The organism is Oceanobacillus sp. B139/18 (assembly GCF_055524595.1).
Map to the genome: position 1 here is coordinate 230,687 of NZ_JBVFXI010000007.1, position 57,671 is coordinate 288,357.

The window sequence follows — 57,671 nt, forward strand, 5'->3', positions numbered from 1 at the left end:
AATGCTGTTGTAACAGAGCTAGAGCATCCATCTGCATACGACTCCGTGAAGTGTTTTTGTGAAAAAACGGGGAAGGAATTTAGAGTTGTACCTGCAAATAAAAAAAATGGCGGCATTGATGTGGGAGAGATATTGAAAAAAGTAGATAAAAATACATGCCTACTGAACATTATTTATGCTTCCAATATTTCCGGCGCTATTATGGATCTTGAAACAATTGTACACGCGGTGAGAGAAATAAATCCTGATATCTACATTATCACGGATGCAGTACAGCATGTGCCCCATGGGATTGTAGACGTGGAAAAATTAAAGCTGGACGGGGTTAATTTTGCGCCTTATAAATTCTTTGGGACGCGGGGGAGCGGCTTTGCCTATGTATCTGACAGGATTGCTAAGCTCCCGCATCGCAAAATTCTTGGAAAGTCAGCGGTGGATTGGGAGCTAGGCTCACCAGCTCCGTCCAATTTTGCAGCCATTACGGAGGTAGTGAATTATGTATGCTGGCTGGGCAGTAATTTTACAGAAGAGACAGACCGCAGAGAACTGTTTAAGAATGGCATGAAAAGAATACATCTGCAGGAGAGAGCATTACTAAACAGAATGCTTAACGGAACAGAAGAAGTCCAAGGATTGAGAAATATTTCCGGTGTGCAAGTATATGTGGATACAGAAGAATTAACAAATAGGGACTTGATTATAGCTATGGGTATTGATGGATTGGATCCTGAACAATGTGTAATAGAATACCAGAAACTTGGGGTTACTGTATATGACCGTGTTAATACCAGCATATTTTCTAAAAGAATTGTAGAGGCAATTGGTCTTACAGGTGCAGTTCGCGTATCTCCTTTACATTGCCATGATGCCAAGGATATTGATGAATTTCTGAAAATAACTAAAGAAATAGCAGAGACATTTGCAGGGAAATAGATTTTTTATAAATAAGAATAGCATCTTGTGCAATCATAGAGGAGGATTGAATGAAAAAAGTATATTTGGATAATGCCGCAACAAGTATAGTACCACCTAGTGTGTTAGAGGTTGCTGAAAAATTCACTTCATTATATAAAGATTCGAGCAACACGACAGCACTTGTGCACACGCTTCAGAATAGTATGGCAAAAGCCAGGGGAAAAGTAGCAGCGTATATAAATTGCGGTGTAGAGGAGGTTGCTCTCGTACAAAGCACATCACACGCTCTTGGAATTTTAGCAAGCAGTCTGCCGCTTACGAAAGAAGATAATGTATTAATTTGTGACCTGGAGTATCAGGCTTCGGTTGTCTGTTGGCATAAAAGAAAGGAAGAAATCGGCTTCGAACTTAGAGAAGTGAAAACAAAAAACGGCATTGTTACTGCTGAAGACTTTAAGGAATACATTGACAAGAATACAAAAGTCATTTTGCTCGCATCTGTTCAGGAAATCAATGGTTTCCGCGCAGATGTAAAAGAAATAGGGAAACTGGCTAAAGAATATGGATGCTATTATATCGTGGACGGTATACAAGAAGTCGGCGCTTTCAGGGTAGATGTGAAAGATATCGGGGCGGATTTTTATTGCGCTGGCGGAAAGAAGTGGCTGTGCAATCCGTTTGGCATGGGGTTTCTGTATATCAAAAAGGAACATTTAAAACATCTGCGCCCTATTTATTATTCGTATTTTGACATTGATGTACCGGACAAGTATGATGACTATTTAACTTATTTGGAGGACCCTCGCAGACACCCATTTGATGAATACGAAATGAATAAAGCTGCGTCAGTATTTGAAATTGGTGGTTATGGCAATTATTTGGGTGCCATGGGTCTGTCTGAAAGCATCGAAGTCTTACAAAATGTCGGAATGAAACATGTAGAAAGCCAAATACATCACCTCAATAAAATACTTGGTGCCGGATTGGAAAAACTGGGTGTCATCATAAGTGGTTCAAGAAAAGATAAACATTTATCTTCTATCGTAGCTTTTAATTTTGGGTTGGAAAATAATAGTGTGGAAAAAGAGAGGAGACTGATTAAGTTTTTAAAGAACAAAAATATTTATGTTTCCTTGAGATGTTCAACTGGTGTTGGTGGTGTACGCGTTTCAGTACATTACTACACAAAAGAAGAAGATATAAAGGTTTTTCTGGATACAGTGAAAGAGTTTTTAGTGTTGGAGACAGCAAATCTCGGGAAGAGAGAGTAACTCATAGTAATAATCAAACGTCTATTTTCTGAGTTTTAACAGTTAAAGACGCTTGCAGTATTGTTATTAGTATGAAAATATTTATTCGTTCAGCAAAGAGTTAAAAATGGTAGGTTCCTTTATCAATCCTTTTACAGTAGAGGATGTTGTTTCCTTGTTAAATCAACAAAAAATGCAGGTTACACCGCTGATTTCGCATACGCTGAGTCTAGAGGAAGTGCCAGCTATTTTAGAGAATTATGGTGAATATGGCATAACGAAGGCTATTGTGAAGCTGTAATGCATTTATTACTTTAAAAACTGATTTCTTTTTATCGCAAAGCCTCTCATCTATCTAAGGCTTGTTAGGTAGATGAGAGGCTTTTCTTTTGCGCTTTTCTAAAAAATAACCGATTAGTCCTCTGTTTGTTCCATCTTCCACTCGCTAAATTTACGGACAATAATATCAAAAACAATATGAAAAGGAAGAAAGCTGGAGTTGTCCACCTTGTTATATAAATAAAACGGTGTGCTGTTTACATAGATATTAAACATTGCATTTTGTGCCAGTAAATTATTTCGCAATGTCGTTACGCTGATATATTTAATATTTCTTGTTTTAATCATATGGATGATTTCGTCCAGATTTTTTGATTCTCCAGATAGAGAAATAATAAATATAAGATCGTCTTCGCCAAATTCATCAATGCCGTCTGTTAAGTCTCGTTCACTTCGCAATATGAGAGACTTCTTATGGAGAGACCATAACTGTCTTTGTACGTTATTGGCTATATCCTGCTGAGCCGTCCCCGTACCATAAATATAAATAAAACTTGCTTCGTCGATCAACTCATTTAATTTGTGGAAATTTAACTGTTCCATATATTTCATGGTCTGTTGTATATCTTGGTTCAGCAATTCCATTAAATCCTTGGAAGTATCTTCAGTGTAAATATTTAATTTAATATACGCTTTCAAATCGCTGTAGCCGTCTAGACCAATTTTTCTAGCCAGCCGATGAATGGAAGAGATAGAGGTATGGGCATAATCTGCCAAGTCCTGAATTTTCATTGCTTTCATTTCATCAATATGGTTGTGAATTGTATTAATGATATGCAAATCATTCTCATTCAAGTCCTCATAGTATTCATTCACCAATTTATCCAGAATCATTTGATTCATCTCCTTGTAATGAAAATGTTTTCATTCTATGAAAATATAATCTAATGTTACTACGTTATTTCTGAATGCGTCAAACCTATTGGAATTTGAAAGCGCTCCCTATATATTGGAATTAGAGATTAAAACAAAGGAGTTTTTGTTCATGAATGCAATCAAGCGGTTTGGCAGTGCAATGATTGTTCCCGTTCTTTTATTTGCGTTCTTCGGTATTGTTGTCGGACTGGCAACATTATTTAAAAATCCCGCTATTATGGGAGGTATCGCTGAAGAAGGAACAATGTGGTATAACATCTGGACCATTATTGAAAGTGGCGGGTGGACGATTTTTGATCACATGGAATTGGCTTTTGTGATTGGTTTACCGATTTCACTTGCAAAGAAAGCGCAAGCACGTGCAACACTTGCGGCATTGATGGTTTATCTTGTTTTTAATAATTATATCAATGCGATTCTGACACTTTGGCCATCGACCTTTGGTGTTGATTTATCCCAGGGTGTTGAAAATTTAACAGGTGTGAAAGAGATTGCTGGTATCCCTACATTAGATACAAATATCATTGGAGCTATTGCCATATCTGGTATTGTGATTTGGATTCATAATCGTTTTTATGATAAGAAATTACCTGATATGCTGGGTATTTTCCAGGGACTTGTATTCGTTACCATTATTGGATTTTTCGTTATGATTCCGTTTGCTTTACTTATTGCATTTGTATGGCCATATGTTCAACAGGGGATTGGTTCCTTACAGGGATTCATTACTCAGGCAGGCTATATCGGTGTTTGGCTGTTTCATTTCCTGGAACGCGTTTTAATTCCTACAGGGCTGCATCATTTTATCTATACGCCGTTTGAATATGGGCCGGCAGCTGTCAATGAAGGGTTAAAACCATATTGGATTACGCATTTAAATGAGTTTGCCAATTCAACTGCAGCATTAAAGGATCTTTATCCATATGGATTCTTAATGCAGGGAAATATTAAGATGTTTGGCTGTCTGGGTATTGCGCTGGCAATGTACTATTCTACACCGAAAGCGAACCGAAAGAAGGTACTTGCGCTTGTATTGCCAGCCACATTAACAGCCGTATTTGCAGGAATTACTGAACCGCTTGAATTTACATTCCTGTTTATCGCACCATACCTATTTGTGATTCATGCGCTTCTTGGAGCGACCATGGTTACGATTATGAACATGTTTGGTGTTGTTGGAATGATGGGTTCTGGATTTATTGAGATAGCAGCATTGAACTGGATTCCGCTCTCTTCTAATCATGGAGGGATTTATATAGTCCAAGCGATTATCGGGTTTATCTTTGTAGCACTGTACTTTGTCCTATTCAGGTGGATTATTTTGAAGTTCGATATTGCCTTGCCAGGTCGGAAAACGGATGAGGAGGCTAAATTGTACACGAAACAGGATTATCAAAATGCTAAAAAAGAAGAAGAGACTGATAATCAAGAAATTGCAGCTGCAACATATGATTCTGAATATGAAGAGAAGGCGGTCTATTATTTAGAAGGACTTGGCGGTAAAGAAAATATTAAAGATGTCACCAATTGTGCAACACGTCTGCGTGTCACAGTAAAGGATCCTGACTTGGTCAAAGGAAATGATTACTTTACCAAAAATCAGATGGCTCATGGAATAGCTCAAAGCGGCCAAAGTATACAGGTCATTGTAGGCTTGAGTGTACCGCAAGTGAGAGATTCCTTTGAAACAAAACTTTAAAAATATATCAGGAGGCGTTTTAAAATGAAAAAATTTAACATTACGATTGCTGGAGGCGGAAGTACATTTACACCGGGGATTATTTTGATGCTGCTGGATTATCTGGATGAATTCCCGATTGATACAATCAAACTCTATGATAATGATGGAGACAGACAAAAAACAATTGCAGATGCATGTGAGATTTTATTAAAAGAACGTGCGCCGGAAGTGAGTTTGCTGGCTAGTACCAATCCAGAAGAGGCATTTACCAATGTTGATTTTGTAATGGCACATATCCGGGTCGGCAAATATGCGATGCGTGAACAGGATGAGAAAATTCCATTGAAGCATGGAGTGGTAGGACAGGAAACATGTGGCCCTGGCGGAATTGCTTATGGAATGCGTTCGATTCCGGGAGTATTGGAACTGGTCGATTATATGGAAAAGTACTCTCCAGATGCCTGGATGCTGAACTACTCTAATCCGGCTGCCATTGTTGCCGAGGCGACTCGCAAATTAAGACCGAATTCTAAGATTTTAAATATTTGTGATATGCCAATCGGGATTGAAGAATTAATTGCCAAAAGCTTAGGTTTGTCCTCTCGTAAAGAGATGGAGGTAAACTATTATGGCCTGAATCACTTTGGCTGGTGGACAGATATTCGTGATAAAGAAGGAAACAGCTTGATGCCTCAGGTGACAGAGCATGTCAGCAAGTATGGATATACCATGGGCGGACAGGATATCCCTGGGGAAGAAGCGAGCTGGAACAGTACATTTAAAAAGGCGAAAGATGTACAAGCATTAGACGCAGCAACAGTACCTAACACATATTTAAAATATTATTTATACCCTGATTATGAAGTAGCACATTCCGATAAGAACCATACACGTGCGAATGAAGTGATGGAGGGCCGTGAGAAGTTTGTATTCGGAGAATGTCAGGCAATCATTGACAAAGGAAGTGCGGAGGATACCAGGCTTGAAACGGATGATCATGCTTCCTACATCGTTGACTTGGCAAAAGCAATTGCCTTTAATACAAAAGAGCGCATGCTGATGATTGTAGAAAATAATGGAGCCATCGTTAACTTTGATCCAACTGCAATGGTAGAGGTTCCTTGTATCGTTGGCAGCAATGGTCCAGAAAAACTGGTTGTCGGCGAGATTCCGAGATTCCAAAAAAGCCTGATGGAGCAGCAGGTAGGCGTAGAAAAATTAGTAGTAGAAGCATTTGAAGAGGGTTCTTATCAAAAATTATGGCAGGCAATCACCTTATCTAAAACCGTGCCAAGTGCCAAAGTAGCGAAGGATATTTTAGATGATTTGATTGAAGCGAATAAAGCGTTCTGGCCAGAGTTGAAATAGTTTCTGACATACAGGCAATAGGAGTGGAGACGCTCCTATTGCCTGTTTTATGTGGTATTGTCGGACTTTTAAATTTTTTCGCCTGTACGCATTTTCATCATTGAAAAGTTACAATACACCAAAAAGTTGCTGCCCGAACGTCTAGTTATGGTAAAATAAAAGGTATTATTAAATAAAGCAGAATATTCAATTCAACCACAGTCAATATATCATATGGGAGAGAAAAAGTAATGCAGAGAAAATGTATTATTCTAGGGCTTGCTATACTTATTTTTGGGCTGATTGGATGCAGCAGCAATAATAATCATGCCAGCAAGGAGACGCAGGAAGCTGCAGCGGATGATTCACGTGAAACAGTGACGGAAAAAGAAGAAGTATCAAATGATGCAGACCAAAAAGCAGAAGAACCAGAGGGAAATAAAGCTGATGTTAAAAGCCAAGATGCAGACGAAGAATTAAAGGAAGACATGACAGATGAGAAAACGCTAGAAGCCGACATAGAGATGGGAACGGGTGAAGCTGAAACAAATGGTGAAGAACAGGAGGATGCAGCATTTCTATCACCAACTTCCACAGAATACGATATAGAAAAGGTAGAAAAACATGGGGAGTGGGCTGAGATTTCTGCAGAATATCCCGTGTTTGGCACAGAAGAAGCAGATAAAGCGATTGAGATGGAAGCCAAGAAGCATTTTGAAGAATTTGAGACGGAATTTGAAGAAAACGAGAAGCTGCTTGCAGAAATTTCGTATGAAGGAGGAGAAAGTCTTTATTTTTGGGAACCGACTGTAACGGATGATTATATCTCCTTTATGTTTGGACATGTTATGGATTTTGGCGGGCCGCCTCCATATACGTATCAATATCCTTTTAATTATGATTTAAAGAACCAAAGGGAATTATCGATACAAGATTTTGTGAAAAATGAATCCCGGCTTAGTAATCTTGCTGATTTAATATATAATAAGCTGGAAAATGAGGGGCCGGAATTAGATATGCTGGAAGAGGCAACAAAGCCGGAATGGGATAATTTTCAGCGCTTTATTCTAACGGAAGATTCGATTATTTTTCATTACGAGCACTATGAGCTTGGACCATATGCTTACGGAGTGTTTGATGTAGAGGTAACATTTGATGAACTGAATGAACTTTGATGAAAAACTGGCATTCTATTGGCTGGAGAATAGAATGCCAGTTAGCTTTGTTGGAGAGGTGAATTTGTTTGGTTCTCTTTTTGTATATCTTTCAAGAGAATTTATTTCTAAAGCAAGCATATCTATATACAACACAAACCATGCTGTATCTATTCCAGATTATAGCAGTCTTGACATCCTAACCCACCATGCTATGATTTTCTTTAAAGAGAGACATGAAACAGTGCATTGCAAAGGGGGATTTATTAATTGGTGAAGAGAAAGAAAGTCTACGAAACATTACCTAAGAAAAAAAGATTCAGTAAAAAGAAAATATCAATCGGTATATTAGGATTTATTGTTGTCCTGGGTCTTGCTGTTACTTTGTTTGTAAACGGATACATAAATAAATCACTGCCAACCACAGAGGGGACGGTGGAGCTTTCCATTCTTGAGAAGGAAGTAACGGTGATAACGGATGAAGACGGGGTTCCGCATATTCAAGCAGATAACGCCCGTGATTTATATATTGCACAGGGCTATATTCAGGCAGATCGGCGAATGTTTCAAATGGAGCTCTCTCGAAGGCAGGCATCGGGGACGTTGAGTGAAGTCGTTGGGGAGGATGCGGTCAATCAGGATAAGTATTTCCGAACGCTGGGATTAAGAAGAGCAGCGGAGGAATCGTATGAAGTGTATACGGATGAGTCAATAGAAGTTTTGGAAGCCTTTGCCGATGGAGTAAATGCGTATATGGAAGAAGCGAAGGAAAGTAACAGCCTGCCGATTGAGTTCACATTAATGGACTTTGAACCGGAAGAATGGACGCCGGTGGATTCGTTAACGATTGGAAAATTTATGGCGTTTGATCTTGGCGGACACTGGGAGCAGCAGGCTTTTAATTATTATTTGTTGAATAAATATGACGCGGAAAAGGCATATGAATTATTCCCTGCTTATCCAGAAAACAGGCCGACAATCATCCAAGAGGATGAACTGGATATTGCAGCGAGCTTTGAGAATGCGGTAATTCCCCATCCTTTTAATGGCAGTAATAACTGGGTGGTCAGCGGAGATAAAACAGCATCTGGCCTGCCGCTATTGGCAGATGATCCACATCTTGGACTCGCTACTCCGTCGATTTGGCTGCAAATGCACTTAGAATCTCATGACGGGTTGAATGTGGGCGGTGTTATTTTTGCCGGGGTTCCGGGGATTATTCTTGGCCATAATGAACAGATAGCCTGGGGCGTGACCAATACAGGTCCAGATGTACAGCAGTTATATATTGAAAAGCGCAACCCTGATAATCCAAATGAATTTTTATACGAGGATGAATGGGAAGAAGCAGTAATGATTGAAGAGCCCATCAAAGTAAAAGACGCAGAAACCATTGCTTATGAAGTGACTGAAACACGTCATGGTCCCATTGTTTCCGAATTTGCGGAAGATACCGGTGCGGAGACCGTGCTTTCTTTAAGATGGACGGCATTGGATCCAAGTACCGAATTAGAGGCAATTATGGAGATGAACCGTGCTGCCGATTGGGAGGAATTTGAAGAAGGGCTGGAGAAGTTTCTTGTTCCCGCACAGAATTTTGTGTTTGCATCGAATGATGGCACGATTGCCTTTAAAGCAAATGGCAAAATCCCTGTTTATGAAGATGGGAAAGATGCTTTACTGCCGCTGAATGGCTGGGAAGCGGAGAATGAGTGGCAGGACTTTATTCCATTCGATGAATTGCCTTCGGTTGTTAATCCGGAGAAGGGTTTTATTGCAACGGCTAATAATAAGGTTGCTCCAGATGATTATCCTTATCATATCAGTAACGTGTGGGCACAGCCTTATCGCTATGAGCGGATTGCGGAGGTACTGGAATCAGGGGATGATTTCACCATAGAAGAAATGCAGGATTTGCAAATGGACCAGACTGACTTAAGAGCACGGGAATTTGTTCCTTTATTTCAAGACGTCCTAGCGGATGAAGCATTAACAGAGCAAGAGCAGGATGCGGTCCAATTATTGGCTGACTGGGATTTTGTTATGGATAAGGACGCACCGCAGCCGCTTATCTTTGAACGTTGGATGCGGGAAATTCAAAATCATATCTACCGTCAAGAAATACCAGGCACCATGCGGGGGTTATTCTCCACCCAATCCCAAGCAACGGAAAATCTGCTGCGCACAGTTTTTCATGGAGAGGATTCCATATGGATAGAAGAAAACGGCGGATTGGAAGAAGTGTTGGCCAATTCGCTGAAAACAACTGTAGAAAAACTGACGGAGGAACATGGAGAAGATATGTCTGCCTGGACATGGGGTGATTATCATCAGGTGCAATTTAACCACCCATTATCAGGCATCAGCCCATTTTTAGCATTTTTCTTTAATCGTGAAGATGCTCTGCCCGTTGGAGGAAGCGGCGTGACGCCCATGGCTGCCAGCTATCATTCCGAAACAGGCGAGGTCGACCACGGTGCTTCCTGGCGGTTTGTAATAGATACGAACGATATGCATGCCGGGTATCATATTGTCGGTCCAGGTCAGGATGGTCATTTCAAGAGTGAATGGTATCAGAATCAAATGAGCGACTGGGTGGAAGGGAATTATCATGAGACGAGGATGGATGAGACTTCGGGTCTGGAGCTGACGTTGACTCCAGAGGAATGAAATAGAATGAGCGATTAGAATGAAAAATAATGATCCTCCGCTAGCTGTTTCTGTACGGAGGAGTCATTATTTTTTGTTGATGGAAATCATCAAAAATAGATACATTACTAGGTTTAATCTCCTTGTGCTGTGGTTTTTTAAGGTCACAAAGGCTTTAATTATGAAAATAATGAAATAATTAATCTGTATTATAGTATAATTGTAGTAGGTTAATCGATGCAAATTATAAAAGTACTCCCCTCATACTTATGCGAGGAGAAAGGAGAGAGCAATGGATATTTGGCCAATCCTTTTGCTTACAGCAGGATTAATGGCATTCATCATCTATTTATCAGTCGTAGTAAGCAGGTTATTTTTTGTAAAAAAAGAGGCAATTACACCTGGCACAGCAAGTTTATTATTCATTAGCTTTATTTTAGTATCGAGCAGTTTTTATATGGTTTTGACAGAGAAAAACGGTATCCTTCCACTTAAGAATATGACGTCGTCTATAGCAGAGCAGCGGAATGATGAGGGGGAGAATATGCAGCCGCTGAATCAGAATAATAAAATGAAAACGGATTTATTAAATGCATGTCTACAGAGGGACGGTATAGATATGCTTTTTGAAGAAATTCCTTTTCAAGTTCTGGATGTTTCTCTGCTGGAGGAGGAATGGGGACAACAGGAGGAAACGCTATTTACAGAAACGAATATCGTCGCCAGATTTTCTATAGGGGATGATGATGTTATGTTAATAGAGGATGCTGTTAAGGGAAGTTCTGAAAAAACGCTGATGGAGCAATTTGATTGGGAGAGTCTGGATAGGGATGTGCTGGATTCTTGTTTAGCTGAGATTGGAGAATTAGAATAGTAGTCAGGGGAAAAGCACCTATCAAATTGCATTTGGACGTTCCATGCTGATAGGTGCTTTCAGTTATTCCTTAGAAATAATCAACTCTGTCTTAACCTCGTCAAATCCCCTTATCACCTCTTCTCTCACTTTCTGATCCGTCACAACATAATCAACCTCATCCAGTCCGGCAATATTCACCGTTACATTCCTTCCAAATTTTGAACTGTCCGAAGCAACATAGACTTCATGAGAAATATCAATAATCTTTTTACGGGCAAGCGCTTCTTCCACATTGTAATCCGAAATTCCTTTTTCCATTGTAATGCCGCTTGCACAGATGAATGCTTTTTGTATGTTTAACTGATGAAAGTTAAATAAATAATCATAGGTGACAACAGAGCGTTCATTCTTTCTGACCTTTCCCCCAATAACGATGAGCTCGACATTGCTGTTCATTAATTCAAGTATGACAGGGACAGAGTTTGTAATGACAGTCAGGTTTCGTTTCTCTTTAATATATCTTGCAATTTGATACGTCGTCGAACCGCTGTCCAAATAAATACAGTCTCCATCCTCGATATGTTCATCGCATGTTTTTGCAATTGCTGTCTTTTCCTCTAGATGGCTGATCATGCGTTCTTCCATGGAAACTTCACCAAACTTTGGTTCTGCCAATTTGACGCCGCCGTATATTTTTTTGATTTTTCCCTGTTCGGCAAGCGCACTGATATCTCTTCGCAATGTATCAATAGAAATTCCCATTTCTTCCCGAAGCTCAGGCATTTTCAGTACTTTTTTAACTGTTAACAAATCAATTATTTTCTTTTGTCTCTCAACTGGAAGCATTTTATCCTCCTCATGTAACGTTGTTATTAGTCTATTCTTTAAAGCTAGTTTACGGATAATTTGCAGGATAATCAATCGGTTTTTACAAAAAATTGAATGAAACATGCATAAGTATAAAAGTATATAGTTATTAATTATGCACAAATTATGCTTAATTTATATATAATTTACATACTCTTAATAAAATAACTGATTTATCTTAATACTTATTTTATATGATAGGGGTAACTCAGAGGAGGTGGTCATGTTGTTAGAATTACAGAATATCAGCAAACAATTCGACCAGAAAGTCGTATTAGAAAATATCAACCTTACAATTAATAGCGGTGAAATTGTATCACTGCTTGGACCGAGTGGAAGCGGAAAGACAACTTTATTAAATATTATCTTGGGATTGACTAAGATTGAGCAGGGAAAAGTTATTTTTAATGACGAGGATGTAAGTCATGTAGCTATGAAAAATCGCGGTTTTAATATTGTCTTTCAAGATTACGCGTTATTTCCACATTTAAACGCTTATGAAAATATCGTCTATGGATTACGCAATAAAAAAGAGGGTGCTTCAGCAGAGGACGTCAGGGAATATATTGATTTCTTAGAGCTGAAGCCGCATTTGAAAAAGAGAATTGGCGAGCTGTCAGGCGGACAGAAGCAGCGGGTTGCCTTGGCAAGAACGCTTGTAACGAAGCCGAAGCTGCTGCTTTTGGATGAGCCGTTAAGTGCGTTAGATGGTGTAATTAAGGAATCAATTAAAGAAAGAATTAAGTCGATTGCCAAGGAATTTAACCTGACAACGATTATCGTGACGCATGACCCGGAGGAAGCTTTAACGATCTCCGATAAGATTTTGATTATAAATCAAGGAAATATCTCACAGTTTGGAACACCATTTGAAATTATTAACCAGCCGAAAAATGATTTTGTAAAGGAGTTTATCCTGAGACAGCTTCAAATTAAGCGGCAAAATATCTTTCATCTGTTTGGTGAAAAGTATGCGTAATGCAAAACCAGAAATACGGATTATCTTTATCATCATCCTATTACTCTTTTTTGCTTTTCTGTTCATTCCATTGATTGTTTTATTTCTTCGTTCATTTATGACGGAAGACGGAGGGATAGGGCTTTCAAATTATATAGCATCTTTGACCAATGACGCCTTAATCCATGCAATAGGAAATAGTTTCAAGGTTTCCGGTGTTACAGCGATTATCACAACGACGCTGGCATTTGCTTTAGCATATGCAGTGAACTGTACGAAAATCTATCAGCCTTTAAAGGGTGCTGTCAAAATCGGTATTCTTATTCCCATGCTGATTCCTACGATTACTTACGGGTTTGCTATTATGTACACCTTTGGAAATCAGGGGTTACTGACAAAGCTTTTTGGCAGAAATTTATTTGAAATCTATGGCTTCAATGGGCTGCTGATTGGATATGTTATCTATACATTGCCGGCGGCTTTTCTATTAATCCATAATTCGTTTAAATATATCGATAAGAAATTTATCATTGTGTCGAAGCTAATGGGCGACAGAACCTTAAGAAGCTTTTGGAACACCGTTACCCGTCCATTGTTAGGTGCCTTGGGGGGAGCGTTTGTTTTATCGTTTATTCTCAGTTTCACAGACTTCGGCATCCCGGCGTCTTTAGGCGGTACGTATGATGTTGTTGCCACACAGCTTTATCAAGCGATGCTTGGATCAATTCCTGACTTTAGTGAAGGTGCTGTGATTGCTGTACTGATGTTATTTCCTGCTGTCATCGGAATTTTTCTGCTGAACTATCTGGAGAGATTTAATTTTCATTATGATAAGTTCAGTGAAACAGAAATAACGTCAAGCAAATTTAGAGACAGCTTTTATGGCGTTATTTCTGCGATTATTTTGCTGGGGATGCTTTCTATATTTGCAGTCATGTTTATTACACCATTCGTGACGGCTTTCCCTTATGATTTAAGCTTTACATGGGAGCATATCGCTGGTGTTTTCCAGTCCAATGACCTCGTTTCGGTGTATAAAAATTCACTGATTGTTGCTGTTTTAACAGCTGTATTGGGAACGGTTATCGCCTATGGGTCAGCGCTTCTTAATGCACGTACCAAAGTAAAAGGGAGGCAAACCGTCGATGTCTTTTCGATGATTACCAATACAGTGCCTGGTATGGTTCTTGGTTTATCCTATTTGCTGCTCTTTAATGGGAGCAGTTTAAAAGGAACCTTTCTGATTATTGTTTTATGTAATATCATGCATTACTTTACAACGCCCTATTTAATGGCGAAAAATGCCTTAACAAAAATGAATCCTGGCTGGGAGACCTCCGGAGAATTATTGGGGGACAGCTGGGTCAAAACGGTATATCGCGTTATTCTGCCAAACTCCATATCTACCGTTTTAGAGATGTTCAGCTACTATTTTTTGAATGCAATGGTTACAATCAGCGGTGTTATCTTTCTGGTATCCGCTCAGACAACGGTTGTCGCAAGTAAAATTAATGAACTGCAGCATTTTGCCCAGTTCAATGAAATATTCGTTTTATCGGTGCTTATATTCTTAACCAATTTATTAGTTAGATCGGTATGTGAAGTTCTTCAAAAAAAAGTAGAAATTTATAAGAAGTGAGGGGAAAACATGTTGAACACCATGAAAAAATCGATCATCGGAGCAGGAATGGCTTTAGCGTTTACCTTAGCGGGATGTGGTGCGCAAGGAAGTGACGATGTTGTGATTTATACCAATGCAGATGAGGAAGCAACCGCAGCAATGGAAACAGCATTGGACGCTGCAGGCTATGAAGGAGAATATATTTTGCAATCGCAAGGTACATCCGAACTGGGAGGTAAGCTGCTGGCAGAAGGAGATCAAATAGAAGCAGATGTGGTTACCATGAGCTCTTATTTCCTGGACAGTGCCCAGGAACAGAATGAGATGTTTGCGGACTTAACCTTTGAAGCAGAGGCATTAGAAGAGCACCCGTCTTATTATACGCCGGTTTTAGGAAATACAGGTGCTATTTTTGTAAACACGGAAGTACTCAAACAGCATGGTTTGGAGTCTCCAGAAAGTATTGCCGATTTAGCAAAGCCTGAATATGAAGGTCTTGTATCGATTCCGAACATTGAGGACTCTTCCACAGCATGGCTGATGGTACAGGCGGTAATCAGTGAATATGGAGAAGAAGAGGGGAAAGCAATTCTCCAAGATTTAATCGCAAATGTAGGACCACATCTGGAAAGCTCTGGTTCAGGTCCAATCAGCAAAGTACAGGCAGGGGAAGTTGCTGCCGGGTTCGGACTGAGACATCAGGCAGTTGCAGCGAAGGAATCTGGAGCACCAATTGATTTTGTTGATCCGGCAGAAGGGAACTTTTCACTGACAGAAGCAGCAGCAGTTGTAAACAAGGAGGATGACGAAAAATCACAAAAAGCAATGGAAATGGCAGAGGTCATTTCAACAGATGCAAGAGAAGAGCTGTTAACTTATTATCCGGTAGCACTTTATAAAGGAGAAACGGTTGATGAAACGCATGAACCGGCGCATCCTAAAACATTTGACCAGCCATTAAATGTAGAACTATTGGAGCAGCATCAAGCATTCTTTAACTCTGCCAAGTAGGGAATTGAATGAAGTTATTAAGAAAATCACAAAGGGATTACAAAGTTAAAGCCTTCCTAATCTGTAAACAAGGAGCGATGTATTTTGGAACAATATAAATTATTAACACCGGGTCCATTAACAACCACAAATACGGTGAAAGAGGAGATGCTCTTTGACCGCTGCACATGGGACCAGGACTACAAGGATATCACTCAGAAAATCCGTATGCAGCTGCTTCAGCTTGCGAAGGCTTCCCCAGAGGATTATACAACGGTATTGATGCAGGGAAGCGGAACATTTACTGTGGAATCGGTGATGACCACAGCCATGAATAATCAGGATAAAGCATTGATTATCACGAATGGTACGTATGGGGAAAGAATCGTGAAAATGGCAGATTATATCGGTTTACATTATAAGCATTACGATGTTGCTTACAATGCCTATCCCGATGAATTGGAGTTAAAGTACATTTTAGAGAATGATGCTGCAATTACGCACGTGGTGATGGTGCATTGTGAAACAACAACCGGCATATTGAATCCATTGGAAAGGGTATCCAGACTTGCTAAAGCTTATCAGAAAACACTGATTGTTGATGCGATGAGCAGTTTCGGAGGTATTGAGATGGATATTCCGGCGTTAGGAATAGATTTTTTGATCAGCAGCGCAAATAAATGTATTCAGGGAGTGCCTGGATTTGGATTTGTTATTGCGAAATTGGATAAATTACAGGCCTGTGAAGGGAATGCAAACAGTCTATCCTTAGATTTATATGATCAATGGAAGGAAATGAATAAGGACGGAAAATGGCGTTATACCTCGCCAACCCATGTAGTAGCAGCATTTTCTAAAGCTATCGACGAATTAATGGCAGAGGGAGGAATACCGGCCAGGTTCCAGCGCTATCAGCGGAATAATCAGCTGCTGCGAGAAGGTTTAGAACAGCTTGGATTCCAACCGTATATCCCGGGGGAGAGACAGTCACCAATTATTACGACATTTCTATTTCCAAACGATACATTTGAATTTGCAGACTTTTATCATTATGTGAAGGAAAGAGGCTTTGTACTTTATCCAGGCAAGTTGACAGAAATAAATACATTCCGGGTAGGCAATATCGGAGAAGTCTATGAAGAGGATATAAAAAGATTATGCAATGTCATCCAACAATATATGGGAGCAGTGGTAAAATGAAAAAAGTAGAAGGCATTATATTTGATTGGGCAGGGACAACGATTGATTTTGGCTGTTTTGCACCGGTACACGCATTTGTAACAGTTTTTGAAAATGCGGGCATTGAAGTGACGATAGCAGAAGCAAGGGAACCAATGGGTTTAACAAAGATTGATCATATTCGGACGATGTTATCTATGCCGAGAATTGCAGCGTTATGGAATGAAAAGTACGGTCAGGAGTTCACAGAACAAGATGTAGAGAACTTATATGCTGGCTTTGAAGCTGCTCTCTTAGAAACATTAGCAATGTACACAGATCCGAAACCAGAGGTGCTGGAAACGATAGAACAGTTAAGAAATCAAGGCCTGAAAATCGGCTCTACCTCCGGCTATACGCAAAAGATGATGGATATTGTTGCTCCAGAAGCAGAGAAAAAAGGATACTATCCAGACTTTTATATGACGGCAGACGGGACAAGCGGAATGGGAAGACCATATCCATATATGATTTACCGAAATATGGAAGCTTTGAAATTAACAGCAGCTCGTCATGTTGTCAAAGTGGGAGATACGATTCCGGATATCGATGAGGCGTTAAATGCTGGTGTTTGGGTTGTAGCAGTTGTTATCGGAAGCTCAGAGATGGGGTTAAGTGAGGAAGAATTTGATGCGTTATCTGAAGCGGAGCAGGAGGAATGGATTGCTCGGGTAGAAAAGACCTTTATAGAGCGCGGGGCTGATTTTACGATTCGGACGATTGGAGAGCTTCCTGGGGTTATTGGGGAGATTGAACGGCGGTTTATGGAATGAATATGCTTTAGGTTTGTGATTTTTTTAAATAGAATATAAATTTTAAAATAGCTGTGTTTTACTTTTCTCAAAGTATGGAACACGGCTATTTATATATCTCTTTTCAAAGGGACAACGGACTTTTTGCCCCGCTATTGATAATTATCATTTCAAGAAATAAATATAACTTATTTCATATTCGGCAAAAATAATTAAGAAGCTTTTACAACACGCTCCCATTCTCAGCCGTGTTATAGTTATAATCAGACCAGCAAGGTGGGACTGTAACATGAATTTAGAAAAGCGGATGAATGCACGTTAACGTCGTTTATAAAAGCAAAATATTTATCAAATCTGATTAAACCGATATCAGAAGACGGAAGCAGTTAAAGATAATGGAGGGTGATGCTTTAGAATTGACGACCCGCATAAACCCACAACAAAACACAGAAAGGACCTCTAACATGATAGAATGTATCGTTCAACATGCAGCAGATGCAAAAGCAGCTGAAAAGCTTGGTGTCACAAGATTAGAGCTGGTTTCGGCTATTGAATTAGGCGGCCTGACACCTTCTTATGGAACGGTCCACCACGTAATGAACAGCGTAGAAATACCTGTTCAAGTAATGATTAGACCGCATCCTTATGGATTTATGTATCGTGCAGAAGATAAATTGGCAATGAAAAAGGATATTTCTTTACTCTATGAGATGGGGTATAAGCGGATTGTAATTGGTGCGCTGACAGAACATAAAACAATAGATACTGTCTTTTTAGATGATTTATGCAGCCAATTCCCTGATTTGGATGTGACGTTTCATCGTGCTTTTGATGATACTCGCAATCAAATAGAAGCTTACCGGACACTGGTACCTTATCGAAAAAATATTAAGCGAATCCTAACTTCTGGCGGTGCAGCGGATTGTACTGGCGGAAAGGATATGCTGCATGAGCTGGTTCAATTACAGAACGAGTTACAGGGTCCGAATATTTTGCCGGGAAGCGGTCTGGGAGCAGAGAATATAGCCTCCCTGCATGAGGTGATTCAAGCAAAGGAATATCATTTTGGCAGTGGTGTCAGGTATAATCAGTCATTTGAAGAAGGGATGGATCAAGGAAAGATAGCGAGGATCCGGAAAGCGTTAAGCAAGTAATCATCAGCAAGCTTGGTTGAAGCTGCATGCATCATGAAATAAAAACGGTTAAGGCAGTTCATATCCTGTCTTAACCGTTTTTAAAATATCCAATAGAAGGCGATTAGATATCCATCTCCAAACCTAACTCATCTCTTCTATTTCTCACGCTTTCCAAACTCGGGATGGAGAGTTGTCCGCCAAGGATTTCAACAGAAATCGATGCTGTCAGCGAAGCAATCCGTACCGTATCCTTTAGCGAAAAATGATTCTCTAAGCAATAAGCAAAAGCACCGTGGAATATATCCCCTGCGCCAGTAGTATCCATTGTGTCTGCATGAAAGGCAGGAATGTGATAGATTGTATCTTCCTTTTTATAAATAGACCCATCGCTTCCTAAGGTTATCACAATGGTATTTGGGTTGATTTTCTCCAGTTTTGAAAAAGTATCCCGCCAGGTCTCTTTATGACTCATATCAATCGTTATTCCAGAATATTGATAGGCGAAATCCTTCGAACAGACAAGATAATCAACAGCTTCAATAATATCTAAAAGCTCCGGCCTAAACGTTCCGGCATCCATTAACGTAATAGCTTTTGGATACTTTTGAAATGCTTGAAGAGCGCATGCTTTTTCATAGCCGTCCATAAGAATCACATCGGGCGAATGGACTGACCAATCCGGCTCATAATTTTCGAGAGGTAAGGGAGTATTTAGAATGGTTCGATGTCCATTTTCTTGGTTAACTATAATGGAGCTGATGCTGGTAGCCAGCTGATCATCTACTTTTAAAGAGGTGGTATCGACTCCGGTATTTTCTAATTGTTCTAGAATTTTCTTTCCAAATAAGTCATTTCCAATCCTGCTGATAAGAGACGTTTTACTTCCCCAGAGTGCGCACAAATAAGCCGCGTTTGCGGCCGGGCCTCCCATACATTCTATTCGTTCCGGAATGCGGTATTTTTGATTTTCAACAATCGGCTTGTCGATAGGAAAAGTTATATCATAAACAGCTTGACCGATACATAGAATACTCATTTTATCCCCTCCATTATATAAGACGATATCTGATGGCAATTCCTTTTGTATGTCATCTTACAACAAATAAAAAAGCTGATATCTATTTATCTATATATTCTATCATCGTTCAGAGAATGTGTGGTCAGAGAAACAAGGATTATCTTATCTTTATTATGTAAACGCATCCTTGGGTGGTATAATAACTATATAACTTTTTTGAGAAGCGAAGGAATGAAAAACAGGTTTTTTCCTTGGAAAAAGCCAGGTCAAGATAAAATGAATAGATTAACGATAGGGTGGAGGGTTTTTAATGAAAAAATGGAAAATAGCGCTTGTTCCAGGAGACGGAATAGGACCGGAAGTTGTAGCAGAGGGTGTAAAAGTGCTGCAGGCCATCGAGAAGCTGGATAATACACTTTCTTTTGAATTTGAACGTTTTCCTTGGGGATGTGAGTACTACATAGAACATCAAAAAATGATGGCGGATGATGGGATAGAGCAATTGAAAGAATTTGATGCGATTTATCTCGGAGCTGTAGGCTATCCTGGGGTTCCTGATCATATTTCACTTTGGGATTTACTATTGAAAATTCGTAAGGGTTTTGATCAATATGTGAATCTGCGCCCCGTGCGGTTATTAAATGAAGAACTGACGCCAATTAAAAATAAATCAGAGAAAGATATTGATTTCCTTGTTATCCGGGAAAATAGTGAAGGGGAATACGCCGGCGCCGGGGATTGGTTATTTAAAGGGAAAAAAGAAGAGGTTGTTTTGCAAACCGGTGTTTTTTCCCGGAAAGGGACAGAACGGATTATCCGATATGCCTTCGAGGAAGCACGTAAGCAACAAAAATCACTGACAAGTATCAGTAAAGCGAATGCCTTGAACTATTCGATGGTTTTCTGGGATGAAGTATTTGAAGAAGTAGGGAAGGAATATCCAGATGTCAAAACAGAATCCTATTTAGTCGACGCGGCAAGTATGTTTTTTGTTATGCAGCCGGAACGTTTTGAAATTGTAGTAACCTCCAATCTGTTTGGAGATATCTTGACAGATATCGGCGCTGCAATTACTGGCGGGATGGGGCTAGCGACAGGGGCGAATGTAAATCCGGAAAGAAATTATCCTTCCATGTTTGAGCCGGTTCATGGTTCAGCACCTGATATAGCCGGGCAAGGGATTGCTAATCCTATTGCAGCTATCTGGTCGGTTGCGCAAATGTTAGAGCATTTTGGTGAGGAAGAATGGGGAAGTGTCGTTGTTGAAACGATAAAAGAAATAATTGATGAAAAGAAAGTGCTCACACCAGATTTAGGAGGAAAGCATAGTACTTCAGAAGTTGGAGATTATTTTGTTGAGAAAATAGCGGGGAAGCTGCATCATAAGTAACTGGTTTAATAAGGGTAAATCGCTATCTGATTACGTATGAAGAAGTTGCTTAAGATGAGGTCTGCCTAGCTTCACATGAATGGACGATGGTGTGTTTATTTTGCAATAGAGTTAAAGAAATGGTTAAGCATAAATAAAAAGAAGCTCACGGAAAATTATTATTTCAGCTGTGAGCTTCTTTTTATTTATTTTAAACAGCACATGGAGCAGGCAGTTCGATTGGGACTATAAAGTCACAGAGAAGCTTTCTTTATCAATTAATTCATCCAGCGACCACACCCGCTGATATTCATCCTTATATTGAATATGTGATGCACGAATGTCCGTCGGAGTAGTGACGCCTGCCGCCGCGGAAATACGGAACAGGCTTTCACGAAGGGTGACCAGATAATTCAAAGCCCGATAAGCTTTTTCATCCACGACGAGAGCTTTCTGCAGCTTAGGATCGGTTGTTGCTACACCCACGGGACAACGGTTTGTATGACAAATTTGTGCCATAATGCAGCCGACTGTAATCATAAATGCACGAGCAATCTGGACAAGGTCCGCGCCCATTCCGAGGATGACAGCGATTCGATCAGCTGTAAAAAGTTTTCCTGAAGCAATCAGTGTAACACGGTCGCGAACCCCATATTTTTTTAACGTCTGATTAGCGATGGTGACTGCTGATTTTATAGGGAGTCCAACGCTATCAGCAAGCTCTTGGAAGGTTGCCCCTGTTCCGCCTTCGGAGCCATCTACAGTAATGAAATCCGGGCCGGCACCGGTTTCCTTCATATAACTGGCCATCTCTTCTAAATCGTGCGGGCTGCCAATGACCAATTTAACGCCGACTGGAAGACCAGTATGATTCCGAATCTGTTCGATAAAAGAGAACATGGATGGAACGTCACCGAACTCGTTAAAACGGTTTGGACTGTCAATTTCTTGGTAAGGAGCGACATTTCGTATAGAAGCGATTTCTTCTGTTACTTTCTCTGCATCGACATGCCCACCGCGAGTTTTTGCGCCTTGTGCAAGCTTTAGTTCAAAGGCTTTGACCTGTGGGATTTCGCTTTTTTCTTTCAATAAATCCCAGTTAAAAGCACCTGATTTTGTACGGACTCCAAAAAGACCGGGGCCAATTTGGGCTATGATGTCAGTATCTCCCGCTAAATGGTAATCGGAGAGCCCTCCTTCTCCCGTGTTCATCCAGGAACCGCCTGCCATGCCAATCCCCTTGGACAGAGCGGTAATTGCATTCTCTCCCAACGCTCCGTAGCTCATTGCAGACATCCCGACCAGCCCTTTTACGCAGAAGGGCTGCCTGCAGGAAGGACCAATAACGACTGCATGTTCATCATTTAAAAGCCATGGCTGAATCCTTTGGTCCTTTAATTTTTCTTTCCGGCTCAGCAAATTATCCTCTTTCACTTCATAAACTTTGGAATCAATGATTCTTGTATTATCTGCCTCCAGTTCTTCTTGCTGTTTAGGAAACATCGCATTTTTTACATAAAAGTCCGCTTTCTCAAAATCACGGCGGGAACCAAAACCAATCATATTTTTCTGATATTTTGCTGGAATTACCACATCACGATAATCATCGCGGGAAAATGGTTTCCCGGCAGTATCTGCATCAAATAAGTATTGTCTCAGCTCGGGACCAGCTTTTTCTGCGGTATATCTTATTTTACCAAGCAGCGGATAGTTACGTAGAATGGCATGTTGTGACTGCCTCCTGTCCTTCCAATATATGTAGCTGAACAGTCCCAGCGGGATAACAATAATAGCTATCACCAGAATACTCAATGCTATCAAAATAAAAGTAAGTGCAGAAAATTCCATTTTCAAATATCTCCTTTCACATCAAAGTATCAAACTGTATATGTAAAACTTGATATGTGCCTATAAGATATACATACCCGTTTTGAAAATGGTTACACTTTAAAAAAAACTTTTATTGATTTTTGGAAATTTATTTATAGAAAGCATGAAGATAACATCCAATATTTAAGATTGAATTGAAAAAATATATCTCTGTAAGCCTTTACAATAAATATTTTATAAATTATAATGTATGCATAATACATTAAAGAGGTGGTAAAAGTACTTATGAGTAAAAAACAGTTCTATTGTATTGGATATGCAGGCAGAGATAAAAAGAAAACTTGGGAGCATGTTGAAGAGTTAAAGAAAATAGGGGTCCCGGAACCTAAATCAGTGCCGGAGTTATATCATTTAAGCGATTACTTGATTGATAACAGTGGAGCAATCAGTGTTATTGGTAATCAAACAAGCGGTGAAGTAGAAATAGTCCTTATATGTGATAAGGAAGGAAATTTATTTGTAACAGTTGGAAGTGACCATACGGATAGAGGTTTAGAAACGGTATCGATTCATAAATCTAAACAAGTATGTGCAAAACCAATTGCTGGTGAAAAGTGGGACTTTGAAGATGTTCAGGATGAATGGGACGATTTAGTTCTATATTCTGAAGTATTATCTGAAGGTAACTGGGTCAAGTACCAGCATGATAAAGTTTCTTCTATTATACCTTTTGAACAAATAATGGACTTTTTAAAAAGAAATGATATAGAAAGTCAAAACTATGTTGTTTACTGTGGCACGGTTCCACTTCTAAATGGTTTTATCTATGGAGATGGTTTTAGATGTGGTATTTACAGTGAAAAGATGGATAAGACAATTGAATTAGAATATAAAGTAGAAAAGTTGAAGGTGTAATGATGAAAATAGCAGTTTTACAATTTGAAGTTGAGTTTGGAGACGTTGAAGCAAATATAGAACACGTGGAGAAGGTATTTCTAAACACAGATTTAAATGATATTGATACAGTTGTTTTACCGGAAATGTGGACGACAGGCTATGATTTAGAAAATATACAAAAGCTTGCTATGGACAACCTTGAACCGATTAAGGGGGTTATTCAAAGGCTTGCCAAAAAATATAGTGTAAATATTGTTGCTGGATCTGTAGCGAACACAAAGGGAGAAGGAGTATTAAACACCTCTTTTGTTGTTAACCGAGACGGGGAATTCATCCACGAATACTCTAAGATTCATTTAGTCCCTATGTTGAATGAACCCAAATATCTAGTAGGTGGTAAGAACAAAGCAGAGGTATTTGAGTTAGATGGAGAAAAAATGGGGGCCGTTATATGCTATGACTTGCGTTTTCCGGAGCTATTTAGAGATTTAGCTTTAGATGGAGCTAAGATTATTTTTGTTGTTGCTGAATGGCCGATAGAGAGAACGGCTCATTGGTTAACGTTATTGCAAGCAAGGGCAATTGAAAACCAGTGTTACATTGTTGCTTCGAATATTATTGGAAAACAGCCGACAGGTACTGAGTTTGCAGGAAAATCTATCATAATTAATCCATTTGGCGAAATTATGAAACAAGCAACAAGTAATGAAGAAGAAGTATTATTGGAGCAATTAGATATGGAATATATAAATAGAATAAGAAAAGAAATACCTATTTTTGAAAGTCGCAGAACAAATTACTATAAATTTAATTAGCTTGAAAAGGAGCTGTTTTTTGTGAAAAAAGTAATTTTCATTTTAGTGCTGTTGTTCATTCTTGCAGGTTGTGGGAGTGGTGATGCTGGTGGTGAAAATAGAGTTATTAAGCTAGCACACTCTGGTTCAGAAAGTCATCAGTATCATATTGCTGCTGAAAAATTTAAAGAAGAGCTTGAAGGTAATGAAAACGTTAATTTTACAGTTGAAATTCATCCGAATGCTTCGCTTGGTTCTGAAGGAGATGTAATTGAGCAAGTAAGTACAGGGTCTATTGAAATGACAACGGTTGCAGCAGATAGTAATCTTTCTAATACCATTCCGGAGATGAACGTTTTTGGGATTCCATATATTTTTGAGGATAAAGATCATGTATATAATGCATTAGATGGAGATGCAGGACAGCAGTTATTAGATTTGGCAGAAGATAAAGGGATGAAAGGGTTAGGTTACTGGGAAGTAGGTTTTCGTCATCTAACAAATAGCTCTACAGAAATTGTCAATCCAGAAGATGTCAACGGTATGAAAATTAGAGTACAGCCAGCTGCTGTATGGGAAGACCATATTGCAGCATTAGGCGGGAGTCCGACACCAGTAGATTTCAATGAATTGTATTCTGCTTTAGACCAAGGGGTAGTAGATGGTCAAGAAAACCCGTTAGCTACGATTGATTCCATGAATCTTTATGAAGTACAGCAATATGTTTCGCTGACAGGGCATACTTATACACCAGCTGTTACTTTAATGAGCAGCAGCTTTTATGATGAGTTAAGTGATGAAGAAAAAACAGCTGTCGAAGAGGCTTTTAATCAAGCGAAAGAATATCAGCGTAATGCTCTCGATGAAAAAGAAGATGAAATTTTATCTATGTTAGAGGAACAGGGAGTAACTGTAACAGAGCCGGATAGAGAAGCGTTCACCGAAGCAACGATCGATGTAAAGGATGCTGTTTCTAACGAAGTTCCTGAAGAGATAATTCAAAGTCTTATTGATTCTAAGTAAGAAGGTAGTGATGATATGTTAAAAAAAGTAGATTACCTTTTAGCTAAAGTAATGGAAGTAATTATGACAGTTAGTCTTTTAATGACTGTCATAATTACTTTTCTACAAGTCGTATCTCGGTATGTATTTCAAATCCCATTACCCTGGGCACAAGAACTTCTAATGGTCTTTTTTGTGTATAGTATCTTTGCTGGAGCAGCATTCCTGGTTTATCGGAAGGAGCATCTTGTCGTAGATTTATTTGATAATATGAGTGCAAAAAAAGATAAGATACTAAAAATTCTTGAATGTATTGTAGCAATTATTGTTCTATGTGTGTTTATTTATTTTGGAATGGAGCTGGTTAATCAGAACTTTGCTTCAGGGCAAACTTTAGGGTTAATACCAATCCAAAGAGCATATTTATATTTAGCAATTCCTGTTTCCTCTGCCTTCATGGTTTATTTTTATATAAGGAGGCTGTTTAATATATGACTTGGATAATATTGATCATTTTAATGTTTTTACTGATAGTACTAAGAGTTCCTATTGTTTTTGCGATGGGTTTTATCTCAATAATTGGTATAGGACTAAATGATATAAGCCTCCTTTCGAATGTTCCAAGAAATCTATTTAGTGGTATAAATAGTTTTACACTGGTAGCAATACCGTTGTTTATTCTAGCCGGCGAGATTATGGCTAAAGGCGGCATATCGCAGCGACTTGTTAATTTTTCAAAGGTAATAGTTGGTCCGATACCTGGTGGGCTAGCGTTGGTTGTTATTATCAGTAGCGTATTTTTTGCAGCGTTAACGGGTACTGCAATAGCTGCAGCCGCCGCCATTGGGGGAATGTTAATTCCAACAATGCTTAAGGAAGGCTATGACAAGGGATTTACAACGTCTCTTATTGCCAGTGCTTCCACGATAGGGCCTATTATACCGCCTAGTATTGTTCTAATATTATATGGGGTAATGGCAAGTACATCGATAAGTGATTTATTTATCGCTGGAGTTTTACCTGGAATATTGATGGCTGCAGGGTTAATTATATATAGTATTTATATTGGAAAGAAAAACAATTATGTTATAAAAGATAATAAAACAGATTTAAAAACTTTTCTTAAATACTTTAAAGACGCAATTCTTGCTTTACTTATGCCTATTATTATTATAGGTGGTATTATCTCTGGTATATTTACAGCGACAGAATCAGGAGTGGTTGCAGTAGTATATGCTCTTATTATTGGAATATTTGTATATAAGGAAATCAATATTAAGGATTTTCTGGACATACTTAAAAATGCTGCGGCGACGACAACCGGAATTATCTTTCTAATTGGGTCTGCATCTATTTTTATTTGGTATATCAATTTTGAAAGTATTCCAAACCAACTAATAAATATATTAGGATTTGCAGCAGATAATCCAGTGCTATTGTTATTAATAGTTAATATTATCTTGCTTATTGCAGGTACATTTATTGATACGGTTAGTGCGGTTACGATTTTTACACCGTTATTTTTGCCAATGGCATTAAATGCAGGTATAGACCCGGTTCACTTTGGAATTATTTTGGCAGTAAACTTAACAATAGGTATGGTTACACCGCCTTTAGGCGTTTGCTTATTTGTAGTTTCATCCATTGCGAAGCAGAAAGTTCCTACAATGTTCAAGCATCTATTCCCACAAGTTGCTATACTAATAGTAGTATTATTAGTTGTTACGTATTTACCATCACTGATTATGGCACCAGTAGAAATGCTAAGTAAATAGCTTGGAGGGATTGAACATGGAAGACTTTCAATTAAAAGGAATAAAAACGAAAACATTAAAAGATATCATATACAATAACTTGAAAGATATTATTTTAAATAATAATTTTCCTTCTACTGACTATATCACGGAACAAACACTGGCTAAAAAACTAGAAGTTTCTAGAACTCCTTTGAGAGAAGCGATGTTAGATTTAGTGAATGAAGACTTAATAGAATTTAAACCAAGAAAAGGTTATAAAGTGCGAACTCATACAGAAAAAGAAGTTCAGCAAATATTCCTTTTAAGAGAAGTTATCGAAACGGAGATTATATCGCCTATTTTTAATAATATAACGGATAAAAATATAATTAAATTAAAATCTATTGTTGAGCAGCAAAAAGAACTTGCTGAATCTGGAGACAGTTATGGGTTTATGAAGCTGGATAAAGAATTCCATCGGCAAATGTTTTTAATAGCTGACTACAATATTTTTCTTAAATCCTATGATGTATTTCATAATTTAACTATATTAATTGGATCGCAAGCAATTCGAAAAAAAGGACGGATGGAAGAAGTAATACAAGAACATAATCAAATTATTAAGGGGCTGGAACAAAAAGATAAAGAAATCGTAGAAAATGCTATTCGTTATCATTTATCTAGAACAAAAAATATGTATACAGATGTTCAGAACAAAGAGACTGATTTTTAGCATGAAGATAAGAACTGTTGAATGGATGACAGTCTCATTTTGCAGTGGATTTTTAAATGAAATTACAAAAAACAAGGAGACAATTCATCCATGAGTTGTTCTCCTTGTTCTTACGTAATATATTATCCTCTCACCATGTAGCTATCACACCGGTCCCCAATTAATCAAAACAGTAATCACAATAAAGATCGTACCAATAACATACCAAATTCCCACAAGCGGCAGTGCGAATTTCAGCCACTTTGTCCAAGGAATACCGGCAATGGCTAAATTGGCCATTAAGACACCGGATAGCGGCGTAATAATATTAGTAAAGCCATCTCCAAGCGTGTAGGCTTGTACAGCAACCTGACGCGGGATATCCATTAAATCGGCAAGTGGTGTCATAATTGGCATGACAATGGCAGCTTGTCCGCTCCCAGAAGTAACAACAAGGTTGAATAGCCCATTTCCGATAAACATAGCTATGGCACCCATGACACTGGAAAACGGTTCTAAAACAACAGCCATACTATGTACGACCGTATCCAGTACTTGTCCATTTTCCAAAACAACTACAATCGAACGAGCCATTCCGATAATTAAAGCGCCATATAATACTCTTTTGGCACCATTCAAAAATTCTTCTACCATTTGGTTAGCGCCCATTTTTGAAATAAGTGCGGTAATAACTGATAAAGCAACGAAAATCCCTGCCATTTCATTGATGTCCCAGTCTAATTGGAATACACCGTAAACATAAATAGCAATACCAGCTATGAGAACAAGTAATACGGTGAGCTGTGTCGATGTTAATTTCCCATCTACGTCCTCCATGGATTTTTCTTCCAGTTTAGGGAATGGATTATCACTCAGAATGCTTTTTTGAGGGTCATTTTTAACACGGTTGGCATACCAGATAATATAAGCAATGGTGGCACCAACAATAATCACATATAGAACTAACCGTAAGGAAAGCCCCGAAAATAATGGAAGCTGTGCTATCTGCTGTGCAAATCCTGTTGTTTGCGGATCCAGGAATCCAACTGCAAAGCCGGAGTAAGCTCCTAGGTAAATAATCGAGACACCGACAATGGCATCCATTCTCATTGCTCTCGCCAGGATAATTCCAATTGGGATGAAAGCAATGGAGGAGTTAGCGATAATTCCCAGCCCTCCAAACACAGAGAAGAGCGTAGCAACCATTAAAATTAAGAGCCATTCCCGGTTTTGTGTCCGTTTAATGGTTTTCATAATCATGTTATCAATTGCACCTGTTTTTTCAATTACAGCGAAAGTTCCGCCAATTGTTAATACAAGGAAAATTAGTCCGGCGCCGCCAATCAATCCTTCTTGAATCGAGCTGAATAAATCAATTAAGCTAACAGGCTGCTGATCGATTTGACTGTAGCTGTCCGGAACAATGACATCTGTTCCCTCTTCTGTTGTTTCCCGTTCGTAACTCCCGGCTGGAATGATATATGTAAGAATCGCGGCCAGTAATAAAATGACAAACAATATAACATATGCATCTGGAAGCTGAAATTTCTTTTTCTGCTTTGTTTTTTCTTGCTGTGACATAGAAGAAGCCTTCTTTCTTTGAAAATCTTAAACTTGAAATTGATTATATAAGAGTTTATACTTCAAAGCAATATAAAATAATTAAGAATACTTTTAATAGAAGGCTGCTGCTTGCTTATCTTGTCAAAAATAAGACCTGTTGGAAAGCGGTTGTATATGAATGACCTTCGTGCGTAGAAAAAGAGCTTACTAGATGAAGGATGGAGAAGACAAATGGGAAAAAATATAGAAAAAAGTGTGTCAGAGGTTTTTCAACATTTACACACACATGCTGAAATCAGCTGGGAAGAAGTAGAGACTACAAAATATATCAAAGAAAAATTAGAAGAAGCCGGGTGTGAAACAATCACATTTCCAGACCATACGGGTGTTATCGGAAAGTTTGGCAACTTTGATAAAGATCTGCCGGTAATTGGTGTCCGTGCAGATATGGATGCGTTATGGCAGGAAGTGAACGGTGAATTCCAGCCAAATCATTCCTGCGGTCATGATGCGCATATGTCGATGGTATTGGGCGTCCTTTGGACATTGCAGCAGATGCCTGACATCAAAGATAAGGTAGCGATTAAATTTATTTATCAGCCTGCAGAAGAAGAAGGCAGCGGTGCATTGAAAATGGTGGAAGAAAAAGTGGTGGAAGACGTCGATTATTTATTCGGTGTTCACCTCAGACCCAAACAAGAAGTTGATGCAGGGCAGGCTGCTCCTGTGATTGTGCACGGTGCAACAAAAACATATGAAGCAGTCATTAAAGGGGAAGATGCGCATGGAGCGCGTCCACATTTGAATGATAATGCGATTGAAATTGGCATGCAGATCGTCAATATGCTGGGTCAAATCCATATGGATCCAAGAATTCCGCACTCAGCGAAAATGACGAAATTCCAGGCAGGGGCGAAAAGCTCGAATATTATCCCGGGGAACGCCGCATTCAGCTTGGATTTACGTGCGCAATCCAATGAAGTAATGGAACTGCTTGTGAAGAAAGTCGACGGTATTTTAGAGTCTGTACGGAATCTGTATGATATAGATATTGATGTGACTAACTATCATGGCGTACCTGCAGCTGAAACAAGTGAAGAAGCAACGAGCTTTATGCGTACAGCGATTACAGACGTATTGGGTGAAGAAAATGTAGTAGGGCCGCTCCTGACGCCAGGCGGAGATGATTTTCATTTTTATACGGTGAAGAAGCCGGAATTAAAAGCCACGATGCTGGGCTTGGGCTGTAATTTGGGACCTGGTTTACATCATCCTAATATGACCTTTGATAAGGGTGCGCTTCAAACGGGAGTGGATATTTTAACGAAGGCTATTTTGAATGTGTATGGAGATGCGTGATGGGCGATGAATGGTAGGAGTTTGAAATATGCCCTTGTATGGCTAATTCTCACTGCGTTTGCGGTGGGAGTTGGCTTTTTAGATTTGAAAAAGAGTATGAAAATAGACTGTTAAAATTCCGCATTAATATCAATTCGTAAACATTATAATGTTATATTGACTAAATAAAAAATTAGTGTTAATCTATTTCAAATAGAGTTAAACAGGTGTAAAAATGTTTTAATGCTTATATTATTATAATTTAATTTATCATTTGAATTACGAAAGCTAATTAAAAGGAATGATGGAAATGGCAGACAATGTTGTTCTGCAGAATGTAAAAATGGTAGATGGTAAATCAATAGATATTGTTATAGAGAATAGAAAAATCATAGACATTGCTTCACCGGGAACAGCGAGTGGTGAGAAAGTAATTGATTATAAAAGCAAATTTTACGTTTCCAGCGGCTGGATTGATATGCATGTGCACGCTTTTCCAGAGTTTGATCCATATGGTGACAATATTGATGAGATTGGCTATAAAACAGGAGTAACGACAATTATAGATGCTGGCAGCACGGGGGCTGATCGGATTCATGAGTTAGCCGCTAATGCTAAAAAATCTAAGACAAATGTATGCGCTTTCCTTAATATTTCGCGAATTGGTTTAAAGAGAGTAGATGAGTTATCGGATTTATCTTTATTAAATAAAGAGGAATTAATGCGTGCTTTTGAAGAGAGTAAAGATTTTATCGTTGGTCTGAAAGCAAGAATCAGCAGCAGTGTTGTTGGTGAGAACAATCTAGAGCCTTTAAAAATTGCACGTGTATTTTCCAAGGAGACAGATTTGCCATTAATGGTTCATATTGGATCAGGACCTCCGGATATTAATGACGTACTTAAGTTATTAGAGAAAAACGATATAATTACACATTTTTTAAATGGAAAATCTAATAATTTATTTGATTACGAAGGTAAGCCGCTACCTAATTTCTTAAAAGTAATCGAGCGTGGTGTTCATTTAGACGTGGGACACGGAAATGCAAGTTTTTCTTTTAAGACCGCTGAGCTGGCGAAGGAACATGGTATACATTTTAACACAATCAGCACAGATATTTATCGGAAAAACCGTCTTTATGGACCAGTATACAACATGGCAAATGTCTTAAATAAATTTTTGTATTTAGGATATTCTTTAAATGAAATTATTGATGCTATCACAGTTCGTGCCGCTGCTTGGTTAAATAAACCTGAGCTTGGCCGTATTGCTAGAGGAGATATTGCAAATCTTACTCTATTTTCTGTAGAGGATGAGCCGATAGATTTGATAGACTCTGAGGGCGAAAAACGGGTAGCTGACCAGAGGATTAAAGTAAAAGGAGTGGTTGTTAATGGTGAATACAATGAATGCTAAGTATGGCTTAAAGCGTGTTGTTAATGCAAGTGGGAGAATGAGTATTTTAGGTGTTTCTGCTCCAACGGATACCGTAATGGAAGCGATGAAATCTGGAGGGCAGAATTATGTTGAAATTGCAGATTTGGTGGATAAAGCGGGAGCGCATATAGCGGAATTACTTCAATCGGAAGATGCTGTGGTCGTTAATTCTGCATCCAGTGGCATTGCTCTTTCTGTGGCAGCGATTATAACGGAAGGAAATCGCCGGAAGAGTGAAAAGCTGCATCAGGAAGATATCGCAACAAATGAGATTGTCATGCTGAAGGGCCATAATGTGCAGTATGGTGCGCCAATTGAAACTATGGTTGCCCTTGGCGGCGGAAAGCTTGTGGAAACAGGCTATGCGAATGAAGGAAAAAAAGAACATATTGCAGATGCTGTCAATGATAATACAGCGGCTATTCTATTTGTGAAATCTCATCACGCTGTTCAAAAAAATATGATTTCTGCTGAAGAAGCATGGGAAGTTGCACAGGCCAAAAATGTACCGCTAATTATTGATGCAGCAGCAGAAGAGGATTTGAAAAAATATGTACAAATTGCAGATTTAGCGATTTATAGCGGTTCAAAGGCCATAGAAGGACCAACTTCTGGAATCGTAGCTGGAAAAAAAGAATATGTTGGATGGGTAAAAACACAGCTTCACTATATTGGAAGAAGCATGAAGGTTGGGAAGGAAACTACATTCGGCTTATTGCAGGCATTGAATGAGTATTTTGTGAAAACAGATTATAGTGAAGAGGAAAAGAAAAGCCTGAAAGTATTACAATCATTGAATACAATTGATGGTGTCACAGTAACAGTCGTACAGGACGAAGCAGGACGTGCTATTTTCAGAGCGCGGATTCAAATTGATTCAGCGGTAACAGGAACTACTGCGAAAGAAGTAAATGACAAGCTTCGTAATGGGGATGTAGCAATTTATACACGTGACTATGGAATCCGTCAGGGCTTCTTTGATATTGATCCCCGTCCATTACAAGGGGATGATATTGAAGTGATTAAAGCAGAATTAAAATCCATTTTAGGAGGAGGAAACTAATGAATATTAATCATCGCTTTTATAACGATAGAGTCGCTTTAAATGTACTGGCAAATAGTATTGAAAATGCAAAGGAAGTCTTCAAGGCAGCAGAGGGCCACGTTATAGTAGGCGTGCTTTCTAAGGATTACCCGACAGTCGGTGCAGCCGTTACAGCAATGAAAGAGTATGGAGAGGCAATTGAGGATGCTGTTTCCATTGGGTTGGGTGCAGGTGATAACAGGCAAGCAGCAGTTGTTGCAGAAATTGCCAAGGATTACGCGGGTTCTCATATAAATCAGGTCTTCCCTTCTGTAGGCGCAACGCGGGCGAATCTAGGAAAAAAGGACAGCTGGATTAACGCACTTGTATCGCCAACGGGCAAAGTAGGATATGTAAATATTTCTACGGGTCCAGTCAGTGCAGAAGCTGATGAAAAGGCAATTGTACCAATTAAATCTGCAATTGCACTTGTCCGTGATATGGGCGGAAATGCATTGAAATACTTTCCGATGAAAGGGTTGCAATCGGAAGAGGAGTTTCGAGCAGTAGCTAAAGCTTGCGGGGAAGAAAGGTTTGCATTAGAGCCAACCGGTGGCATTGACTTGGACAATTTCGCTCAAATTTTAGAGATTACATTAGAAGCGAAAGTGCCTAAAGTAATTCCTCATGTTTATTCTTCTATTATTCATAAAGAGACTGGAAAAACCAACGAAGAAGATGTTAGAAAGCTGTTAGCTATCAGTAAAGAATTGGCTGATAAATATGCCTAAGAATATTGTTGCTTTTGGAGAAGTGATGATGCGTTTGCAAGTACCTGGATATGAGTTGCTCACACAAGCGAGCAACTTACAGTATTCCTTTTCAGGTACAGGAGTAAATGTTGCCTCTGCTATGACCAAGCTTGGGCATAGCGGATATCTTATTACAAAATTGCCGGATAACCCTCTTGGGGACGCGGCAACATCCTTCCTGCAGCGCTTAGGAATAGAGTGTGATTTTATTGTAAGAGATGGTAAATATATTGGAATGTATTTTCTAGAAAATGGCTTTGGACAGCGGCCGAGTCGTGTCACTTATACCAATCGTTTAGAGAGTACATTTAATACAGCGGCTACTTCCGATTATGATTTGGATTCGATTGCTGCAAATACAGACGTGATCCATTTCTGCGGCATCAGTCTGGCAATGACAGATAAAGTCTGTGCTAGCATGAAGACCTTGGCCAAACTGGTAAAAGAAAAGGGTGGAATGGTTTGCTTTGACTGTAATTATCGCCCTTCCTTATGGGATGGAGGTTATGAGGAAGCAAAACCGCATTATGAGGATATGCTTTCATTAGCCGATATAGTGATGATGAATGAAAAAGATGCGATATATATATTAGGTATGAAAACGGAGCAGACGGAAAGAGAAAAACAGCTTCAAGATTTAATTCCCAAAGTAGCAGAGAAGTACAATATTCAAACGGTTGCAGGGACACATCGGGAAATTAATAAAGATAACACGCATAGTTTAAAAGGGTACCTTTATAAAGAAGGAGAATTTGTCTTTTCTAGAAATATTACCTTCTCTATATACGATCGGATTGGTGCGGGTGATGCGTATACAAGTGGAATACTACATGGGGAATTATCAGATTATACACCTGAAAAAGCCGTTGAATTTGGAGCGGCTGCGGGCATGTTGGCATGCACGATTGTCGGAGATACACCGATGTCAACAGAAGCGGAGATTTTATCAGCTATGTCCGGAACAGTAGGAGACGTCAAACGTTAAATTAAAGAGAGAGGGGGAAGGGGATGAATGTTACAAAGAAGAAAGGCCCGTTATATTTACAAATTAAAGAGATATTGAAAAAACGCATATTGCATGATGAATATGCTATTCACACAAACATTCCCTCTGAGCCTCAATTGGAAAAAGAATTTAATGTAAGTAAAATTACAATAAGAAACGCTATTAAAGAACTGGTACAAGAAGGGTATCTTGAAAAAAGAAGTGGTGTAGGGACAAAAGTGATTGCTAATGTTTCAAATGCAAAAATTTCAAAAGGCAAGCGTTTTACCGAAATTTTAGTGGGAGAGGGCTATAAAATTACCAAACGGATAATCAGCATAGACATGATAAGTTTGGCTCCTGAAACGCCATTACATTCTATACTTGGGGATAGATGCTTAAAAGTAGATCGAATATATTTGCTGGATCAAGAACCGTATATTTATTTTACCCATTATATCTTACTAGATATTATCAAAGATATAAAAGACATTCAGATTACTTTTTTATATCGCTTTTTAGAAGAAAATAATATTCGCTTGGAATCGTTTCGTGATGAATTCACGACTTCAAAAGCAACAAAGCATGTAAGTGAAATGTTAAATCTAGAGAGTAATTCAGTTGTATTAAAAAGAATACGAAAATCTAGTGATGTAGAGGGAAATGTTTTGGAATATAGTGAAGGATACTACAATACTTTCAAACATAACTATGTCGTCACCTATAATGATTTGAATCAATAGATTTTCATTTTATAGATATCAGTAGGGATACAAACCTTATTCTTTAAACAATTATTTTACTAGTGTATTTATAAGTAATTGCTTCGGAGGAGAAGACATGGAATTATATCTAAACTAGGAATTGCAATTACTTCAATCATTATTGTTATTTTGGGAGCATCATGGTGGATAATGGCATACGTTTATTTATTTGACAGTGGTCAGCTTATTTGGCTGCAGAAAGTAAAATAAGTGGTGCTATTATCTAATTGATTCCGTTACTTGTCATCGTATTGATATACTATTTGTTTGTGAACTATGTTGATAGGACTCAGTTTCAACTTGAAGAAGAAGCTGCAGTATAAAAGGTTCTTATATCCTGAAAAATGATAAAGTTTGATTTCTAGTACTTTTTTTAAATGGTTTTCAGTTATCAGATTATTAATAAAAAAATGAAAAGCAGGGTGGTTATATGTCTAAATTAATTATCAATGCAGATGATTTTGGTTATTCGAAAGGTGTAAATTTAGGAATTATCGAGTCATATAAAAATGGTATTGTGACATCTACAACAATGATGACTAATATGCCTGATGCAGACCATGCAGCGAAACTTGCTAAAGAAAATCCGGAGTTAGGGGTAGGAGTACATCTTGTCTTAGATTGTGGATTTCCAATAAACGATAATGTTCATTCGCTTATTGACGATGAGGGGAAATTTTATAAGTTCGATAAAGTGTTAAATCTTGCCGAAAGTGATGATATAGAAAAAGAGTTTACAAGCCAAATAGAGAAGTTTCTTTCCTATGGTTTAAACCCAACACACCTTGACAGCCACCATCATATACACAGCCAAGAAAAAGTGTTCCCGATAGTGGAGAAACTAGCAAATAAATACAAACTGCCAATTCGTAATTTGAAAAATAACATAAAAAAATCTCATTTGAACCTAGTTGATTATTTTGAAGAAAGCTTTTATGGTGATGATTTGACGGTAGATTCAATAATAAAGATTTTAGATAAGGTAAATCAGTTTGAAATAATAGAAATGATGGCGCATCCAGCCTACATTGATGAATCTGTACTAAAGGGGAGTTCCTACAACTTACAACGTGCTAAAGAATTGTCTATATTGATAGATAAGCGTACGCAGCTTGAAATTTTAAACAGGGGCATTCAACTTGTGTCGTATAAGGAAATAAAAGATGACATTGCTTACCTGGATAAAGTTTAATATGCACAATTAGAGAATGACTTGTTCCCATTCGTGGGCTCATCCGGCAAGTTAAATGGATTGAAAGAGTAACTGCTGAAGTGACGGTAATAAGCTGTTAAAAGCTAAATTATATAGTTGTAATCTAGACTAGAAGGGGGAGAGCACTCTAAGTAAACTCTCTATTTATTACTAAAATTTTTGAAGTATCGGTAATTATTTGATTTTTCTAATGGAGGAAAAAGGTTCTTTTTCATGAATAATCAAATAAAAAGTAATCTAACAATAGGGATTTGGATAGAATGAAAAAATGGTTTCGTCGATCTTTAAAAAATCAATTAATCGTTTTTATATTAAGTGTTGTATTAATTCCGACTTCCCTTTTAGGCTTGTTTTCATATTTCACGACAGTCCAAGTATCTAAAGAGCGTGCTGCTATATCGGGGGAAAGTTCAATTGATCAGCTTCAAGACGCATTAGAGTTTATTATCAACGATGTTGAAAACATGTCCGTATTTTTAATTGGAAACCAATCTGTACAGGATTATTTAAATCAAGAAGGGAGTCTTGTTGCACAGCAGCGGGATATTTACGGATTTCTATCAAATCTTGCCTTCCCCAAACATTATATTGAAAAAATTACTATTATCCCGCAAAATGGAAATTCAAATATATCTACTACGCTTATAACAGAAAATCAAGAAATAGACTATGAGGATGCATCAGAAGGTAAATGGTGGTCCGTTAAAGAAAGAAACCAGACTTTAGATGGTGAAAAAGAAATGATTACATTGACCAGGCCTATTCGCAGTACGACAAATTATGAGCTTTTAGGGTATCTGTCAATCAGTTTGAATCAAAAAGCAGTCACACAATATTTAGAGTCTATTGATCTTGAATGGAACGGCTCTGTATTTATTTTATCTAATGGAGAAGTAATTGCTGAGAATAAGTATACGACCATTGCCAATTTAGATATCTCCAAGTTAAATAAAAACATCAATAATTGGAACAGTGATGAAAGTTTTGTCTATGAATCTAGCAAAGAAAAATCGACTGTTTTCACCAGAACGATCCCCTCTGTGGATTGGAAGTTGGTGGGCGTAATTCCTTTTCAAGAATATAGCTCACAGAATCGTTATTTTCTTTGGTTAACCATTTTCTTTGTTATTTTGGCAGCAATTCTTGTGGCTAGTCTTGTCATCTTTTTTATTTCGAAGGTATTTAGACCTTTAACGATATTAACGGAGTCCATACAAAAGTCTAATCCAGGAGAAAATTTAAATACAGTTGATTCCTATACAGATAATGAGATTGGTGAATTAATTCGAAGCTATAATGGCCTTAACAATCGTATTACAGCATTAATGGACGAGGTAAAACAGAATGAATCTATTAAACGGCAGTTGGATTTACAGGCGTTGCAATCGCAAATAAACCCCCACTTTTTATACAATACCTTAGCCTCTGTACATTGGATTGCATTAAGTAGAAAGGAAAATGACATATCGAAGGTCGTCTCTCATTTAAGCGACTTTTTAAGATTTAGTCTTAACAAAGGGAGTGAATATTGCACTGTAGAGCAAGAGGTAGGTAATTTAATTCATTACTTGGAAATATTAAAGATTCGTTACCCAAATAGTTTTCACTTGGAATTATCAATTGCTGAGAACATTAAACAGAATTCTACCTTAAAGCTTGTTCTCCAGCCTTTAATCGAAAATAGTATTAATCATGGCTTTTTTTCTGTTCAGGATTATTATGGAGTAATCCAAGTGAACGCAACAGAGCATGACGGTTATATGTATTTTGAAGTAAAAGATAATGGAACCGGAATGACGGAGAAGAAGCTTAAAGAGATTAAGGAACAATTTATAAATGATTTAAGTACCGAAATGATTGTTGGAAAGAATTATGGTCTTCGAAATGTAAACATGAGACTTATTTTGCACTTCGGAAAAGAATCTGGATTAAATATTGATAGTAAGATAAATAAAGGAACAATAGTCAGTTTTGCTATTCCAATAAAGGGATGATGAAATGATGAAAGTTTTAATTGCAGATGATGAAGTGATTATTAGAGAAGGTATTTCGAATATTATACCATGGAGTGAGCTCGGTTTTACCCTATTGAAACCAGTCTCGTCTGCCGAGGAAGTGATTAAACAATTAGAATTGGAATGTCCAGATATTTTGATTTCTGATATCCGGATGAAAGGGATGACTGGACTAGAATTAGTTTCCTACATTGCAAAACACAATTATCAAATTGAGTCTATATTACTTACGGGATATGATGATTTTGAATATATACAAGAAGCTATCCGCCAAAATGTTTGTGATTATTTGCTAAAAACGAGCTCTCCAGATGAGATTATTTCTGCTGCTGAAAGAGCGAGAAAAAGATTGGAGAAGGTAAAGGAATACGATCACTTAAAGATTTCAGAGGAAGAACGAAATGTAAACAATCATATAAGAGCTGTATTACAAAATGAATCAGCGATGTTTGATTACCCATACGTCGTCAAATCTATTCCAATTTTAACAGAACCGCCTTATCAGCTCCTGCTTATAGATGCTGTAGCTGATTCCAATTCTTTACAAGCTCATGAGGAGTTGTGGAATAGTTATATAAATGGTAAGTGGATTAGTCTTCACAGCCATACACTTATTCTTGTGAAGCGTGAAAAGTATTTAAAAGATGATTATCTTTTACAAGTAGCCTCTAGAAAAATAAAAGAAATTTATCAAAAACCAATCATTATGAGTTCGATTGTAAGCTCGCTTGATGAATTGCCGGATTTGTATAAAAGAGTGGTATCTTTTATACCATACCAATGGGTATTGCCTGACCAACCGTTTTTAATAGAGAAAGATATTAGTAACCGGAATGGCATTCCTTACTCTGAGAATATTATAAAGCATAAAGATGAGTTAATGAATTGTATTAAAGAAGGAAATGAAGAAAATCTAAAAAAATGGGTTTCTGACCTTGTTGATTGGTTATTTTGCCATCCCAATGCTACACCGGAATCGATTCAGTTTTATGTTCAAAATTTATATATTGAAAGTATTCGTTTTATAAACCATCTTGGAGGTACAAAAGGTATAGATAAATATGATTCTATGCCACCTATCCAAAAATGGTTCGCACATCCGAAAGAAGCTTTATTTTCACTCTTTTTTATCATCTTCATGAACTATAAAATAAGCTACCAGAAGAGTACTAATTACGTTGAAGATTCTATTATGTATATGGAAAAGCATCTTGGTGAACCCATCACACTTAAAGAGATTGCAGCGGAAATTCCAGTCCATCCCAATTATTTAAGTGATGTCATTCGGAAGAAAACAGGCAAATCTTATGTTGAGCTTTTAACTGATTTACGGGTAAAGAAAGCTTCAGAATACCTTATGTATACATCTATAAGCGTTAAGGAAATCACTCAGTTAGTAGGATATAATGACAGCAAATATTTTACAAAGATTTTTAAGAAAAGTCTTGGAATGACACCAACACAGTACAGGGATACAAATATGCATATTAAAAAATAATTATAGGAAGATATTATTTTTGTGCAAAAAATCTTGATATGAAAGTTATTTTAGATGTTGATAGAAATATTCATAATGAGGCTGAGACAAAAAAGTATTCGTAATAGAAACCGACTAATATGTAAATAAATCTCAGGAGATATAGGTATACCTGCAGAATAGCGAAGTATCATTATTGGCGCTGCAATTAGCCGTCCTGTCGAAGAAGATATTTCGCACAATCAATTGTCGGAAATTGCTAGAATAACATACTTTCATCTTAGCCTCTTTTATCTTTTGGGTTTCTAATACTTTCATTTTTATAAATACTTTGTTTTGTCTCCCCTCATCTGTATATTCCCTACCTTACCGAAATGTAAGCGCTGTTATAAGATGGGGATACAAAATAAAAAGGGGTGGTTGATGATGAAAAAAATGTTATCGGTGGCTTTAATCTTACTGCTTTTCTTAGCTGGATGCGGCGGATCTGGAGAAAATAATGAAAGCTCAGGCAGCAGTGATTCAGATAAAATAAAATTATCAATTTGGCATAATTTTGCTGGAGATGATTTTCGAGCGGCAGAAGTAAGAGAAATGATTGAAAAATTTGAAGAAGAACATCCTAATATCCAAATTGATGAGCAAGCGATTCCAGTAGATGGTTATCGTCAACGTGTCAGCACAGTTGCTGCTGCAGATGAATTACCAGATGTTTTTTTAACGTATGCCGGCAGTTTTACGGATGAGTTACAAAAGAGTGACTTAGTACAACCGATTACACCATTATTTGAAGAAAATCCGGAATGGAAAGATTCCTTTTTGGAAGGTGCTTTAGATCCATATGATTATGATGGAGAATTGTATTCAGCACCAGTGGCAATGTCATCTACATCGTTTTTATATTATAACAAAGAACTATTTGAAGAAAATAACTTAGAAGTTCCGGAGACATGGGACGAGTTTATCGAGACGATTGACTTCTTTAATGAGCAAGGGATTACCCCTCTTGCAATGGGAAATAAGGCTCCATGGGTCGCCCAATCTACCACATTCGGCGCAATTGCAGATCGGGTAACTGGTACAGAATGGTTTATGGATGCTGTTAATCAAGATGGTGCATCGTTCACAGATCCAGTTTTCATTGATGCGCTAAGTCATTTTAAAGAGCTTGTTGATCACAACGCATATCCTGAAGGGGCAAACAGTTTGGATAATACTCAGGCCGAACAGTATTTTGCTCAGGGAGAAGCAGCAATGATGGTTAATGGGTCGTGGACAATCAGCAGCTTATCTGTTTCAGTATCTGAAGATGTGTTAGAAAATATCGGAATTACAACTTTGCCTGCAATTGAAGGCGGGGAAGGTGAAGGGAATACGATTACAGGCGGCCCTGGTGGAGGATACTTATTAAATAGCAAAGCAGAAGGTGCAACGAAAGATGCTGCATTAGAGTTAATCTATCATTTAAGTAATGAAGAAGCACAAAAAGCTATTGCAGAGAGCAATTCAATGGTTATGTACGATCTGGAGCTTGATGAAAATGCTGTGAATCCACTTTTCTATGAAGCGTATAATCTTGTTAGAGATGCTAACTTTGCCCCAGTTTACGATATACACTTAACATCTGCCGGCGGAGAGGCGGTTAATAACGGACTGCAGGAAATCATGTTAGGCGGAGATATAGAAAAAATAGCTGAAAATATTCAAAGAGCACAATCTTCCAATAAATAATTTTAACACAACAGCCAGGGAGGGGAAATTATGCAATCTAGAGGAAGGTTAAGAGGATTGTTAGTAATTACATTACTTCCAGCCCTATTGCTTTACAGCTTTTTCGTCATCGTGCCTATTTTCTGGTCTTCGTATTATGGATTTTTTGAATGGTCCGGGTTAGGTGAGGCAACGTTCATAGGGTTACAAAATTATATTGAAGTAATTCAAGACCCTGTATTTTGGAGAGCATTTAAAAATAATTTAATTATTGTAGGAGCATCTGTTTTAGGGCAGGTTCCCATTGCATTGGGGCTTGCTCTCCTCCTTAGAAAAAGCAGCTTGTTTCAGCGCTTTGTTCGATCGGCAGTCTTTTTACCGATGGTTATATCTACCGTTGTCGTTGGATTAATTTGGGGATATATCTTTGATCCAGATATGGGTGCAGTGAATACGGTATTAAGAGCGGTTGGACTGGAAGGATGGACAAGAGCATGGCTTTCCGATCCATCTGTGAATATGTATGCGATATCTGTTCCAATTATATGGAATTATATCGGTCCTTATTTAATTATCTTCATTGCGGCAATTCAAAATATGCCCTCCGAAATCGAGGAGGCTGCACTGCTTGATGGAGCAACTGGATGGAGAAAATTAATCTATATTATTTTGCCGAATATGTGGGGCACAATCAAGGTTGTTATTGTGTTATGTATTTCTGGCAGTTTAAAGGCGTTTGACCAGGTATTTGTCATGACAGGAGGAGGTCCTGCCCAGTCAACTGAAATCTTAGCAACCTATATGTACAATAATACCTTTTTGGTTTATCGGTACGGGTTCGGTTCTGCCATATCAACGATGATTATTATTTTAAGCTTGATTTTGATTATAATAAGTCAAATATTAATGAAGAGAAAGAACTAGGGGGTGTCAGCTAGATGACGAATAAAACACAAACAGAAATGTATAAAAAGAATTCCTCTTTCGGTTATTCATTAAAGACGGGATTGTTTAAAACAATTAAAGTGTTGTTTTTAAGTCTCTTTTCTTTGTTGATGATTTACCCATTATACTGGTTGATCACCAGTGCTTTTAAAACCAATGAAGAGTTTTTCGCACAACCATATTCTTTTCCAGCAGGGATTGCTTTTGAGAATTTTATAAGAGCGTGGGATGTAGCCAATTTAGGACAGGCTATGGTCAATTCCATCATCGTTACTTTAAGTGCGACCGCATTGACTGTATTTTTAGGAGCATTAACCGCATATGTGCTGTCACGTTTTTCGTTTAAACTAAAAGGATTCCTAATCGTCTTCTTCTTGTTGGGTATGCTGATACCCGTCCATAGTACATTGGTGCCATTATTTACATTGATGAATACAATAGGGTTGCTAGACAGTTATTGGGCGCTTATTCTGCCGTATACAGCATTTGAACTCCCGATTGCCATTTTTTTAACTGTTGCTCATATGAGTACCGTACCAAAGGAGTTAGAAGAGGCGGCTGTTATAGATGGTACAGGTTACTGGGGGATTTTCTTTAAGGTCATGCTACCGTTAAGCGTGCCGGCGCTGGCAACTGTTGCCATTCTTTCTTTCCTGCGATTTTGGAATGAGTTTGCCTTTGCATTGGTATTTATTAACGATAATGCATTAAAAACATTACCTTTAAGTTTAGCTGTTTTCTCTGATGGTTTTAGTACAGATTATGCGCTCACGATGGCTGCAATGACAATCGCTGTTATTCCAACCATTATCATGTATGTTCTATTCCAAGAACAAATCATGAAAGGGATGGTAGCAGGTGCAGTTAAGGGATAATATATAACAAAAAAAGGACGGTGCGCTGATGAATGTTATCCTGTCTAGGTACGTCTTTATTACACAAAAAATATATTGGTTTGCCTATTTGCAAATGTTATGGATGCTGTTTACTTTGCTTGGTTTGGTCATCTTTGGAGGTTTTCCTGCGACACATGCACTGTTTACTGTTTTAAGGGAAAAAGATTTATCAACTGGAGAAGCATTTCGTACATTTCGAAATGCTTTTGCAAGTTCTTTTGTGAAATTAAATGGTGCAGCTATCGTATTTGGTTTCATGTTTATTTTAATCAGTACCAATCTACTTATCCTCCAATCAATCTATATGAAATATTTAGTCATGGGAATGCTAGGGTTAATTTTCATCAGCATGATTCATTTTTTTCAATACTTCGAAACAAAGAAACCGATTATTTTTCAAATAAAAAAAGCATTTTCTGTTGTATGGATTTTGCCGAAGAATAATGTGGGTTATTTGGTTATTTTTGTTTTGTTATTACTTGCAATTTCATATATACCTATGCTCTCTTTCTTTTTTGGAGTAAGCGTAGCCGTATGTTTCATTGTAAAAATCGGAGACTCTAAGGAAAACCAGAGATTAAAAACGCAGCTGGCAGAAAGGAGCAGCTAATGAATAAATATATTTCTTTTGATATAGGCGGTACGTTCATTAAATATGGCATTATTGGAGCTGACCAAAGTATTTTAGAACATTATAAAATAAAAACTCCGAAGACGTTGGATGGTTTATTAGAAATCATCTATAAATTTACTGAACTACATATGGATGCACAAGGAATTGCAATCAGTCTGCCGGGTGCTGTTTCCAATAAGGGCATCATTTATGGTTCAAGTGCTATCTCCTATATTCATGGTCCAAATATAAAGGAACGAATAACAAGTGCAGTATCATTGCCAATTTATATAGAAAATGATGCCAATTGTGCAGGCTATGCTGAAGTTTGGGCAGGTGCAGCTAACGGGAAAAAAGATGTTTTAGTTATGACGATTGGTACAGGGATTGGCGGTGCCATTATTAAGAATGGTGAGTTACATAAAGGAGCCAATTTACATGGCGGGGAATTTGGGTTTATGCTATTGAACTCAAACGACAATGAAATGAAAGCGGATGAATGGGTAAGAATGGATTCAACCTTATCCATGGTAAGAAAAGTTGCCAAAAGAAAAAATATAGATTCGGATTCACTATCCGGCGAAGAAATTTTTACCTTAGCTGCATCGGGAGACCAGATTTGCCTAGATGCTGTAGATGAATTTTCCCGTCTTTTAGCGATTGGGCTATTTAACCTGCAGTATATCTATGATCCAGAGATTATTTTAATAGGTGGTGGAATAAGCGCGAGGGAAGATTTGGTTGGGAGAATTTATGAGCAGCTTGATAAAATATTAGATTCATTTCCACAGGCAGCGATACGGCCAGTTATTGAAACTTGTCAATTTAGACAGAATGCTAATCTTTTAGGAGCTGTGTACGGTTTAACTAGGGAGTTAGCATCTGAAGTATAAAGCATAAAAAAGAAGGGGTTGAATGTTCACATGGAAAAGACGAATGTGATACCAGAAGGATTTATGTGGGGAGGCGCAGTTACTTCTTTTCAGACAGAAGGCGCTTCCGAGCAGTATGGAAAAGGATTATCGATTATTGATGCTAAAGAAGTACCTGAAAATTATTCCGATTGGAAGGTAGCAATTGATTTTTATCATCGTTTTAAGGAAGATATCGCCTTATTTAAAGAAATGGGGTACAACGCTTATCGTACGAGTATTTCTTGGTCGCGTATATTTCCCGATGGAGAGGGAGAAATCAATGAGGAAGGGTTAAAATTCTATGATGATCTGATTGACGAACTCCTTGCAAATGGCATCGAGCCAGTTATGACGCTATATCATTTTGATTTACCGTTGGCACTAGCGGAAAAATATAATGGTTTTGCGTCAAGACAAGTTGTTGATTTATTTGAAACATATGCTAAAAGCCTTTTTACACGCTATAAGGATAAAGTGAAGTATTGGCTGACTTTTAATGAAATCAATTTAGTTCTAACCAATCCTGAATACTGGGGAATTATGGATTCAAATCCTTCTGAAGCTTTGAAGTATCAAATTTGTCATAACGTTCTTGTTGCTCATGCAAAGGCAACCAAAGCAATGCGTGAGATTATCCCTGCTGGTAAGATGGGAGGAATGATTTCCTATATTTCAACATTTCCTGCTACTTCTAAACCCGAAGATGTTCTGGCTAATTATAAAGCAAAGGAGAAATTAATTGATTTTTATCTCGATATTTTTGCACATGGGGAATACCCAACCTATCTTACTTCTGAATTAGAATTGCAAAAAAATATGCCACCCTTTGAAGACGATGATCAGCTATTATTAAAAGAAAATAGAGTAGATTACCTATCTATTAGCTATTACCAAAGTAGAATTGTTCAATATACAGGAGAAGAAGGTTTCGCAGAAGGAATGACAAGTAATCCTAATTTAGAAAAGAGTGAATGGGGAGCTGCTATTGATCCAATTGGAATGAGAATTGCTTTGAAAGATATGTATGCACGATATAAATTGCCAATTTTTATTACAGAGAATGGCATAGGTATTAAAGAAGAGCTGGATGAAAATAATAATGTAGATGATTACTATAGAATTAATTATCTTCAACAGCATATTGAACAAATGAAGATTGCTATGCAGGAAGGTGTAGATGTAATCGGATACCTTACATGGGGGTCAACAGACATACTTAGCTCAAAAGGGGAAATGTCCAAGCGATATGGGTTAGTTTACGTAAATCGCGGAGAAAAGGACGTAAGAGATCTTAAACGATACAAAAAAAGTAGCTTTCATTGGTTCAAAAAAGTAATAGAAACAAACGGAACAGAACTTTAATTTGAGTGAGGCTTGGACAAAACCTGGTGAAAACAGAAAAAATGACTTTCTACTATAATATTAAGTAGGAAGTCACTTTTTTAAGTTAGATTAAAAAATGAAATAAATGTACAAAAAAGGACACCTTTTAATAAAGTTAAAGTACCACTACAAAAAAAGGTTTGCTCGGTTTTTCTTATTTTTGGCTAGTTATATCCTGACCTCACCCTTTTTTTAGAGAAAAGTAACAGTCGCACGGTAGGTTTTAGAGCGTGTAACCGCTATTTCATGCTTACTCCACTACTTAAAATCCTTTTTGCAGGAATCCACCCATGAAATATCAAAATGTAAAAGTACGAGTCTAATTAGGTGATTACATTGAATAACAAATTTCCGTAAATTCCAGATTTTCAAGTATGTCATGGGAGAGCGACACTCATTTTTCGTCAGCTAATCGAACGGTTTGATGAACTATCTCCCGTCAAAAAGGATGTATGTGATATATCTATAGGAACAATATGAATTACTGCAATCATCAATCAATTGATGAGTCGTTAGGAAGGGAATGGATGCTCTTTACAAGGTTGGTTTGTAAAAGTCCATTTGCAGGCTGTTCAAGGTATGCTGGAAGCGGTACAGAACAGGAATTAATCTCTTTGTGATACATTAAACTAAGAATACATGATAGCAGGTGATAACCATGTACAAAAACCTCCCCCCTCTTTTTGATGAACTCCAGACAATGCGGGATAATTATTTCCATACAGAAATTTTCAACTCATCGATTCACACGAGAGCGGTTCCTGATAAATGGAGTGTTGCAGAATCGATTTATCATTGCTATTTATTGCTGAAGCTTACGCGGATAATATCTGCCTATTATTTGCCTATAGCTTGTGCTTATATAAAGGTTCGTCGGCCAAAGGTGAAGCGGTATATGGATGATATGTCTAATATATATAGCGGAAAAACAATGAAGGCGCCTTTTATTTTGAAGCCGAAAATGAAGCGGGAATACACGCTTACGGAGCTGCGAGATTTATTAGAAGAAGAGACGGAAAAGATGAAGAAATGTGTAGCGTCTCTTACCAAAGAACAATGTTACTGGATAAGGTATCCGGATCCTGTACCTGGCTACCCGAATGTGATACAAGTGGTGAAGCTATTAAAGATTCATGAGGAGCATCATTATAGGGTGGTGTTGGAACGAGAGGCGAAGGCTAGGAAATAAGAATCAAGTCATTGGATGAGGTATGTACGGAATGCCATAAATACATCTTGCCAATATTTCCAAGGTGACAACCCGGCGATTTTATGCCATAATATATTTTGATAAATATACTGGTACCTTTAAATCAGTCCAGAGAGGCTGACAAGGACAGCGCGAATAGAATAGTTACCATGTGGAGTACCTTTGGGAAAGGTACCTTCAGGTGTATGCTATTTAGGAAAAGCTTCTTGTCAGGGATTGGACAGGGAGCTTTTTTCTTGTCTATAATCTCGAAAGAATCAAGTTTTTCGGTGCCAGTTTCTTATATTTGAAAATATTGGAGGAATTGGTATGTCACAAACAGATAAAGAATTTTCATTGCAGGCAGTGCCGCAGACGCATCGAAATGGATTTTGGAAGATTTTAGCGGTTATGCTGTCGCTCAGCTTTTTCTCAGCGAGTATGATGTCTGGAGGAACATTAGGAACAGGGCTTTCTTTTTCTACGTTTATTTGGATTGTACTGGTTGGTAACCTGATTCTTGGGCTTTATACAGGTTCCTTAGCTTATATTGCTTCTAAAACAGGATTATCTACGCATTTATTAGCACGTTATGCATTTGGAGAAAAAGGTTCTTATTTAACCTCCTTCTTACTTGCTTCTACACAAGTGTGCTGGTTTGGAGTAGGTCTGGCGATGTTTGCTATTCCAGCTGCCAAAGCAACAGGGGCAAATGTCTATCTGTTAATCGGGATTTTTGGCATATTAATGACTGTTTCGGCAATCTTTGGCATGAAAACTTTAACACTGCTGGGATTTATTGCAGTTCCGGCGATCGCTATTTTTGGAAGCTACTCCATGGTTAACTCGGCAAATACAATGGGAGGAATCCATGAACTATTTGCTTATGAACCAGCACAGGTAATCAGTGTCGGATTAGCGTTAACGATTTGTGTAGGGTCATTTATCAGTGCCGGAACGCTTACACCTGACTTTGCCCGCTTTGCAAAATCAGCGAAATCGGCAGTAACCGCAAATATTATTGCTTTCTTCCTTGGAAATTCATTGATGTTTTTATTTGGAGCAGTTGGCGCGATGGCCTTCGGTATGGCAGTTATTTCGGATGTGATGTTTTTACAAGGGCTGATGATTCCTGCTATTATTGTATTAGGATTAAACATTTGGACAACCAATGACAGTGCATTGTATGCGTCTGGTTTAGGGTTTGCGAACATCACCAAGTTTTCCAAGAAGAAAATCGTTGTGTTCAACGGAATTGTCGGGACAATTGCTGCCATGTGGTTATACAATAATTTTGTCGGATTCTTAAATGTTCTCGGATCTGCACTGCCATCGATTGGAGCAATCATATTAGCAGATTATTATCTGGTCCGCCGCAGAAAATATGAACCCTTTGAAACAATGACATTTAAATCTGTAAACTGGGTAGCAATTATTGCCTGGGCAGGCGGTGTCGCTATTGCTAATTTTGCCCCGGGAATTCCGCCAATCAATGCATTGTTAGGAACATCAATCATTTATGTGGCCGGAATGAAAATAGTGTCACAAAAAGAAACGGTCACCGTACCATTAAAAGAGAAGGATGAGATAGTCAGTGATTATTAAAAATGCAAAGCTTAGAGGAAAAGATGGCCTTTGGCACATCGTTATAGAAAATGGTAAATTTAACGCAGTAACGCAGGAGCTTCCGCAATCTGAAGATAAAGAAGTGATGGATGTACATGGTGCGCTGGTTCTCCCGCCTTTTATTGAACCGCATATTCATTTAGATACCACATTAACAGCAGGTGAGCCTGCATGGAACCAAAGCGGAACCTTATTTGAAGGGATTCAGCGCTGGTCGGAACGCAAAGAAACACTAACCATAGAAGATGTAAAAAAAAGATCTAAAACAGCATTGAAATGGCAGATTGCTCAAGGTATCCAGCATGTCCGTACGCATGTGGATGTGACCGATCCAGAACTGACTGCCTTAAAAGCAATGCTGGAAGTGAAGCAGGAAATGGCTCCTTATGTAGATATCCAGCTGGTTGCTTTTCCGCAGGAGGGCATTCTATCCTATCCCAATGGAAAAGAGCTTTTGGAGGAGGCGCTAAAAATGGGCGCCGATGTTGTCGGGGGTATCCCGCATTTTGAATTCACAAGAGAATACGGCGTCGATTCAATGAGAGTCGCATTTGATCTTGCTGAGAAATACGATAAATTAGTAGATATTCATTGTGATGAAATCGATGATGAGCAGTCTCGCTTTGTAGAAGTAGTCGCCAAAGAAGCTTATGAGCGCGGCTGGGGCGAACGTACAACAGCCAGCCATACGACAGCAATGGGTTCTTATAACGATGCCTATACATCAAAGCTATTCCGTCTGCTGAAGATGTCTGAAATTAACCTTGTATCTAACCCGCTTGTGAATATTCATCTTCAGGGTCGATTCGATACGTATCCAAAACGCCGCGGCTTAACCCGGGTCAAAGAATTGCAGGAAGCGGGAATGAATATCTGCTTTGGCCATGATGATATTTTTGATCCATGGTATCCGCTGGGAACGGGCAATATGCTTCAGGTATTGCATATGGGTATCCATGCATCCCAGCTAATGGGCTATGAGCAAATCGTTAATTCCATTGATCTGGTTACTCAAAACAGTGCAAAAACACTTCATATTGAAGATAAATATGGTATTGAAGCAGGCAAGCCGGCGAATTTCATCGTCTTATCCGCTGATAATGAGTATGATGCTATTCGTAAGCAGGCAACGGTAACACATTCCTTCAGAGATGGAAAAGTGATTGCTCATACAAAACCAAGTGAGGCGTCTATTGTTTTACATGATACAGAAGAAAAAGTGACGTTTGATAGATAAAGTTAATGAAAAAGCGTGCCCTTGGCTGGTGCGCTTTTTTTCTGTGGGTGGGCGAAATGTTTTCTCTAAGGGATTTTTATGTAATTCCTCAAGGGGTGATATAAAATATCAATATCAATTAATAAATTTCAGAGACTTTAACTTAAGATATTTTAAGTATTAGTATTTTTCTATAAAAAATTATAATAATTGAAAAGATGTTAAAAGTATAGATTCTATCGTTAATGATGTTTAATAGCATCAAATGATGTTTTTAAACATCATTTGATGCTATTATAAATATATAATTTTGCGATTACTGTAGGAATGAGTTCTTGGCACATTTTTTGCAAAAGAAAAGTATACGGGAAATAAAAAGGTGGATTGATAGCTAAAAATATATTGAGGAGTTGTGACAATGAAAAAATTTAAATCTAGAAAATGTAAGCGGCTTCAGGTTAAGGGGGAACGGATGTGAAAGATTTAAAAGAGAAAAAGGCTATAGTAGTCGGAGGGATTAAAGAGTTTCAATTGGCTATAGCAAAGGGGTTGCTAGAATATGGTGCGAAGGTTTGTATTTTAGATTACTCTTCGAATTTAATGAGTGTAGTTAATGAGTTAAAAAAGAAAGGGTATCAGGTAGAGGGCTTAGCAGTTAATTTATCTGATAAGAAAGAATTAGAAATAAACTTTTTTAAAGCTTTAGCTTTATTAGACGGGGAAGTTGATATATTGATTAATAACATTAGATACGAAAAGTATATGCCATCACTAGATATATCAATTAAAGATTTTCAACGTGTTTTAGAAGGAAATATTACTTCAGTATTTCAGTTATCTCAATTAGCTGGTTCAGAGATGAGCAAGAAAAACGGTGGGAAAATTATTAATGTTTCATCTATTTTTGCGATGCAAGGGGGATATAATGATGCGGCTTACTCAAGTAGCCAAGGTGCTGTATCTCAATTGACAAAATCTTTGTCGAATGAATGGGCAGGTAAGGGGATTAATGTAAATGCAATAGCATTGGGGTATTTTAAAGTAGAATCGAATCAAACCAATTTAAGTAATGAATCGGAATACAAATCAACAGTATCAAGAATTCCGATACATAGGCTTGGAGACCCTGACGAAATTTCTGGTGTTATACAGTTTCTATCATCTAAAAAGTCAAATTATATAAGTGGATCTGTTATTCCGGTAGATGGTGGTTTTACTTCTAGATAATAAATTATCTATAATTAAGATATTTTTCCATATATCAATAAAAGTAACAACAGATTTGTTGTAAGCGCAAACATAATAAGGAGGAGTACTATGAAAAAAAATTTAGGAATCTTAATAATTAGTTTTTTTATCTTGGTTTTAACTGCGTGTGGTTTTGAAGAACCTTCAGAGAATGAAGGGAATGCAAATGGAGAAAAGGATTCAGAAGAAGTTGATCAAGCTTCAACAGAGGCAGAAATCGTTTTTGATATGAGTTTGCCGGAGGGACCTGGCACAAAAAATGATGCGGGAGCACAAGCCTTTAAAGAAAAATTAGAAGACCTATCAGGCGGAGAAATGAGTGTAAATATTCATTATAGTAATGCTTTTGGTGGAGAGAGAGAAGTTTATGAAATGATGGGTCAAAATAGTTTGGATATGGCGTTACAATCCAGTGGACCAATGGGCGTTTTTGATGAACGAATGTTTGTATTCGATTTACCATACTTATTCAGGGATTCAGATCATGCAAGGGGAGTATTAGACGGAGAAATTGGAGATGAATTAGCAGAAATTTTTGAAGAGGCAGCAAATGTTAAAGTTTTATCTTGGGTGGAAAACGGATTTGTAGTAGTTGGAAGTACTGGTACAGAAATCAGAACAGTAGAGGATTTTGAAGGTTTCCAAATTAGAGTACAAGAAAGTAGTTTACAAATTGATACATGGGAAGCTGTTGGAGCAGATCCAACTCCAATGGCTTGGCCGGAAGTATTTACTTCACTACAGCAGGGAGTTATTGATGGACATGATCAAGCGATTATGGTTTTGGAAACAGGAAATTTTTATGATGTTCAAGATGCAGTTACTATTCTAGATGCGCGGTTTGTCGCAGCTCCCATTTCTATAAGTGCAGATAGATTTGATTCTTTAACCTCAGAGCAACAAGAAATTGTTCAAGAAGCAGCAGAATACGGTAGAGATAAAGGAAGAGAAAGAATTGATGAGATGTATGAAAGCTCTAAAGAATTCTTAGGTGATGAAGGTGGATTAGAAATTATTGAATTTTCACAAGAAGAGAAAGATAAATATCGAGAAATGACTCAAAGTGTGTATGATGATTGGGGGTCAGTAATTGGGGAAGATTTGATAGAGAGAATTGAGAATCACGAATAAAAATGATATAGGGGGCAGGTTATTATAATAGTCTACCCCTTCCGTTTTTTGAAAGGAGTTTAGGTATGCAGAAAGCTGTTAATGGGTTTATGTTTCTTTTAAATACATGCAATAGAATTGTAGAAGTGTTTCTTGCTATAGCCTTATCGGTTATGTCGTTAGCAATTTTTTATCAAGTATTTAGTAGATATGTTATGGGAAGTGCTACTTCTTGGTCAGAAGAATTAGCGAGAACTTTAATGATTTATATAGTGCTCCTTGGCTCTGCATTAGCTTTAAAAAGAGGAGAAATGCTTTCTGTTGATTTAATAAGCGAAATGCTTAAAAAGAAAAGTAATAAAATTTTACAAATCATTGTAAATTCTCTTTCTATAATATTCTATATTATATTGGTGATATTTGGATTTGAAATGGCGGAAAGGGTTGGAGGACAGAGTATGCAAGGTCTAGGGATTTCTATGTATTGGTTTTACTTTTCTATACCTTTAGGGGGCGTTTTCTTGACGCTTAATTCCCTCGGTAACATTATTGAATTAATAAGGGGGGGAAGATAGTGGTAGCACCTTTTTTAGGCAGTTTAATTGTATTCTTATTAATCAGCATGCCAGTAGCAGTAGCTTTAGGTCTGGCTTCTGTTGTGGGAATTATCATCCATCCTGCATTAGATTTAACAGTTGTACCGCAAAGAATAATTATTGCATTGAACTCTTTTCCGCTGATGGCTATTCCTTTTTTTATTCTTGCTGGAGGACTGATGCAAAATGGCGGAGTGGCAAAACGTTTAGTAGATTTTGCGTCTACGATAGTAGGACATATAACTGGCGGTTTGGCAATGACAGTAATTATAACTTCTCTGTTTTTCGCAGCGATTTCTGGTTCAGGTACTGCTACTGTTTTAACTATTGGGAGTATACTAGTTCCGGGAATGATAGCAAAAGGATATGAAAGTGGTTTTATTAGTTCTACTGTCTCTGTTTCAGGTGCTCTAGGTATCATTATACCACCGAGTATTCCTTTAATTCTGTATGGTATAACAGCACAAGTCTCTGTAACAGAAATGTTTTTGGCTGGTATTGTTCCAGGAGTGCTTTTAACTATGGCAATGTTAATTTATGCTTTTGTCATTTCTAAAAAAAATGGTTTTCCGAAAGAGGAAAAAGCTTCTTTGTCTGAGGTTGCAATATCTTTTGTGAAATCACTTCCAGCCATTTTAATGCCAGTACTCGTACTTGGGGGGATATATGGCGGGATATTCACACCGACAGAAGCCTCAGTAGTAGCTGTTGTTTATGGGTTACTAGCAGGACTGTTTTATAAGGAGTTAACGTTAAAAAAGATATATAATACGTTAACCAGCTCTGCAATCTCTACAGCGATTATTATGATAATTATAGGAACGTCAGGTTTGTTTAGCTACTATATTCAAATGATTGGTATTCCAGCTATGCTCACCGAGTTTATGATGAATATTACAACCAACCCGTATATTTTCTTATTAATTATTAATCTCCTGTTATTGATTGTGGGGATGTTTATAGAAGGTTCTGCAGCTATTCTTATTTTAACTCCATTATTATTGCCAATAGCTACTTCTGTAGGAGTTGATCCGATCCATTTTGGAATAGTAATGATTGTCAACTTAGCAATTGGTTTATGTACGCCACCAGTAGGATTAAATTTATTTGCAGCTTCTAAAATATCAGGTGTATCTATATCAAAGCTTTCTATGGCAGTAATCCCGTATATCATCGTTATGTTATTAGTAACACTTTTAGTAAGTTTTCTACCAATATTTTCACTCTGGTTTAATTTTCTATAAATAATGAGCACTTAGGAAGGTGATTCATATTGCAAGCAATTGTTAAAAATGAATTGGGTGATTCAAATATCTATTTAAAAAATGTTGATACACCTGCTTTAAATAATAATGAAGTACTGATTAAAGTGAAGTATGCAGGAATTTGTGGAACAGATCTTCATATTATGAAAGATGAATATCCACATAACCCCCCGGTAATTATGGGACATGAATTTTCAGGTATTGTAGAAAAGGCAGGATCTGAATGTTCCATGTTTAAGCGGGGGGATAGAGTAGTTTCAATAACTGCTACAGATACGTGTGGGTTGTGTCAATATTGTAGAAAAGGACAACTTATGTTTTGTAAACATAGAAAATCAATTGGATCACATGTGGATGGAGCATTTGCTGAGTATATAAAATTACCAGAAGATAATTTATATTTAATCCCTCAAAAAGTCACGATGAAAGAAGCAGCTTTAACAGAGCCTTTGGCCTGTGGTGTTAGGTGTATTATAGAAAGAGGCACGATTAATCCAAGTGACAGAGTACTTATATCTGGATGTGGTCCAATTGCTTTGATTGCTTTACAAGTAGCCAAAACAAGTGGTGCTGAATGTGTTTTGATAGGAACTTCAAAAGATATTGATAAGTTTGAATTGGCAAATAAATTAGGAGCTATAGAGGTTTTTAATATTGAAGACGCATCTTCCAAGAACGCGTTATACGAAAAGGAAGACTTTGATGTTTGTATTGAATGTGCAGGAGCATCTGCATCCTTGTCTACATGCTTAGATTTAGTGAAAAAACAAGGAAACATTATACAAATGGGTATTTATGGAAAGAAAATTGATGTAGATTTAGATTTGTTACTATTAAAAGAGATTAATTATACAAATGGGTTCGCTACGGAACCGACATCTTTTGAAATAGCATTAAAATTACTTAAGCAAAAAGCAGTTAATGTTGGACCATTAGTGACACATTGTTTTGATATAGAGGATTATGAACAGGCATTTGAAAAAGCTTTTAAGGGTGGAATAAAAGTATTGATTGAGCCTTAAGTAATAATAAAGGTTGTAGTTAGAGGCTAGGAGATATTCCTAAAGATAGAAATGTATTAAGAAATATTATTTTGTGAGGAGGAGGAAGATGAAAATAGAATCTTTTTTTAATCCGACCAATGTCCAATTTGGCGCAGGCAGTATTTCATTGATCCCGTCTATTATAAGTGAAAATAACATAAATAGTGTTTTACTTGTAACAGATAAAGGAGTTCGAAAGGCGGGGTTAGTAGATAGAATAATCAAACAATTGGGGTCGGCAGACTATGATGTTTATGATGGCTGTCAAGCGAACCCTACTTTGAAAAATTGTGATGAAGCTTTTGAGTTATATAAGGAAAAGGACAGGGGATTGATTATAGCTTTAGGAGGAGGAAGCTCTCTTGATGTAGGAAAAGCAATTAGTATTTTGGCTAGTAATGGTGGAGAATTAGTTGATTATGAAGGTATTGATACATTTAAACAAAAACCAGGTCCACTAGTGGCGATTCCTACCACATCAGGTACTGCAAGTGAAGTAACTCGTTTTACAGTTATTACAGATGAGGAGAGAAAGTACAAATTTACAGTAGGTGGTTCTACAGTAGCCCCTAATTGGGCGATTTTAGATCCAGATTTGACTACAAGTTTGCCAGCGCAAATTACTGCAGCCACCGGCTTTGATGCGCTGGTTCATGCAATTGAATCATATACAAATAATTTATCCAATGTCATGACTAGTGCTTTAGCAAGAGAAGCAATACGGAAAATCAGTTCTTCATTGAGACAAGCAGTATATAATGGTGAGAATTTACAGGTGAGAAGGGACATGATGATGGGGAGTCTTTTAGCAGGCTTAGCTTTTAATAATACAAGGCTTGGAGCTTGTCATGCAATGAGTCATCCAGTTAGCGCCATTTATGGCGTTCCTCATGGAGTAGCCAATGCGATAATCATCCCCCATGTTATGAGATTTAACAGTTATGCAGTCCCTGAAAGATTTGCTGATATAGCAGAAGACATGGGAGAAGTGTTAGAAGGTAAAAATACAATGGAGAAAGCTTATGCTGCAATTGAAGCTGTTGAGAACCTAGCTGAAGATGTAGGTATTCCAAAGGATTTAAAGGAATATAATATTAATCGTTCAAGTATAGATAGGATGGCAGAGGATGCCATGTTAAGTGGAAATATTGAGGTGAATCCTAGAGCTACGAAACATAGTGATATAGTAGATATTTTTAATAAAATTGTATAATAAAATGGAGGTATAGTATGAATAATACAGCGTTAAAATTACTAGATTTATCTGAAGTTAAATTACTTGTTGGTGGAAGATGGGAAAATGCATATTCAGGAGAAACGTATG

At 37.8% G+C, this 57,671-nt stretch carries 52 protein-coding genes (2 of these 52 running past the window's edge); 47 read left to right on the top strand and 5 right to left on the bottom strand.

The window, feature by feature from the left end; translation table 11 throughout:
* From ACZSMY_RS19115 to ACZSMY_RS19125, 3 genes are all read left to right on the top strand, one after another.
* Window positions 1-933, top strand: partial view of an aminotransferase class V-fold PLP-dependent enzyme gene (locus ACZSMY_RS19115; protein WP_465148181.1) — the 3' portion only. Its footprint begins 360 nt before the window's first position; the window shows 933 of its 1,293 coding nt (coding positions 361-1,293); the start codon falls outside the window, past its left edge; it ends in the stop codon at window positions 931-933.
* A 50-nt stretch (window positions 934-983) separates the two neighbouring features.
* Window positions 984-2,186, top strand: coding sequence for an aminotransferase class V-fold PLP-dependent enzyme (locus ACZSMY_RS19120; protein WP_465148182.1), 1,203 nt, complete (start codon window positions 984-986; stop codon window positions 2,184-2,186).
* 154 nt (window positions 2,187-2,340) lie between these two features.
* Window positions 2,341-2,466 (top strand): hypothetical protein, encoded by a 126-nt coding sequence (locus tag ACZSMY_RS19125; RefSeq protein ID WP_465148183.1) that lies wholly within the window; start codon window positions 2,341-2,343, stop codon window positions 2,464-2,466.
* A gap of 113 nt (window positions 2,467-2,579) precedes the next feature.
* Here the strand turns inward: ACZSMY_RS19125 and ACZSMY_RS19130 are convergent, their stop codons facing one another.
* A complete protein-coding gene (locus ACZSMY_RS19130) occupies window positions 2,580-3,338 on the bottom strand; it encodes a MurR/RpiR family transcriptional regulator (protein WP_465148184.1) in 759 nt (252 codons plus the stop codon).
* Window positions 3,339-3,489: 151 nt separating this feature from the next.
* On the opposite strand from ACZSMY_RS19130, the gene ACZSMY_RS19135 reads away from it, so the two are divergent.
* The 6 genes from ACZSMY_RS19135 to ACZSMY_RS19160 all read left to right on the top strand — a co-directional run bounded on the left by ACZSMY_RS19135 (window position 3,490) and on the right by ACZSMY_RS19160 (window position 11,085).
* Window positions 3,490-5,079, top strand: coding sequence for an alpha-glucoside-specific PTS transporter subunit IIBC (locus ACZSMY_RS19135; RefSeq protein WP_193063696.1), 1,590 nt, complete (start codon window positions 3,490-3,492; stop codon window positions 5,077-5,079).
* Between the two features lie 24 nt (window positions 5,080-5,103).
* The gene (locus ACZSMY_RS19140) at window positions 5,104-6,429 is read left to right on the top strand and encodes a 6-phospho-alpha-glucosidase (protein WP_042528890.1); all 1,326 of its coding nucleotides are present in this window, start codon (window positions 5,104-5,106) and stop codon (window positions 6,427-6,429) included.
* A gap of 230 nt (window positions 6,430-6,659) precedes the next feature.
* A complete protein-coding gene (locus tag ACZSMY_RS19145; RefSeq protein ID WP_465148185.1) occupies window positions 6,660-7,583 on the top strand; it encodes an RsiV family protein in 924 nt (307 codons plus the stop codon).
* Window positions 7,573-7,839 carry a hypothetical protein gene (locus ACZSMY_RS19150; RefSeq protein WP_465148186.1) on the top strand — a complete coding sequence of 89 codons (267 nt, stop codon included), beginning with the start codon at window positions 7,573-7,575 and terminating at the stop codon, window positions 7,837-7,839. Before ACZSMY_RS19145 ends, ACZSMY_RS19150 begins: the two co-directional genes overlap by 11 nt.
* The gene (locus ACZSMY_RS19155) at window positions 7,836-10,232 is read left to right on the top strand and encodes a penicillin acylase family protein (RefSeq protein ID WP_465148187.1); all 2,397 of its coding nucleotides are present in this window, start codon (window positions 7,836-7,838) and stop codon (window positions 10,230-10,232) included. The genes ACZSMY_RS19150 and ACZSMY_RS19155 overlap by 4 nt, the downstream gene beginning before the upstream one ends.
* A gap of 271 nt (window positions 10,233-10,503) precedes the next feature.
* Window positions 10,504-11,085, top strand: a complete 582-nt coding sequence (locus ACZSMY_RS19160; protein WP_193063693.1) for a hypothetical protein — start codon at window positions 10,504-10,506, stop codon at window positions 11,083-11,085.
* 63 nt (window positions 11,086-11,148) lie between these two features.
* On the opposite strand, the gene ACZSMY_RS19165 is transcribed toward ACZSMY_RS19160, so the two are convergent.
* On the bottom strand, window positions 11,149-11,913 hold the full coding sequence (locus tag ACZSMY_RS19165) for a DeoR/GlpR family DNA-binding transcription regulator (protein WP_042528902.1): 765 nt from the start codon (window positions 11,911-11,913) through the stop codon (window positions 11,149-11,151).
* A gap of 247 nt (window positions 11,914-12,160) precedes the next feature.
* Here ACZSMY_RS19165 and ACZSMY_RS19170 point away from each other — a divergent pair, with 247 nt between their 5' ends.
* From ACZSMY_RS19170 to ACZSMY_RS19195, 6 genes are all read left to right on the top strand, one after another.
* On the top strand, window positions 12,161-12,913 hold the full coding sequence (locus ACZSMY_RS19170) for an ABC transporter ATP-binding protein (RefSeq protein WP_042528904.1): 753 nt from the start codon (window positions 12,161-12,163) through the stop codon (window positions 12,911-12,913).
* Window positions 12,906-14,531, top strand: a complete 1,626-nt coding sequence (locus tag ACZSMY_RS19175) for an ABC transporter permease subunit (RefSeq protein ID WP_465148188.1) — start codon at window positions 12,906-12,908, stop codon at window positions 14,529-14,531. The genes ACZSMY_RS19170 and ACZSMY_RS19175 overlap by 8 nt, the downstream gene beginning before the upstream one ends.
* 9 nt (window positions 14,532-14,540) lie before the next feature.
* Window positions 14,541-15,524 carry an extracellular solute-binding protein gene (locus tag ACZSMY_RS19180; protein ID WP_226894851.1) on the top strand — a complete coding sequence of 328 codons (984 nt, stop codon included), beginning with the start codon at window positions 14,541-14,543 and terminating at the stop codon, window positions 15,522-15,524.
* An 84-nt stretch (window positions 15,525-15,608) separates the two neighbouring features.
* Window positions 15,609-16,703 (top strand): 2-aminoethylphosphonate--pyruvate transaminase, encoded by a 1,095-nt coding sequence (gene phnW / locus ACZSMY_RS19185; protein ID WP_193063691.1) that lies wholly within the window; start codon window positions 15,609-15,611, stop codon window positions 16,701-16,703.
* Entirely contained in the window at window positions 16,700-17,494 is a 795-nt protein-coding gene (gene phnX, locus ACZSMY_RS19190) for a phosphonoacetaldehyde hydrolase (protein WP_465148189.1), read from the top strand. The genes phnW and phnX overlap by 4 nt, the downstream gene beginning before the upstream one ends.
* A 443-nt stretch (window positions 17,495-17,937) precedes the next feature.
* Window positions 17,938-18,627: a copper homeostasis protein CutC gene (locus ACZSMY_RS19195; protein ID WP_289584516.1), complete on the top strand. Its 690-nt coding sequence runs from the start codon at window positions 17,938-17,940 to the stop codon at window positions 18,625-18,627.
* A 103-nt stretch (window positions 18,628-18,730) separates the two neighbouring features.
* Here ACZSMY_RS19195 and ACZSMY_RS19200 read toward each other — a convergent pair whose 3' ends face one another.
* Complete coding sequence (locus ACZSMY_RS19200; protein WP_289584515.1) at window positions 18,731-19,645, bottom strand: carbohydrate kinase family protein; 915 nt, start codon at window positions 19,643-19,645, stop codon at window positions 18,731-18,733.
* Window positions 19,646-19,937: 292 nt separating this feature from the next.
* Here ACZSMY_RS19200 and ACZSMY_RS19205 point away from each other — a divergent pair, with 292 nt between their 5' ends.
* The gene (locus ACZSMY_RS19205; RefSeq protein WP_042528914.1) at window positions 19,938-21,017 is read left to right on the top strand and encodes a tartrate dehydrogenase; all 1,080 of its coding nucleotides are present in this window, start codon (window positions 19,938-19,940) and stop codon (window positions 21,015-21,017) included.
* A 225-nt stretch (window positions 21,018-21,242) separates the two neighbouring features.
* On the opposite strand, the gene ACZSMY_RS19210 is transcribed toward ACZSMY_RS19205, so the two are convergent.
* Window positions 21,243-22,844: an FMN-binding glutamate synthase family protein gene (locus ACZSMY_RS19210; protein WP_465148190.1), complete on the bottom strand. Its 1,602-nt coding sequence runs from the start codon at window positions 22,842-22,844 to the stop codon at window positions 21,243-21,245.
* Between the two features lie 267 nt (window positions 22,845-23,111).
* Between ACZSMY_RS19210 and ACZSMY_RS19215 the strand changes: the two genes are divergently transcribed.
* Genes ACZSMY_RS19215 through ACZSMY_RS19240 form a run of 6 tightly spaced genes read left to right on the top strand, consistent with a single transcriptional unit; the run spans window position 23,112 to window position 27,988 of the window.
* Complete coding sequence (locus tag ACZSMY_RS19215) at window positions 23,112-23,741, top strand: DUF2848 family protein (RefSeq protein ID WP_042528917.1); 630 nt, start codon at window positions 23,112-23,114, stop codon at window positions 23,739-23,741.
* Complete coding sequence (locus ACZSMY_RS19220) at window positions 23,741-24,538, top strand: carbon-nitrogen family hydrolase (RefSeq protein WP_319022543.1); 798 nt, start codon at window positions 23,741-23,743, stop codon at window positions 24,536-24,538. The genes ACZSMY_RS19215 and ACZSMY_RS19220 overlap by 1 nt, the downstream gene beginning before the upstream one ends.
* Window positions 24,539-24,559: 21 nt before the next feature.
* Complete coding sequence (locus tag ACZSMY_RS19225; protein WP_052484851.1) at window positions 24,560-25,540, top strand: DctP family TRAP transporter solute-binding subunit; 981 nt, start codon at window positions 24,560-24,562, stop codon at window positions 25,538-25,540.
* Between the two features lie 15 nt (window positions 25,541-25,555).
* Window positions 25,556-26,014 carry a TRAP transporter small permease gene (locus tag ACZSMY_RS19230; RefSeq protein ID WP_042528921.1) on the top strand — a complete coding sequence of 153 codons (459 nt, stop codon included), beginning with the start codon at window positions 25,556-25,558 and terminating at the stop codon, window positions 26,012-26,014.
* A complete protein-coding gene (locus ACZSMY_RS19235; protein WP_042528923.1) occupies window positions 26,011-27,294 on the top strand; it encodes a TRAP transporter large permease in 1,284 nt (427 codons plus the stop codon). The genes ACZSMY_RS19230 and ACZSMY_RS19235 overlap by 4 nt, the downstream gene beginning before the upstream one ends.
* A gap of 16 nt (window positions 27,295-27,310) precedes the next feature.
* Window positions 27,311-27,988, top strand: a complete 678-nt coding sequence (locus tag ACZSMY_RS19240) for a GntR family transcriptional regulator (protein WP_332094017.1) — start codon at window positions 27,311-27,313, stop codon at window positions 27,986-27,988.
* 144 nt (window positions 27,989-28,132) lie between these two features.
* Here ACZSMY_RS19240 and ACZSMY_RS19245 read toward each other — a convergent pair whose 3' ends face one another.
* Window positions 28,133-29,548 carry a YfcC family protein gene (locus ACZSMY_RS19245; protein ID WP_256705388.1) on the bottom strand — a complete coding sequence of 472 codons (1,416 nt, stop codon included), beginning with the start codon at window positions 29,546-29,548 and terminating at the stop codon, window positions 28,133-28,135.
* Between the two features lie 213 nt (window positions 29,549-29,761).
* Between ACZSMY_RS19245 and ACZSMY_RS19250 the strand changes: the two genes are divergently transcribed.
* The 25 genes from ACZSMY_RS19250 to ACZSMY_RS19370 all read left to right on the top strand — a co-directional run.
* Entirely contained in the window at window positions 29,762-30,889 is a 1,128-nt protein-coding gene (locus ACZSMY_RS19250; protein ID WP_465148191.1) for a M20 peptidase aminoacylase family protein, read from the top strand.
* Between the two features lie 289 nt (window positions 30,890-31,178).
* Window positions 31,179-32,282, top strand: a complete 1,104-nt coding sequence (locus ACZSMY_RS19255; protein ID WP_465148192.1) for an amidohydrolase/deacetylase family metallohydrolase — start codon at window positions 31,179-31,181, stop codon at window positions 32,280-32,282.
* Window positions 32,260-33,366 (top strand): DgaE family pyridoxal phosphate-dependent ammonia lyase, encoded by a 1,107-nt coding sequence (locus ACZSMY_RS19260; RefSeq protein WP_332094020.1) that lies wholly within the window; start codon window positions 32,260-32,262, stop codon window positions 33,364-33,366. Before ACZSMY_RS19255 ends, ACZSMY_RS19260 begins: the two co-directional genes overlap by 23 nt.
* Window positions 33,366-34,118 (top strand): 2-dehydro-3-deoxy-phosphogluconate aldolase, encoded by a 753-nt coding sequence (gene dagF / locus ACZSMY_RS19265; protein WP_368901036.1) that lies wholly within the window; start codon window positions 33,366-33,368, stop codon window positions 34,116-34,118. The genes ACZSMY_RS19260 and dagF overlap by 1 nt, the downstream gene beginning before the upstream one ends.
* Window positions 34,111-35,124, top strand: coding sequence for a sugar kinase (locus ACZSMY_RS19270; RefSeq protein ID WP_332094022.1), 1,014 nt, complete (start codon window positions 34,111-34,113; stop codon window positions 35,122-35,124). The genes dagF and ACZSMY_RS19270 overlap by 8 nt, the downstream gene beginning before the upstream one ends.
* Before the next feature lie 23 nt (window positions 35,125-35,147).
* A complete protein-coding gene (locus ACZSMY_RS19275) occupies window positions 35,148-35,867 on the top strand; it encodes a GntR family transcriptional regulator (protein WP_332094023.1) in 720 nt (239 codons plus the stop codon).
* Between the two features lie 451 nt (window positions 35,868-36,318).
* Window positions 36,319-37,080, top strand: a complete 762-nt coding sequence (gene chbG / locus ACZSMY_RS19280; RefSeq protein ID WP_332094024.1) for a chitin disaccharide deacetylase — start codon at window positions 36,319-36,321, stop codon at window positions 37,078-37,080.
* A gap of 281 nt (window positions 37,081-37,361) precedes the next feature.
* Window positions 37,362-39,095: a cache domain-containing sensor histidine kinase gene (locus ACZSMY_RS19285; protein ID WP_465148193.1), complete on the top strand. Its 1,734-nt coding sequence runs from the start codon at window positions 37,362-37,364 to the stop codon at window positions 39,093-39,095.
* Window positions 39,096-39,099: 4 nt separating this feature from the next.
* Window positions 39,100-40,614 carry a response regulator transcription factor gene (locus tag ACZSMY_RS19290; protein WP_332094026.1) on the top strand — a complete coding sequence of 505 codons (1,515 nt, stop codon included), beginning with the start codon at window positions 39,100-39,102 and terminating at the stop codon, window positions 40,612-40,614.
* A gap of 402 nt (window positions 40,615-41,016) precedes the next feature.
* A complete protein-coding gene (locus ACZSMY_RS19295) occupies window positions 41,017-42,324 on the top strand; it encodes an ABC transporter substrate-binding protein (RefSeq protein ID WP_465148194.1) in 1,308 nt (435 codons plus the stop codon).
* Window positions 42,325-42,354: 30 nt separating this feature from the next.
* Complete coding sequence (locus ACZSMY_RS19300; protein ID WP_332094028.1) at window positions 42,355-43,227, top strand: carbohydrate ABC transporter permease; 873 nt, start codon at window positions 42,355-42,357, stop codon at window positions 43,225-43,227.
* 14 nt (window positions 43,228-43,241) lie between these two features.
* Entirely contained in the window at window positions 43,242-44,123 is an 882-nt protein-coding gene (locus ACZSMY_RS19305) for a carbohydrate ABC transporter permease (RefSeq protein ID WP_419880323.1), read from the top strand.
* A gap of 28 nt (window positions 44,124-44,151) precedes the next feature.
* Complete coding sequence (locus tag ACZSMY_RS19310; RefSeq protein ID WP_465148195.1) at window positions 44,152-44,754, top strand: DUF624 domain-containing protein; 603 nt, start codon at window positions 44,152-44,154, stop codon at window positions 44,752-44,754.
* Window positions 44,754-45,650, top strand: coding sequence for an ROK family protein (locus ACZSMY_RS19315; RefSeq protein WP_465148196.1), 897 nt, complete (start codon window positions 44,754-44,756; stop codon window positions 45,648-45,650). The genes ACZSMY_RS19310 and ACZSMY_RS19315 overlap by 1 nt, the downstream gene beginning before the upstream one ends.
* Window positions 45,651-45,680: 30 nt before the next feature.
* Entirely contained in the window at window positions 45,681-47,033 is a 1,353-nt protein-coding gene (locus ACZSMY_RS19320) for a glycoside hydrolase family 1 protein (RefSeq protein WP_465148197.1), read from the top strand.
* A 679-nt stretch (window positions 47,034-47,712) separates the two neighbouring features.
* On the top strand, window positions 47,713-48,243 hold the full coding sequence (locus tag ACZSMY_RS19325; protein ID WP_465148198.1) for a DinB family protein: 531 nt from the start codon (window positions 47,713-47,715) through the stop codon (window positions 48,241-48,243).
* Between the two features lie 330 nt (window positions 48,244-48,573).
* Window positions 48,574-49,848, top strand: coding sequence for a cytosine permease (gene codB, locus ACZSMY_RS19330; RefSeq protein WP_465148199.1), 1,275 nt, complete (start codon window positions 48,574-48,576; stop codon window positions 49,846-49,848).
* Window positions 49,838-51,106 carry a cytosine deaminase gene (locus ACZSMY_RS19335; protein WP_465148200.1) on the top strand — a complete coding sequence of 423 codons (1,269 nt, stop codon included), beginning with the start codon at window positions 49,838-49,840 and terminating at the stop codon, window positions 51,104-51,106. The genes codB and ACZSMY_RS19335 overlap by 11 nt, the downstream gene beginning before the upstream one ends.
* A 453-nt stretch (window positions 51,107-51,559) precedes the next feature.
* The gene (locus ACZSMY_RS19340; RefSeq protein WP_465148201.1) at window positions 51,560-52,312 is read left to right on the top strand and encodes an SDR family NAD(P)-dependent oxidoreductase; all 753 of its coding nucleotides are present in this window, start codon (window positions 51,560-51,562) and stop codon (window positions 52,310-52,312) included.
* A 90-nt stretch (window positions 52,313-52,402) separates the two neighbouring features.
* Window positions 52,403-53,464: a TRAP transporter substrate-binding protein gene (locus tag ACZSMY_RS19345; protein WP_212929275.1), complete on the top strand. Its 1,062-nt coding sequence runs from the start codon at window positions 52,403-52,405 to the stop codon at window positions 53,462-53,464.
* 65 nt (window positions 53,465-53,529) lie between these two features.
* A complete protein-coding gene (locus tag ACZSMY_RS19350; RefSeq protein ID WP_212929274.1) occupies window positions 53,530-54,018 on the top strand; it encodes a TRAP transporter small permease in 489 nt (162 codons plus the stop codon).
* A complete protein-coding gene (locus ACZSMY_RS19355; RefSeq protein WP_465148202.1) occupies window positions 54,018-55,283 on the top strand; it encodes a TRAP transporter large permease in 1,266 nt (421 codons plus the stop codon). The genes ACZSMY_RS19350 and ACZSMY_RS19355 overlap by 1 nt, the downstream gene beginning before the upstream one ends.
* 29 nt (window positions 55,284-55,312) lie before the next feature.
* Window positions 55,313-56,326: a zinc-dependent alcohol dehydrogenase gene (locus ACZSMY_RS19360; protein WP_465148203.1), complete on the top strand. Its 1,014-nt coding sequence runs from the start codon at window positions 55,313-55,315 to the stop codon at window positions 56,324-56,326.
* A gap of 88 nt (window positions 56,327-56,414) precedes the next feature.
* The gene (locus ACZSMY_RS19365; RefSeq protein ID WP_465148204.1) at window positions 56,415-57,560 is read left to right on the top strand and encodes an iron-containing alcohol dehydrogenase; all 1,146 of its coding nucleotides are present in this window, start codon (window positions 56,415-56,417) and stop codon (window positions 57,558-57,560) included.
* Between the two features lie 17 nt (window positions 57,561-57,577).
* Window positions 57,578-57,671 carry the 5' portion of an NAD-dependent succinate-semialdehyde dehydrogenase gene (locus tag ACZSMY_RS19370; RefSeq protein WP_212929271.1) on the top strand. Its footprint extends 1,364 nt past the window's final position, so the window shows 94 of its 1,458 coding nt (coding positions 1-94); it begins with the start codon at window positions 57,578-57,580; its stop codon lies beyond the right edge, outside the window.

Bases quoted from the DNA above. Each gene is read 5' to 3' on its own strand.
- ACZSMY_RS19305 (WP_419880323.1), top strand. From the start codon at position 43,242: ATGACGAATAAAACACAAACAGAAATGTATAAAAAGAATTCCTCTTTC.
- ACZSMY_RS19325 (WP_465148198.1), top strand. From the start codon at position 47,713: ATGTACAAAAACCTCCCCCCTCTTTTTGATGAACTCCAGACAATGCGG.
- ACZSMY_RS19255 (WP_465148192.1), top strand. From the start codon at position 31,179: ATGGCAGACAATGTTGTTCTGCAGAATGTAAAAATGGTAGATGGTAAA.
- ACZSMY_RS19215 (WP_042528917.1), top strand. From the start codon at position 23,112: ATGAGTAAAAAACAGTTCTATTGTATTGGATATGCAGGCAGAGATAAA.
- ACZSMY_RS19130 (WP_465148184.1), bottom strand. From the start codon at position 3,338: ATGATTCTGGATAAATTGGTGAATGAATACTATGAGGACTTGAATGAG.
- ACZSMY_RS19365 (WP_465148204.1), top strand. From the start codon at position 56,415: ATGAAAATAGAATCTTTTTTTAATCCGACCAATGTCCAATTTGGCGCA.
- ACZSMY_RS19135 (WP_193063696.1), top strand. From the start codon at position 3,490: ATGAATGCAATCAAGCGGTTTGGCAGTGCAATGATTGTTCCCGTTCTT.
- ACZSMY_RS19350 (WP_212929274.1), top strand. From the start codon at position 53,530: ATGCAGAAAGCTGTTAATGGGTTTATGTTTCTTTTAAATACATGCAAT.
- ACZSMY_RS19290 (WP_332094026.1), top strand. From the start codon at position 39,100: ATGATGAAAGTTTTAATTGCAGATGATGAAGTGATTATTAGAGAAGGT.
- ACZSMY_RS19245 (WP_256705388.1), bottom strand. From the start codon at position 29,548: ATGTCACAGCAAGAAAAAACAAAGCAGAAAAAGAAATTTCAGCTTCCA.
- ACZSMY_RS19270 (WP_332094022.1), top strand. From the start codon at position 34,111: ATGCCTAAGAATATTGTTGCTTTTGGAGAAGTGATGATGCGTTTGCAA.
- ACZSMY_RS19145 (WP_465148185.1), top strand. From the start codon at position 6,660: ATGCAGAGAAAATGTATTATTCTAGGGCTTGCTATACTTATTTTTGGG.
- ACZSMY_RS19200 (WP_289584515.1), bottom strand. From the start codon at position 19,645: ATGAGTATTCTATGTATCGGTCAAGCTGTTTATGATATAACTTTTCCT.
- ACZSMY_RS19150 (WP_465148186.1), top strand. From the start codon at position 7,573: ATGAACTTTGATGAAAAACTGGCATTCTATTGGCTGGAGAATAGAATG.
- ACZSMY_RS19210 (WP_465148190.1), bottom strand. From the start codon at position 22,844: ATGGAATTTTCTGCACTTACTTTTATTTTGATAGCATTGAGTATTCTG.
- ACZSMY_RS19295 (WP_465148194.1), top strand. From the start codon at position 41,017: ATGATGAAAAAAATGTTATCGGTGGCTTTAATCTTACTGCTTTTCTTA.
- ACZSMY_RS19220 (WP_319022543.1), top strand. From the start codon at position 23,741: ATGATGAAAATAGCAGTTTTACAATTTGAAGTTGAGTTTGGAGACGTT.
- codB (WP_465148199.1), top strand. From the start codon at position 48,574: ATGTCACAAACAGATAAAGAATTTTCATTGCAGGCAGTGCCGCAGACG.
- ACZSMY_RS19285 (WP_465148193.1), top strand. From the start codon at position 37,362: ATGAAAAAATGGTTTCGTCGATCTTTAAAAAATCAATTAATCGTTTTT.
- ACZSMY_RS19345 (WP_212929275.1), top strand. From the start codon at position 52,403: ATGAAAAAAAATTTAGGAATCTTAATAATTAGTTTTTTTATCTTGGTT.
- ACZSMY_RS19180 (WP_226894851.1), top strand. From the start codon at position 14,541: ATGTTGAACACCATGAAAAAATCGATCATCGGAGCAGGAATGGCTTTA.
- ACZSMY_RS19205 (WP_042528914.1), top strand. From the start codon at position 19,938: ATGAAAAAATGGAAAATAGCGCTTGTTCCAGGAGACGGAATAGGACCG.
- ACZSMY_RS19165 (WP_042528902.1), bottom strand. From the start codon at position 11,913: ATGCTTCCAGTTGAGAGACAAAAGAAAATAATTGATTTGTTAACAGTT.
- dagF (WP_368901036.1), top strand. From the start codon at position 33,366: ATGAATATTAATCATCGCTTTTATAACGATAGAGTCGCTTTAAATGTA.
- phnX (WP_465148189.1), top strand. From the start codon at position 16,700: ATGAAAAAAGTAGAAGGCATTATATTTGATTGGGCAGGGACAACGATT.
- ACZSMY_RS19240 (WP_332094017.1), top strand. From the start codon at position 27,311: ATGGAAGACTTTCAATTAAAAGGAATAAAAACGAAAACATTAAAAGAT.
- ACZSMY_RS19120 (WP_465148182.1), top strand. From the start codon at position 984: ATGAAAAAAGTATATTTGGATAATGCCGCAACAAGTATAGTACCACCT.
- ACZSMY_RS19300 (WP_332094028.1), top strand. From the start codon at position 42,355: ATGCAATCTAGAGGAAGGTTAAGAGGATTGTTAGTAATTACATTACTT.
- ACZSMY_RS19320 (WP_465148197.1), top strand. From the start codon at position 45,681: ATGGAAAAGACGAATGTGATACCAGAAGGATTTATGTGGGGAGGCGCA.
- ACZSMY_RS19230 (WP_042528921.1), top strand. From the start codon at position 25,556: ATGTTAAAAAAAGTAGATTACCTTTTAGCTAAAGTAATGGAAGTAATT.
- ACZSMY_RS19160 (WP_193063693.1), top strand. From the start codon at position 10,504: ATGGATATTTGGCCAATCCTTTTGCTTACAGCAGGATTAATGGCATTC.
- ACZSMY_RS19250 (WP_465148191.1), top strand. From the start codon at position 29,762: ATGGGAAAAAATATAGAAAAAAGTGTGTCAGAGGTTTTTCAACATTTA.
- ACZSMY_RS19260 (WP_332094020.1), top strand. From the start codon at position 32,260: ATGGTGAATACAATGAATGCTAAGTATGGCTTAAAGCGTGTTGTTAAT.
- ACZSMY_RS19235 (WP_042528923.1), top strand. From the start codon at position 26,011: ATGACTTGGATAATATTGATCATTTTAATGTTTTTACTGATAGTACTA.
- ACZSMY_RS19195 (WP_289584516.1), top strand. From the start codon at position 17,938: ATGATAGAATGTATCGTTCAACATGCAGCAGATGCAAAAGCAGCTGAA.
- ACZSMY_RS19275 (WP_332094023.1), top strand. From the start codon at position 35,148: ATGAATGTTACAAAGAAGAAAGGCCCGTTATATTTACAAATTAAAGAG.
- ACZSMY_RS19175 (WP_465148188.1), top strand. From the start codon at position 12,906: ATGCGTAATGCAAAACCAGAAATACGGATTATCTTTATCATCATCCTA.
- ACZSMY_RS19310 (WP_465148195.1), top strand. From the start codon at position 44,152: ATGAATGTTATCCTGTCTAGGTACGTCTTTATTACACAAAAAATATAT.
- ACZSMY_RS19140 (WP_042528890.1), top strand. From the start codon at position 5,104: ATGAAAAAATTTAACATTACGATTGCTGGAGGCGGAAGTACATTTACA.
- ACZSMY_RS19315 (WP_465148196.1), top strand. From the start codon at position 44,754: ATGAATAAATATATTTCTTTTGATATAGGCGGTACGTTCATTAAATAT.
- chbG (WP_332094024.1), top strand. From the start codon at position 36,319: ATGTCTAAATTAATTATCAATGCAGATGATTTTGGTTATTCGAAAGGT.